This window comes from Streptomyces sp. NPDC044063, from assembly GCF_056434285.1.
Map to the genome: position 1 here is coordinate 169,563 of NZ_JBWKFM010000010.1, position 57,671 is coordinate 227,233.

A 57,671-nucleotide genomic window follows, 5' to 3' on the forward strand; every position below is an offset into this window, starting at 1 on the left:
GGACGTTGCCGGGCTGGACGCTCCTGCGTCGGGCGTCCCGGCGTCGGACGTCTCCGCGTCGGGCGTCCCGGCGTCGGGTGCCGCCGCGTCGGGCGTCGCCGGGCTGGACGTTGCCGGGCTGGGCGTTCCCGCGTCGGGCGTTCCGGGGCCGGGCGTTTCCGCGTCGGACCTCGCTGCGCTGGACGTTGCCGGGCTGGACGCTCCTGCGTCGGGCGTCCCGGCGTCGGACGTCTCCGCGTCGGGCGTCCCGGCGTCGGGTGCCGCCGCGTCGGGCGTCCCCGCGTTGGGCGTCGTCGCGTCGGACCCCGCCGCGCCCGACGCCCCCGTTCCGAGCACCCCCGCCCCCGACCTCGTGTTCTCCGTCCTGCCCGACATCGACGGCACCGACGCCGAGGCCGTACGGGTTCTCGCGCGCGACACCCTCGGTCTCGTCCGGGCCTGGCTCGCCGACCAGCGGTTCGCCGCCTCGCGGCTCGTGCTGCTCACCCGGGGCGCGGTCACGACGGACGGTGACGACGCCGCGTCCGGCACCGCCCACGCGCCGGTCTGGGGACTCGTCCGCTCCGCGCAGTCCGAGCACGCCGACCGGCTGGTCCTCGCCGACATCGACGGGGACCCCGCGTCGTACGCCGCCCTGCCCGCCGCCCTGGCCACCGGCGAACCGCAGTTCGCGCTGCGCGCCGGGCACATGACCGTCCCCCGGCTCGCCCGCGTCCCCGTCACCACCGGCGACGCTCCCGAGCCCGCCGCCCTCGACCCGGACGGCACCGCCCTGATCACCGGCGGCACCGGGGCCCTCGGCCGGCTCGTCGCCGAACACCTCGTCACCGTCCACGGCATCCGCCACCTCGTCCTCACCAGCCGCCGCGGCCCGGACACCGAGGGCGCCGCCGAACTCGTCGAGCACCTGACGACGCTCGGCGCCGAGACCGTCACCGTCGCGGCCTGCGACGCCGCCGACCGCGAGGCCCTCGCGGCGCTCCTCGCCGGCATTCCGGCCGAACGCCCGCTGACCGCCGTCCTCCACGCCGCCGCCGTCGTCGCGGGCGGCCTCGTCGCCACCCTCGAGCCGGACGAACTCGACCGCACCCTGCGGCCCAAGGTCGACGCCGCGCTGAACCTCCACGAACTGACGCGCGACATGGACCACCTCGCCGCGTTCGTGCTCTTCTCCTCCTTCGCCGGCACGCTCGGCGGCGCGGGCCAGGCCGCCTACGCGGCCGGCAACGCCTTCCTCGACGCCCTCGCCCACCACCGGAAGGCTTCCGGCCTGCCCGCCTCCTCCCTCGCCTGGGGCGTCTGGGCCGAGCGCGGCGAACAGACCCGCCTGCGGACGAGCGAACTGCGGCGCATGACCCGCGCCGGACTCGTCCCCCTCACCGCCGAGGAAGGACTCCGCCTCCTCGACCTGGCCCGCACCCTCGACGACGCGGTGCTCGCCCCCGTACGCCTCGACCTGGCGGCCATGCGCCGCCAGGCGGCCGACGGGACCGTGCCCGCCCTGCTGCGCGGCCTCGTCCGCGCACCGCAGCGCCGGACGGCCGGCGCGGCCGCGGCCGACGAGACGCCGGCGGAGGCCCGCCGGCTCGCCCGGCTGACCCCGGCCGAACGCCACGAGGCGCTCCTCACCCTGGTCCGCACCCAGGTCGCGGCCGTCCTCGGGCACGCCGAACCGACCGCCGTCGACCCCGGACGCGCCTTCCGCGAGCTCGGCTTCGACTCCCTCGCCGCGATGGAACTCCGCAACCGGCTCGGCACGGCCGTCGGCCTCCGCCTGCCCGCCACCGTCGTCTTCGACCACCCCACCCCCACGGCCCTCGCCGGCCACCTCGCGGACCAGGTCGCGAGCAGTGCCGGCGCCCGGGGAAGCCTGGTCACCGAGGCGCCCGCAGGCCCCGCCCCGGCCGCCCGCCCGGCCGACGACGAGCCCATCGCCATCGTCGGCATGAGCTGCCGCTTCCCCGGCGACGTCCGCAGCCCGGAGGAGTTGTGGAACCTGGTCGCGGACGGCGGCGACGCCATCACCGGCCTCCCCGCCAACCGCGGCTGGGACCTCGACGGCCTCTACGACCCGGACCCCGACGCCCCTGGCGGCGTCTACACCCGCGAGGGCGGCTTCCTCCACGACGCGGGCGACTTCGACCCGGACTTCTTCGGGATCTCGCCGCGCGAGGCGCTCGCCATGGACCCGCAGCAGCGGCTGCTGCTGGAGGTCACCTGGGAGGCGTTCGAGCGCGCGGGCATCGATCCGGCGACGCTGCGCGGCTCCAGCACGGGCGTGTTCGCCGGCACCAACGGCCAGGACTACGCGGTCGGCCTGACGATCGGGGCCGGGGCCGGGGCCGGAGACGCCGACGGCCTGGGCGAGGGCATGGAGGGCCACCTGCTCACCGCCAACTCGGCCTCGGTCGTCTCGGGCCGCCTCTCCTACACCTTCGGGCTGGAGGGCCCGGCGGTGACGGTCGACACGGCGTGCTCGTCGTCGCTGGTGGCGCTGCACCTGGCGGCGCAGGCCCTGCGGCAGGGCGAGTGCGACCTCGCCCTCGCGGGCGGCGTCACCGTCATGTCCACCCCCGGCGCCCTCATCGGCTTCAGCCGCCAGCGCGGCCTGGCCACCGACGGCCGCTGCAAGGCGTTCTCCGCCGACGCGGACGGCACCGGCCTCGCGGAGGGCGTCGGCATGCTGCTCGTCGAGCGCCTGTCGGACGCGCGCCGCAACGGCCACCGCGTGCTGGCCGTGGTGCGCGGCTCTGCGGTCAACCAGGACGGTGCCTCGAACGGCCTGACGGCGCCGAACGGTCCCGCCCAGCAGCGCGTCATCCGTGCCGCGCTCGCCTCGGCGGGCCTGTCGGCGACGGACGTGGACGTGGTGGAGGCGCACGGTACGGGGACGACGCTGGGCGACCCGATCGAGGCCCAGGCCCTGCTGGAGGCCTATGGTCAGGGCCGGGACGAGAACCGGCCGCTGTGGCTGGGCACGGTCAAGTCCAACATCGGCCACACCCAGGCCGCCGCCGGCGTCGCCGGCGTCATCAAGATGGTGATGGCGATGCGGCACGGCGTGCTGCCGCGAACGCTGCACGTCGGTGAGCCGTCGCCGCACGTGGACTGGTCGGCGGGCGACGTACGGCTGCTGACGGACTCGGTCGAGTGGGCGGAGGGCGCCGACGGTCGTCCGCGCCGGGCGGGCGTCTCCTCCTTCGGCGTGAGCGGTACGAACGCGCACGTCGTACTGGAGCAGGCGCCGGCGGAGGCCGGGACCGGCGAGCGCGATGACGATGACAACGCCGCCGCCCCGGCGATCTCCTGGCTGGTCTCCGGCAAGGACGCCGAGGCGCTCCGCCGCCAGGCCGAGCGCCTGCTGGCCTTCGTCCAGGCCGACGCCACGCTCGACGCGACGGACATCGCGTACTCCCTCGCCACCACCCGTGGCGCGCTCCCGTACCGCGGATTCGCCGTGGGCACCGGACGCGAGGAACTGCTCACCGGCCTGGAGGCGCTGGCCCGAGGCGAGGCCGACGGCGCCGTGGCGACTCACGGCAGGACGGCGTTCCTCTTCTCGGGGCAGGGGAGCCAGCGGCTGGGGATGGGGCGTGAGCTGTACGAGGCGTTCCCCGCCTTCGCCGATGCGTTCGACGCGGTGTGCGCCGAGCTGGACGCCCACCTCGACCGCCCGCTGCGGGACGTCGTCTTCGGCGATGATGCCGAGCTGCTGAACCGGACCGGTTTCACTCAGCCGGCGTTGTTCGCGGTCGAGGTGGCGTTGTTCCGTCTCGTCGAGTCGTGGGGTGTGCGGCCGGACTTCCTGGCCGGTCACTCGATCGGTGAGATCGCTGCGGCTCATGTGGCGGGTGTGCTGTCGCTGGCCGATGCGGCAGCGCTGGTGGTGGCCCGTGGTCGTCTGATGCAGGCGCTGCCCGCCGGCGGTGTGATGGTGGCCGTCCAGGCGTCGGAGGACGAGGTCCTTCCGCTGCTCGCCGGGCACGAGGACGAGGCCGGTATCGCGGCCGTCAACGGCCCGACGTCGGTGGTTCTTTCCGGTGCCGCCGATGTCGTACGCCGGATCGCCGAGGGCCGTAGGGCCAAGGAACTCGCCGTCTCCCACGCCTTCCACTCGCCTCTGATGGAGCCCATGCTCGCGGATTTCCGCGCCGTGGCCGAGACCATGGCGTTCGGGGCGCCGAAGACCCCGATCGTGTCCACCCTCACCGGTCGTCCCGCCTCCGCCGAGGAGCTGTGCGACCCCGACTACTGGGTCCGCCACGTCCGTCAGGCCGTACGCTTCGGCGACGCCGTCGACAACCTCGTCGCCGAAGGTGTGACCACCTTCCTGGAGCTCGGCCCCGGTGGCGTCCTGACCGCCATGGTCGAGGGCCGCACCGCCGTCCCCGCCCTGCGCGCCGGGCGCCGCGAGGACGTGGCCCTGGCCACCGCCGTGGCACAGCTCCACAGCCACGGCACCGCCGTCGACTGGGAGGCCGTCCTCGCCGGGCACGGCCGGGCCCGTGCCGTCGACCTGCCCACGTACGCCTTCGGGCATCGGCCCTACTGGCTCCTTCCGGCCACCGGCCGGGCCGACGGCGTGTCGGACACCGCCGCCCGCGGCTTCTGGGAGTCCGTGGAACGCCAGGACCTGGCCGCCCTCACCGAGGAACTGGCCGTCGACGAGGGAACGCCCCTCAGCTCCGTCCTTCCCGCGCTCTCGGACTGGCGGCGCCGGCAGCGGAAGCAGTCCGTGGTCGACAGCTGGCGCTACCGCGTCACCTGGAATCCGCTGACCGCCCTCCAGGAGACGGCCCGGCCGCGGGGCACCTGGCTCCTCGTCGTCCCCGAGGGCGCGGAGGACGCCCCGGTGACCGCCGCCGTCGAGCGTTCCCTGACCGCGTACGGAACAGGCACAGGCACGAGCACAGGCGCGAGCACAGGCGCGAGCACCGGCACCGGCGTCGTCCGGCTGACCGTCCGTTCCCGCGACGACCGGGACGCGCTGGCCGAACGGCTGCGCGCCACCGCGCCCGACGGCGTCCTCTCCCTCCTCGGCCTGGCCGAGGAGCCCCACCCGTCGCACCCCGCCCTGCCCGTGGGCCTGGCCCTGACCACCGTGCTCGTACAGGCCCTCGGTGACGCGGACGTGAACGCTCCGCTGTGGTGCGCCACGCGCGGGGCCGTCTCCGTCGGCCGCTCGGACTCCCGGCAGAGCCCGTACCAGGGCATGGTCTGGGGTCTGGGCCGGGCGGCGGCGCTGGAGCACGCGCAGCGCTGGGGCGGGCTCCTCGACCTGCCGGAGGAGCTGGACGAGCGCTCGGCGCGCCGCCTCGCCTCCGTGCTCGGCGGCGGCGCGGACGGCGAGGACCAGCTGGCCGTCCGGTCGTCCGGGGTGTTCGTGCGCAGGCTGGCCCGGGCGCCCTTCGGCGCCGTGTCCGCCGGGCGCGCGTGGCGCCCCCGCGGCACCGTCCTGATCACCGGCGGTACGGGCTCCCTCGGCGCCCACGTGGCCCGGCACCTGGCCCGGGCCGGGGCCGCGCACCTCGTGCTCACCGGCCGCCGAGGCCCCGAGGCGCCGGGCGCCGCGGAACTCGCCGCCGAGGTACGCGAGCTGGGCGCCCGGGTGACCGTGACGGCCTGCGACGTGGCCGACCGGGAGGCCGTGGCCGCGCTGCTCCGCACGCTCGACGCGGACGAGCCGCAGCCGCTGACGGCGGTCGTGCACGCCGCCGGCATGCCGCAGTTCACGCCCCTCGCGGACACCGGCCTCGACGACTTCGCCGACGTCGTGTCGGCCAAGGTGGCGGGCGCGGAGCACCTGGACGAACTCCTCGGCGACCGGCCGCTGGACGCCTTCGTGCTCTTCTCGTCCGTCGCCGGCGTCTGGGGCAGCGGCAACCAGGCCGCCTACGCCGCCGCCAACGCCTTCCTCGACGACCTGGCCGCCCGGCGGCGCGCCCGGGGCCTCACGGGAACGTCCGTCGCCTGGGGCCCGTGGGCCGACGGCGGCATGGCCGGCGACGAGGAGGCGCGGGCGCACCTGCGCCGCCGCGGCCTGCCCGCCATGGCCCCCGGGACGGCGACGGCGGCCCTCCAGCGGGCGCTGGACCTCGACGAGACGGCCGTGGTCGTGGCCGACGTGCTGTGGGACCGGTTCGCGCCCGCGTTCACCGTGGCCCGGCCCAGCGCGCTCTTCGGCGACCTCCCCGAGGCGCGGACCGCGCCGGCGGCCGCCGCGCCCGACGCCGCGACCGCCGGCTCCGCCCTCGCCGAGCGGCTGGCCGGCCTGTCGCCGGCCGAGCGGGACCGCGCGCTGCTCGACCTGGTCCGTACCGAGGCCGCGAAGGCGCTCGGCCACTCCGGCCCCGAGGCGGTCGCCCCGGAACGGGCCTTCAAGGAGCTCGGCTTCGACTCCCTCACCGGTGTCGAACTGCGCAACCGCCTCGACGCGGCCACCGGGCTGCGGCTGCCGGCGACCCTGGTCTTCGACCACCCGAGCGCGTCCCACCTCGCCGCCTTCCTCTCCACCGAGGTGCCCGGCCGGCCGGGCGCTCCGGCCGCCGCCCCGGCCCCCGGCTCCGATTCCGCCTCCGCCGCCGACGAGCCCATCGCCATCGTGGCCATGAGCTGCCGCTTCCCCGGTGGTGTCCGGACGCCCGAGGAGCTGTGGCAGCTGCTCGCCGACGGCGTGGACGCCGTCTCCGAGTTCCCGGCCGACCGCGGCTGGGACCTGGAGGGCCTCTACGACCCGGACCCCGAGCGGTCCGGCACCACGTACGCCCGCGAGGGCGGGTTCCTGCACGACGCCGGCCACTTCGATCCCCGGTTCTTCGGGATCTCGCCGCGCGAGGCGCTCGCGATGGACCCGCAGCAGCGGCTGCTGCTGGAGACCGCCTGGGAGGCCCTGGAGCGGGCCCGGCTCACGCCGGCCGCCGTCAAGGGCTCACGGACCGGTGTGTTCATCGGCTCGGGCTACCAGGGGTACGGCGCCGGGCTCGGCGAACTGCCCGAAGGCGTCGAGGGCCACCTGCTCACCGGCAGCTCCGGCAGCGTCATGTCCGGCCGCATCGCCTACACCCTCGGCCTCGAAGGCCCCGCGGTGACCGTCGACACGGCCTGCTCGTCCTCGCTGGTCGCCCTCCACCTGGCCACCCAGGCGCTGCGGCAGGGCGAGTGCGGGATGGCGCTCGTCGGCGGAGCCACGGTGATGGCCAGCCCCAACGCCTTCGTCGAGTTCAGCCGTCAGCGCGGGCTGGCGGCCGACGGCCGCTGCAAGCCGTTCGCGGCCGCGGCCGACGGCACCGGCTGGGGCGAGGGTGTGGGCATGCTGCTCGTCGAGCGGCTCTCGGACGCCCGCCGTAACGGCCACCCCGTCCTGGCGGTGGTACGCGGCTCCGCCGTCAACCAGGACGGCGCGTCGAACGGCCTGACCGCGCCCAACGGCCCCGCCCAGCAGCGCGTCATCCGCCAGGCCCTCGCCAACGCCGGGCTCACCACCGCCGACATCGACGCGGTCGAGGCCCACGGCACCGGCACCGCCCTCGGCGACCCGATCGAGGCCCAGGCGCTGCTGGCCACGTACGGGCGGGAGCGGGCGGAGGAGCGCCCCCTGTGGCTGGGCTCGATGAAGTCCAACATCGGCCACACGCAGGCGGCCTCCGGCGTCGCGAGCGTCATCAAGACCGTGCTCGCGCTGCGCCACGGCGTCCTGCCCAGGACCCTGCACGTGGACGAGCCGACGCCGCACGTCGACTGGTCGGCGGGGGCCGTGCGGCTGCTGACCGAACCGGTCGAGTGGGCCGCGTCCGGCGACCGGCCCCGCCGGGCCGCCGTGTCCTCCTTCGGCGTGAGCGGCACCAACGCCCACACCGTCATCGAGGAGGCCCCGGCCGACGGGGACGCGGGCGACGCGGGCGACGCCGACCTCGCGGACCCGTACGTCGCGTGGCTCGTGTCCGGCAAGGACGAGGCCGCCCTGCGTGAGCAGGCCCGCAACCTCCTCTCCCACGCGGCGGACCGCCGCCCGCGGGACGTCGCCCTCTCCCTCGCCGTCAGCCGCGCCCCCATGGAACACCGGGCCGCCGTCGTCGGCCGGGACGGCGCCGCGCTGCTGGAGGGCCTCGGCGCCCTGGCGCGCGGCGAGTCCGCGCCGGACCTCGTACGCGGTGTCGCGGGGGCCTCGGCGGCCCGCACGGCGTTCCTGTTCTCGGGTCAGGGGAGCCAGAGGCTGGGGATGGGGCGTGAGCTGTACGAGGCGTTCCCGGTCTTCGCGGACGCGTTCGACGCGGTGTGCGCGTACGTGGACGGTGAGCTGGAGCGTCCGCTGCGGGACGTGGTCTTCGGCGATGATGCCGAGCTGCTGAACCAGACGGGCTTTACGCAGCCGGCGTTGTTCGCGGTCGAGGTGGCGTTGTTCCGTCTCGTCGAGTCGTGGGGTGTGCGGCCGGACTTCCTGGCCGGTCACTCGATCGGTGAGATCGCTGCGGCTCATGTGGCGGGTGTGCTGTCGCTGGCCGATGCGGCAGCGCTGGTGGTGGCCCGTGGTCGTCTGATGCAGGCGCTGCCCGCCGGCGGTGTGATGGTGGCCGTCGAGGCGTCGGAGGACGAGGTCCTTCCGCTGCTCGCCGGGCACGAGGACGAGGCCGGTATCGCGGCCGTCAACGGCCCGACGTCGATGGTTCTTTCCGGTGCCGCCGACGCCGTACGCGCCATCGCCCAGCGCCTGGCGGACGACGGCCGGAGGACCAAGGAGCTGGCCGTCTCCCACGCCTTCCACTCGCCGCTGATGGACCCGATGCTGGCGGCGTTCCGCAAGGTCGCCGAGGGCATCTCCTACAGCGCACCCGCCCTCCCTGTCGTCTCCACCCTCACCGGACGTCCGGCTTCCGCCGAGGAACTGTGCGACCCGGACTACTGGGTGCGCCACGTGCGGCACGCCGTGCGGTTCGCCGACGCGATCCGTTCGTTGAGTGCCGAGGGTGTGTCCGTGTTCGTCGAGATCGGTCCCGGTGGGGTGCTGAGCGCGATGGCGCAGCAGACGCTCGACGAGGCCACCTGCGTCGTTGTTCCGGCGCTACGGGCCGACCGGGCCGAGGGCCTGGCCGTGACCGCCGCGATCGCCCGGCTGCACGTGGCCGGTGTTCCCGTCGACTGGGACGCCGTTTTCGAGGGCCGTGGGGCCCGCCTCGTCGATCTGCCGACGTATCCCTTCCAGCGGCAGCGCTTCTGGCTGGAGAACACCCGGCCCGCCGTCTCCGGCCCCGCGGCCGGGGCGGGCGACGCCGTCGAGGCGGAGTTCTGGGACTCCGTCGAGAACGACCGTCACGAGGCACTGGCCGAGCGGCTGGGCGTCGACGAGGGGGCGTCCGCCGGTTCGGTGTTCGCCGCGCTGTCGGCCTGGCGGCGCGAGAGCCGGACCCGGTCGACGCTCGACGGCTGGCGCTACCAGCCCGTCTGGAAGCCGCTGACCGACCTCGCCGCCGGCTCCGCGCTCGCGGGTACGTGGCTGGTGGTGGCCCCCGCCGGGGCGACGGACGAGGCGGGCGACATCGCCCGTGTCCTCCGTGGCCGGGGGGCCGACGTGCCAGAGCCCGTCGTCGTCGGCGAGCCGGGCGGCGACCGCGCGGCGGTGGCCGGACTGCTGCGGGGCGCCGTTCCGGACGGTACGGCCGTGGCCGGAGTGGTCTCCCTGGTGGCGCTGGCCGAGGGTACCCACCCGGAGCACGACGGCCTGCCCATGAGCCTGGCGGCGACCATGGCGCTCGTCCAGGCCCTGGGCGACCTCGGCGTGGCCGCCCCGGTGTGGTGCCTCACGCGGGGTGCCGTGTCGGCCGGCCGCTCGAACCCCGTCGAGCACCCGCTCCAGGGCCTCGTCTGGGGCATGGGCAGGGCCGCCGCGCTGGAGGTCCCCGAGCGTTGGGGCGGGCTCGTCGACCTGCCCGGGACGCTGGACGCGAGGGCCCTCGACCGGCTCGCCGACGTGTTCGCCGGCGCCGGCTCCGAGGACCAGCTCGCCGTGCGCGGCTCGGGCGTGCTCGTACGCCGCCTCGCCCGGGCGCCGCACGGTACGGCCGGGGCGGCCGACGGCGAGTGGCGGCCGCGCGGGACCGTGCTGATCACCGGTGGTACGGGCTCCCTCGGCGGGCACACCGCCCGGTGGCTCGCCCGCAACGGCGCCGAGCACCTCGTGCTCACCAGCCGGCGCGGCGAGGCCGCCGCCGGCGCGCCGGAGCTCCGCGCCGAGCTGGAGCGGCTGGGGGCCCGGGTGACCGTGGCCGCCTGCGACGCGGCCGACAGGACCGCGCTCGCCGCGCTGCTCGGTTCGCTCGACGCGGACGGGCCCGCGCTCACGGCGGTCGTGCACGCGGCGGGACTCCCGCAGTTCGCGACCATCATGGACACGGGCGTGACCGAGCTCGCGGCCGTCGTGTCGGCCAAGGTGGCGGGCGCGGCGCATCTGGACGAACTGCTGGGGGAGCGGTCGCTGGACGCCTTCATCCTCTTCTCGTCGGTGTCCGGCGTCTGGGGCAGCGGCAGCCAGGCCGCGTACTCGGCCGCCAACGCGTACCTCGACGCCCTGGCGCAGCGGCGCCGGGCCCGGGGCCTGGCCGCGACCGCCGTCGCCTGGGGCCCCTGGGCCGAGGGCGGCATGGCGGCCGACGGCGGGGCCGAGGAGCACCTGCGCCGCCGCGGACTCCCCGCCCTCGCCCCGGAGCTGGCGATCGGCGCCCTGCAGGGCGCGATGGACGGCGGTGACACGGCCGTGGTCGTGGCGGACGTCGACTGGGAGCGCTTCGCCCCGTCGTTCACCATCGGCCGGCCCAGCCCGCTGCTGGAAGACCTGCCGGAGGTGCGGTCGGCCCTGGCGGCCTCCTCCTCCGCCGGGGACGACGAGACGGCGTCGGGTGACGGCGTACGGGAGCTGGTGCGGCGTCTGGCCGCCCTGACGCCCGCCGACCGGCGCGACGCCCTGCTGGACGTCGTCCAGACCGAGGCCGCGGCCGTACTCGGCTACACCGGAGCCGGAGCCGGAGCGGGGGCCGGCGCTGGGGCGATCGAGCCCGACAGGGCGTTCCGGGACCTGGGCTTCGACTCGCTCACCGCGGTCGAACTGCGCAACAGGATCGGCGCGGTCACGGGGCTGAAGCTCCCGGCCACCATGGTCTTCGACCACCCGACGCCGCTGGCCCTGGCCGACCTGCTGGGCACCGAGCTGCTGGCGGACGCCGACGCGACCGGCGAAGGCGCCGCGGGCGACGACGAGCAGGTCCGCCGGACCCTCACCGGCATCCCGGTCGCCCGCCTCCGGGAGGCGGGCCTGCTGGACGCCCTGCTGCGGCTGGCGGACGACGGCACCACCCCCGCCGACCCTGCCGACGGGGACGGCGCGGAGCAGTCCATCGAGACGATGGACGTGGAGAACCTCATCGAACTGGCCCTCGGCGACACCGAGTTCTGAACGATTTCCGAAACGGCCTGAGTACGGAGCACATGATGACCACGTCGAACGAGAAAATCGTTCAGGCACTGCGGGCCTCCCTCCAGGAGACCGAGCGACTGCGCCGGCAGAACCAGAAGCTGGTGGCGGACTCCCGGGAGCCCGTCGCGATCGTCGCGATGAGCTGCCGCTTCCCGGGCGGCGTCACCTCGCCCGAGGAGCTGTGGCGGCTCCTGGAGCGGGGCGGGGACGCCGTCTCCGGCTTCCCCGTCGACCGCGGCTGGGACCTGGAGGCCCTCTACGACCCCGACCCCGACAACGCGGGCACCTGCTACGTCCGCGAGGGCGGCTTCCTCGACGGCGTCGGCGACTTCGACGCCGCCTTCTTCGGGATCTCGCCGCGCGAGGCCCTGATGATGGACCCCCAGCAGCGCCTGCTGCTGGAGACCGCCTGGGAGGCCTTCGAGCGGGCCGGTATCGACCCGGCCTCCGTCCGCGGCAGCCGCACCGGCGTCTTCGCCGGCACGAACGGCCAGGACTACGCCCGACTGTCCACCTCCCCGGAGGACTTCGACGGCTACCTCGGCACCGGCAACGCCGCCGCCGTCGTCTCCGGCCGGCTGTCGTACACGTTCGGGCTGGAGGGCCCGGCCGTGACGGTGGACACGGCGTGCTCGTCGTCCCTCGTGGCCCTCCACCTGGCCGCCCAGTCGCTGCGCAAGGGGGAGTGCTCGCTCGCCCTGGTGAGCGGTGTCACGGTGATGTCCACGCCGGGCGCCTTCATGGAGTTCAGCCGCCAGCGCGGGCTGGCCGCCGACGGCCGCTGCAAGCCGTTCGCGGCGGCGGCGGACGGCACGGGCTGGTCCGAGGGCGTCGGCATGCTGCTCGTCGAGCGGCTGTCCGACGCCCGGCGGAACGGCCACCAGGTCCTGGCCGTCCTGCGGGGCTCCGCCGTCAACCAGGACGGCGCGTCCAACGGCCTGACCGCCCCCAGCGGCCCCGCCCAGCAGCGCGTCATCCGCCAGGCCCTCGCCGACGCCGCCCTCGAAGCGACCGACGTGGACGCGGTCGAGGCCCACGGCACCGGCACCGCCCTCGGCGACCCGATCGAGGCGCAGGCACTGCTGGCCACGTACGGCCAGGGGCGCCCGGAGGGGCGACCGCTGCTGCTGGGTGCCCTCAAGTCCAACATCGGCCACACCCAGGCGGCCGCCGGCGTCGCCGGCGTCATCAAGATGGTGATGGCGATGCGCCACGGCACGCTCCCCGGCACCCTGCACCTGGACGAGCCGACGCCGCACGTCGACTGGTCGGCCGGGGCCGTGGAACTGCTCACCGAGTCCGTCGCCTGGCCGGCGGAGGACGGTCGTCCGCGCCGCGCGGGCGTGTCCTCGTTCGGCGTGAGCGGCACCAACGCCCACGTCATCCTCGAACAGGCCCCGGAGCCGGCCGGATCCGTGGGGGAGGCGCCGGCGGAGCGGGGCCGGGAGGAGCGGGGCCGGGACGGGCTCCCGCTGCCGTGGTTCGTCTCCGCCAGGGACGAGGCCGCGCTGGGCGAGCAGGCACGCCGCCTGCTGACCCACGCCCAGGAGCACCCGGAGCTCACCCCCGGCGACATCGGCCACGCCCTCCTCACCACCCGCGCCGCGCTCCCGTACCGCGCCGCCGTCGTGGGAGCCGGCCGCGACGAGCTGCTGACCGGTCTCGCCGCCCTGGCGCGCGGCGAGACGGCCGGCAACGCCGTACGGGGCACGGCCGCGCGCAAGCACAAGACCGCGTTCCTCTTCTCCGGACAGGGGAGCCAGCGGCTGGGGATGGGGCGTGAGCTGTACGCCTCGTTCCCCGTCTTCGCGGACGCGTTCGACGCGGTGTGCGCGCACCTGGACGGTGAGCTGGAACGCCCGCTGCGGGACGTCGTCTTCGGTGACGACGCCGAACTGCTGAACCAGACGGGCTTTACGCAGCCGGCGTTGTTCGCGGTCGAGGTGGCGTTGTTCCGTCTCGTCGAGTCGTGGGGCGTACGGCCGGACCTCCTCGCCGGTCACTCCATCGGTGAGCTGACCGCCGCGCACGTCGCCGGGGTGCTGTCCCTGGCCGACGCGGCGGCGCTCGTAGCGGCTCGTGGCCGTCTGATGCAGGCGCTGCCCGCGGGTGGTGTGATGGTGGCCGTCCAGGCATCGGAGGACGAGGTCCTTCCGCTGCTCGCCGGGCACGAGGACGAGGCCGGTATCGCGGCCGTCAACGGCCCGACGTCGGTGGTTCTTTCCGGTGCCGCGGGCGCCGTACGCGCCATCGCCGAGCGCCTGGCGGCCGATGGCCGGAGGACCAAGGAACTCGCCGTCTCGCACGCCTTCCACTCGCCGCTGATGGAGCCCATGCTGGCCGACTTCCGCGCGGTGGCCGGGCGCGTGGAAGTCGCGGCGCCGGAGATCCCGGTCGTCTCCGCCCTGACCGGCAAGCCGGTCACCGCCGACGAGCTGCGCGACCCCGAGTACTGGGTCCGCCACGTCCGCCAGGCCGTCCGCTTCGCGGACGCCGTCGCGTCGCTGGCCGCCGAAGGCGCCACCGCCTTCTGCGAGATCGGCCCCGGCGGGGCCCTGACCGCCATGGCCGAGGACGTCCTCGACGACGGGACCGCCACCGTCCTCGCCGTCCCGGTCCTGCGCGCCGCCGACGGCCGTACGGAGACCGAGGCCCTCGTCACCGCCCTCGCCCGGCTGCACGTCCACGGCGTGACCGTCGACTGGAGCCGGCTCGTCGCCGGGCCCGGTGCCGCACGGCGCGTCGACCTGCCCACGTACGCGTTCCAGCGCCGCCGCCACTGGCTGGAGTCCACGGCCTTCTCCGCCGACCGCACGGCCTCCGCCGCGTCCGCCGGTTCCCACGCCGACCCGGCCGAGGCCGGGTTCTGGGAAGCCGTCGAGAGCGCGGACCTGGCCGCGTTCGCCGACCGCATCGAGGTCGAGGACGACGCCCCGCTGAGTACGGTGCTGCCCGCCCTCTCCTCCTGGCGGCGCCGGAACCGCGAGCGGTCCGCGGCCGACGGCCGGCGCTACCGCGTCGTCTGGAAGCCCGCCACCGACCTCGCCGCACCCGCCCTGCGGGGCACCTGGATCACGGTGGTCCCCGCCTCCCACGCCTACGACCCGTGGGCGACCGCCGCCGTCCAGGCGCTGCGCGACCACGGGGCCGACGTCCTCCCGGTCGTCGTCGAGGCCGGCGACGACCGCGCGGCCCTCGCCGGCCGGCTGCCCACCGGCGTGGCGGGCGTGCTGTCCCTCCTCGCCCTGGACGAGCGCCCGCACCCCGCCCACCCCGTGCTGACCGAGGGCCTCGCCGCCGGCGTCGCCCTGATCCAGGCCCTCGGCGACGCCGGCGTCGACGCCCCGCTGTGGTCCGTCACCCGCGGCGCCGTCTCCATCGGCTCCTCCGACCCCCTCCGCGGCCCCCTCCAGGCGCAGACGTGGGCCCTGGGCCGTACCGCCGCCCTCGAACACCCCGCCCGCTGGGGCGGTCTCGTCGACCTCCCCGGCGACCTCGACGCCCGCGCCGGCCGTCGCCTCGCGGCCGTCCTCGCTGGCGGCGGCGAGGACCAGCTCGCCGTACGCGGCTCCGGCGTCTTCGTTCGGCGCCTCGCACGCGCCCCGCAGGGGGCCGTCACCGCGAAGGCCGCGTGGCAGCCGCACGGCACCGTCCTGATCACCGGCGGCACGGGCGCGCTGGGCGGGCACGTGGCCCGCTGGCTGGCCGCGTCCGCGACCGGCCCCGAGCGACCGCACCTGCTCCTGACCAGCCGCCGCGGCCCCGCCGCCGAGGGAACGGACGAGCTCCGGGCCGAGCTCGCGGAGCTCGGCGTGCCCGTCACCGTCGAGGCCTGCGACATGGCCGACCGCGACGCCGTGGCACGCCTGCTGGCGGACATCCCCGGCGAACGGCCGCTCACCGCCGTCTTCCACGCCGCCGGCGTCGGCACCCCCGGCATGCTCGCCGACACCACGCCCGAGGCGTTCGCGGAGGTCCTCGCGGCGAAGGCGGCCGGTGCCGCGCACCTGGACGACCTCCTCGGCGACCGGCCGCTCGACGCCTTCGTCATGTTCTCCTCGATCTCCGGCGTCTGGGGCGCCGGCGGCCAGGCCGCCTACGCCGTCGCCAACGCAGCCCTCGACGCCCTCGCCGAGCACCGCCGGGCCCGCGGCCTGGCCGGCACCGCCGTCGCCTGGGGCCCCTGGGCCGACGGCGGCATGGTCGAGGACGGCGACGCCGAGGACCGGCTGCGCCGGCGCGGCCTGCCCGCGCTCGCCCCCGCCGCCGCCGTCGCCGCCCTGCGCGGCGTCCTCGACCGCGACGAGACCACCGTGACCGTGGCCGACGTCGCCTGGGACCGCTTCGCCCCCTCGTTCACCCTGCTGCGCCCCAGCCCCCTGCTGGGCGACCTGCCCGAGGTGCGCGCCGCCCTGGCCGCCGCCCGGGACGCGGACACGACCGGCGGCGGCGCCGGTGACGCGGTGCCCGAACTGGCCCGCCGAGTGGCGGCGATGGGCGAGCACGAGCGGCGCCGCACGCTGCTGGACCTCGTACGCGCCGAGGCCGCGGCCGTGCTCGGCCACACCGGCACCGAGGCCGTCGCCCCCGACCGGGCCTTCCGCGAGCTGGGCTTCGACTCGCTCACCGCCGTCGAGCTGCGCAACCGCCTGACCGGGGCCACCGGCGTCCGGCTGCCCGCCACGCTCGTCTTCGACCACCCGTCGCCCGCCGTGCTCGCCGCGCACCTCACCACCGAGCTGAGCGGCGACGCGGCGCGGGCGGCCGGGACCTCCGCCGCGGTCCCCGCGATCGCGGCCGGCACCGCGGCCCCCGACGACGAGCCCATCGCGATCGTGGCGATGAGCTGCCGCTACCCCGGCGACGTACGCGCCCCCGAGGACCTGTGGCGGCTCGTGGCCGAGGGACGGGACGCCGTCGACGGCTTCCCCACCGACCGCGGCTGGGACATCGACTCCCTCTACCACCCCGACCCCGACCGCCCCGGCACCACCTACGCCAAGGACGGCGGATTCCTCTACGACGTGGGCGACTTCGACCCGGCGTTCTTCGGTATCTCGCCGCGCGAGGCGCTCGCCATGGACCCGCAGCAGCGGCTGCTTCTGGAGATCGCCTGGGAGGCGTTCGAGCGGGCGGGCCTGGACCCGGCGTCGATGCGCGGCAGTCGCACGGGCGTGTTCATCGGCTCCGGCTACCAGGACTACGCGGCACGCCTGCTGAGCGTGCCGCAGGACCTGGAGGGCTACATCGGCACCGGAAGCTCCGGCAGCGTCGTCTCCGGCCGCATCGCCTACTCCTTCGGCCTGGAGGGCCCCACCCTGACCGTGGACACGGCGTGCTCGTCGTCGCTGGTCGCCCTCCACCTCGCGGCGCAGGCCCTGCGCCGGGGCGAGTGCGCTATGGCGCTCGCCGGCGGTGTGACCGTCATGTCCAGCCCCAACGCCTTCATCGAGTTCAGCCGCCAGCGCGGACTCGCCCCGGACGGCCGCTGCAAGCCGTTCGCGGCGGCGGCCGACGGCACGGGCTGGGGCGAGGGCGCGGGCATGCTGCTCGTGGAACGCCTGTCGGACGCGCGGAAGAACGGTCACCGGGTGCTGGCGGTGATGCGGGGCTCGGCGGTCAACCAGGACGGCGCGTCCAACGGCCTGACCGCGCCCAACGGCCCCGCGCAGCAACGGGTGATCCGTGCCGCGCTCGCCTCGGCGGGCCTGTCGGCGGCGGACGTGGACGTCGTCGAGGCGCACGGTACGGGGACGACGCTGGGCGACCCGATCGAGGCCCAGGCGCTGCTGGCCACGTACGGGCAGGAGCGGGCGGGGGGCCGGCCGCTGTGGCTGGGTTCGCTGAAGTCGAACATCGGCCACACGCAGGCGGCGGCCGGCGTCGGCGGCATCATCAAGATGGTCGAGGCGATACAGCACGGCGTGCTGCCGAAGACGCTGCACGTCGACGAGCCGACGTCACACGTCGACTGGTCGGCCGGGGCCGTGGAACTGCTCACCGAGTCCGTCGCGTGGCCGGCGGAGGAAGGCCGTCCGCGCCGCGCGGGCGTGTCCTCGTTCGGCGTGAGCGGCACCAACGCCCATGTGATCATCGAGCAGGCTCCCGTGGCGCCCGAGGTCTCGGAGACGGCGGATGCCCCGGTGGCGTCGGAAGCCCTCCCGTGGCTGCTGTCCGCGCACAGTGCCGAGGCCCTGCGCGCACAGGCCGAGCGGCTGCTCGCGCACGTGACGGAACGACCGGAACTCGGACTCGCGGACGTCGCCCTGTCGCTCGCCGGCACGCGCGCCACGCTGGAACACCGCGCGGCGCTGATCGTCACCGACCGGGACACGGCCCTCGACGGCCTGCGCGCCCTGGCGGCCGACGAGCCCACGGGCGCGACGGCCCGCGGCGTCGCCGCACCGGACGCCAAGCCGGCGTTCCTCTTCTCGGGGCAGGGGAGTCAGCGGCCGGGGATGGGGCGTGAGTTGTACGCGTCGTTCCCGGTCTTCGCGGACGCGTTCGACGCGGTGTGCGCGCATCTGGACGGTGAGCTGGAGCGTCCACTGCGGGATGTGGTCTTCGGTGATGATGCCGGGCTGCTGAACGAGACCGGATTTACGCAGCCCGCGTTGTTCGCGGTCGAGGTGGCGTTGTTCCGGCTGGTGGAGTCGTGGGGTGTGCGGCCGGAGTTCCTGGCCGGGCATTCGATCGGTGAGATCGCCGCGGCTCATGTGGCGGGTGTGCTGTCGCTGGCCGACGCGGCTGCGCTGGTGGCCGCTCGTGGCCGTCTGATGCAGGCGCTGCCTTCCGGCGGTGTGATGGTGGCCGTCCAGGCGTCGGAGGACGAGGTCCTGCCGCTGCTGGCCGGTCACGAGGACTCCGTCGGTATCGCCGCTGTCAACGGCCCGGCCTCCGTGGTCCTTTCCGGTGCCGCCGACGCCGTACACGCCATCGCCGAGCGTCTGGCCGCTGATGGCCGCAAGACCAAGGAACTGACCGTCTCGCACGCGTTCCACTCGCCTCTGATGGAGCCCATGCTGGCCGACTTCCGCGCGGTGGCCGAGCGCGTGGAGTTCAACGCTCCCTCGCTTCCCGTCGTGTCCACCCTCACCGGCCGTCCCGCCTCCGCCGAGGAGCTGTGCGACCCCGAGTACTGGGTCCGCCACGTCCGTCAGGCCGTCCGCTTCGGCGACGCCGTCGAGACCCTCGTCGCCGAGGGCGTGACGACCTTCCTGGAGATCGGCCCCGGCGGTGTCCTCACCGCCATGGTCGAGGGCGGCACGGCGATTCCCGCCCTCCGCTCCGGCCGTCCCGAGGCCACCGCCCTGGCCACCGCCCTCGCCTCACTCCACGTCCACGGCACCGCCGTCGACTGGCCGGCCCTCCTCGCCGGGCTCGGTCGCGGCCGCGTCGTCGATCTGCCCACCTACGCGTTCCAGCGCCGCCGCTACTGGCTCGACTCCCGGCCCGTGGCCGGCGATCTGTCGAGCGCCGGGCTCCGGTCCGCCGCGCATCCGCTGCTGGGTGCGGCGGTCGAGCTGGCCGACGGTGAAGGTGCCGTCCTGACCGGGCGGTTGTCGCTGTCCGCTCAGCCGTGGCTGGCGGAGCACGCGGTGATGGGTACGGTCCTGCTGCCGGGCACCGCTCTCGTCGACCTCGCGCTGCGCGCGGCCGACGAGGCGGGCTGCGGCCTCGTGGAGGAGCTGACCCTGCGGGCTCCGCTCGCTCTGCCCGCCGAGGGCGCGCTGCGGCTCCAGGTCACCGTCGGCGGTGCCGACGACTCCGGGCGCCGCCCGGTCCAGGTGCACTCCCGTCCCGACGGCACCGACCCGGCCGCCCCCTGGACCGCGCACGCCGTGGGCGTGCTCGCCCCGGCCCCGGCCGACGCGCCGGCGGACCTGGCCGAGTGGCCTCCGGCCGGCGCCTCGCCGGTGCCGACCGAGGGCTACTACGAGCGCCTGGCCGAACTCGGCTTCGGCTACGGGCCCGTCTTCCAGGGGCTGGGCGCCCTGTGGCGTGCCGGCGACGAGGGCGGTGACGACGGCGGCGAGGTGTTCGCCGAGGTCGCGCTGCCCGAGGGCACGGACGTGGCCGGTTTCGGTGTCCACCCGGCGCTGCTCGACGCGGCGCTGCACGCCGTGGGCCTGGGCGGACTGCTGCCCGACACCGGCCAGGGGCGCGTTCCGTTCTCGTGGACCGGCGTGCGCCTGTACGCCACCGGAGCGACCTCGCTCCGCGTCCGGCTGCGTCCGGTCGGCGGGGACGCCGTGTCCGTCCTGGTCGCGGACGCGGCGGGCCGCCCCGTCGCCGCCGTGGACTCCCTCGTCCTGCGGCCCGTGACGGCCGATCAGCTCGGTGGCCCCGCGGGGCGGGCCGAGCACGAGGACGCGCTGTACCGCCTCGCCTGGCCGGTCGTCCCCCTGCCCGAGCCGACCGCCGTACGGGACGGGCTGACCGGGTGCGCGCTGCTCGGCGCCGCCGAGCCCGCGCTCACCGACACCCTCGCCGGCGGCGCCGATCTCGCGGCCCTCGCCGCGCGGGCGCCGGAGACCGTGCTCGTCCGGGCGGACATCCCCGGCGGCGACACCGCCGAGGACGTCCGCGCGGCCACCGGGTACGTCCTCGGGCTGATTCGCGAGTGGCTCGCGGAGGAGCGTTTCTCCGGGTCGCGGCTGGTCCTCCTCACCCGCGGTGCCGTCGCACCGGCGCCGGGGGAGCCGGTGGCCGATCCGGCACAGGCGGCCGTCTGGGGCCTCGTACGGTCGGCGCAGACCGAGAACCCGGACCGCTTCGTCCTCCTCGACCTCGACGACGACCCGGCCTCCGTCCTCGCCCTGCCCGCCGCCCTGGCCGCCGGCGAGCCCCAGCTCGCCCTGCGCCACGGCGCCGCCCACGCGCCCCGGCTCGCCCGCCGGACCGTACGGGACGCGCTGCGGCCCGCCGCCGGCGCCACCGGCTGGCGGCTGACCACCAGCGGCACCGGCACCCTCGACGACCTGGCGCTCACGGAGAACCCCGCCGCCACCGCGCCGCTCGGCGAGGGCCAGGTGCGGATCGCCGTGCGTGCCGCCGGCGTCAACTTCCGCGACGCCCTCATCGCCCTCGGCATGTACCCGGGGGCCGCGACGCTCGGCAGCGAGGCCGCCGGCGTCGTCGTCGAGACGGGGCCGGGCGTCACCGGCCTCGCGCCCGGCGACCGGGTCATGGGCATGATCCCCGAGTCCTTCGGCCCGCTGGCCGTCGCCGACCACCGCATGGTGGCGCGGATGCCCGGGGGCTGGACGTTCGCCCAGGCCGCCTCCGTGCCGATCGTCTTCCTCACCGCCTACTACGCGCTGGTCGACCTGGCCCGGCTGCGCCCCGGCCAGTCGCTGCTGGTGCACTCGGCCGCCGGCGGCGTCGGCATGGCCGCCACCCAGCTCGCCCGGCACCTGGGCGCCGAGGTCTACGGCACGGCGAGCCCCGGCAAATGGGCGACGCTGCGCGCCGGCGGACTCGACGACGCCCACCTGGCCAGTTCCCGCACCCTGGAGTTCGAGCGGGCCTTCCGCGCGGCGACCGGCGGCCGCGGCGTGGACGTCGTACTCAACTCGCTGGCCGGCGAGTACGTCGACGCCTCGCTGCGCCTCCTGGCCGACGGCGGCCGCTTCCTGGAGATGGGCAAGACCGACGTCCGGGACCCCGCCGAGCTCGCGCGGACCCGGCCCGGCACCTCGTACCAGGCGTTCGACACGATCGAGGCCGGGCCCGACCGCATCGGCGCGATGCTGCGCGCCCTGGTGGAGCTCTTCGAGAGCGGAGCGCTGCGCCCGCTGCCGCTGACCTGCTGGGACGTCCGCCAGGCCCCCGAGGCCCTGCGCCACCTCAGCCAGGCCCGGCATGTCGGCAAGCTCGTCCTCACCGTCCCGGCCGCCTCCTACGCCCCGGAGGGCACGGTGCTCGTCACCGGCGCCACGGGAGCGCTCGGCGGCACGGTGGCGCGCCACCTGGTGGCCGGGCACGGCGTACGCCACCTGCTGCTCACCAGCCGGCGCGGTCCGGCGGCCGAGGGCGCGACCGCGCTGCGCGACGAACTCCTCGCCCTGGGGGCCGAGACCGTCACCGTCGCCGCCTGTGACGCGGCCGACCGCGCCGCGCTCGCCGCGCTGCTCGCCGACGTCCCCGCCGCACACCCGCTGACGGCCGTGATCCACGCGGCCGGTGTGCTGGACGACGGACTGGTCGCCTCCCTCACCCCCGAGCGGCTGGGGGCCGTGCTGCGCCCCAAGGCGGACGCCGCGCTGCACCTGGACGAGCTCACGCGGGAGGCGGACCTGTCGGCCTTCGTCCTCTTCTCCTCCGTCGCCGCCACCCTCGGCAGCGCCGGCCAGGGCAACTACGCGGCGGCCAACGCCTTCCTGGACGCCCTGGCCCAGCGGCGCCGGACGGCCGGTCTGCCCGCCGTCTCCATGGCCTGGGGCCCGTGGGCGGAGGGCGGCATGGCCGTCGGCCTCGACGAGCGGGGGCAGAGCCGCATGGCCCGCTCCGGACTGGTCTCCTTCCGCGCGGCGGAGGGCCTGGAGCTGTTCGACGCGGCCCGGCTCGGCGAGCAGGCCGTCGCCGTACCGGTCCGCTTCGACACCCCGGCGGCTTCCGGTCCCGGCGGCGCGACCCCGGCCGTACCGGCCGTCCTGCGCGGCCTCGTGCGCACGCCCGCGCGGCGCACGGCCGAGGCCGCGGCGGCGACGCCGGGCGGCGGGGGCGCCGACGCCCTGCGCCGGCGGCTCGACGGCATGCCGGACGCCGAGCGGAGCGCCCTGCTGCTGGACGTCGTCCGGACGCACGTGGCGGCCGTCCTCGGCATCGGCGGCCCGCAGGAGGTCGAGCGGAACAGGGAGTTCAAGGCCCTGGGCTTCGACTCGCTGACCTCCGTGGAACTCCGCAACCGCCTCAACGCGGCCACCGGGCTGCGGCTCCCCGCGACCCTCGTCTTCGACTGCCCCACGCCCGTCGCGCTCGCCGAGCGCATCCGTACGGACCTGGCCCCCGCGCAGGCGGACCCGGCGCTGGCCGCCCTGTCGGTGTTCGGCGAACTCGACCGGCTGGACGCGGCCCTCGCCGCCGTCGGAGCGGACGACGACCTCGTACGGTCCCGCGTCCGCACCCGGCTGCAGAGCGCCCTCGCCCGGCTCAGCGAGCCGGCGGCGGCCGCCACCGCGGCGGACGCGGAGGGCGGCGACGGCCACGGGGACGGCGGCGCGGACGGGCGGACGGACGCCGACGACCGCCTCCGGACGGCCACCATCGACGACATCTTCGACCTCATCGACCAGGAACTCGACGGTGCCTGACCGGCCCGCCGCGGCGCAGCCGCGAACCGACACGCGCGCCCGGACGCGCACGACTCCACGAACTCCTCATGGCGGGTGAACCAGACATGCAGAACGAGCAGAACGAGCAGAAGCTGCTCGACTACCTCAAGCGAGTGACGGCCGATCTCAAGCAGACCCGGCGCCGCCTGCACGAGGTGGAGACCAAGGACCAGGAGCCCATCGCCATCGTGGGCATGAGCTGCCGCTACCCGGGGCAGGTCGACAGCCCCGAGGCCCTGTGGCGGCTGGTCGAGAGCGGCGCGGACGCCGTCACCGGCTTCCCCGCCGACCGCGGCTGGGACCTGGAGGGCCTCTACGACCCCGACCCCGGCAAGCCCGGCAAGTGCTCCACGCGCCACGGCGGCTTCCTCCACGACGCCGGCGACTTCGACCCCGGCTTCTTCGGGATGTCCCCCCGCGAGGCCCTCGCCACCGACCCGCAGCAGCGCCTCCTCCTCGAGGTCGCCTGGGAGGCCTTCGAACGGGCCGGCATGGACCCGTCCTCCGTCAAGGGCTCGCGTACCGGCGTCTTCGTCGGCCTCGCCTACCAGGGCTACGCGGGCGCCGGGGACACCCTGCGCGAACTGGAGGGCTTCCTCCTCACCGGCACCGCGCCCAGCGTCGCCTCGGGCCGGCTCTCCTACACCTTCGGCCTCGAAGGCCCGGCGCTCACCGTGGACACGGCCTGCTCGTCGTCCCTGGTGGCCCTCCACCTCGCGGTGCAGGCCCTGCGCCGCGGCGAATGCTCGCTCGCCCTCGCGGGCGGCGCCGCCGTCATGGCGAGCACCGGCATGTTCACCGAGTTCAGCCGCCAGCGCGGACTGGCGGCCGACGGCCGATGCAAGTCCTTCGGCGCCGAAGCGGACGGCACGGGCTGGGGCGAGGGCGTGGGCATGCTGCTCGTCGAGCGGCTCTCGGACGCCCGCAAGAACGGTCACCCGGTGCTGGCCGTCGTCCGTGGCTCCGCCGTCAACCAGGACGGCGCCTCCAACGGCCTGACCGCGCCCAACGGCCCCGCCCAGCAGCGCGTCATCCAGCAGGCCCTCGCCGGCGCCGGACTCTCCCCGGCGGACGTCGACGTCGTCGAGGCCCACGGTACGGGCACCACGCTGGGCGACCCGATCGAGGCCCAGGCCCTCCTCGCCACCTACGGCCAGGGGCGCCCGCGGGAACAGCCGTTGTGGCTCGGCTCGCTCAAGTCCAACATCGGCCACACACAGGCGGCGGCCGGCGTCGGCGGCATCATCAAGATGGTCGAGGCGATCCGGCACGGGGTCCTGCCCAGGACCCTCCACGCCGACGAGCCCTCGCCGCACATCGACTGGACCTCCGGCACGGTCCGGCTGCTCACCGAATCCGTGCCCTGGCCCGAGACCGGACACCCGCGCCGGGCCGCCGTGTCGTCCTTCGGCGTCAGCGGTACCAACGCCCACACCATCATCGAGCAGGCCCCCGCGCCCACCACCGACCCGGAGACGGACTCCACGGACACCACGGCCGTCCCGGTCCGGGGCCCCGTGCCCTGGGTCGTCTCGGCCCGGAGCGCCACCGCCCTGCGCGAGCAGGCGGAACGGCTCCTCGCCCACGTCATCGGCCTCGACGCCGACCGAGCGGTCGACATCGCCCACTCGCTGGCGACCACCCGCGCCGCACTGGAGCACCGGGCCGTCGTCGTCGGCACCGGCATCGACGAGCTGACCGCCGGCCTGCGGGCCGTGGCCGAGGGCACCTCCGCGGCGAACGTGGTGGACGGCGCCGTCGCGAAGGACGGCAGGACGGCGTTCCTGTTCTCGGGGCAGGGGAGCCAGCGGCCGGGGATGGGGCGTGAGCTGTACGCGTCGTTCCCGGTCTTCGCGGAGGCGTTCGACGGGGTGTGCGTGGAGCTGGACGCGCATCTTGAGCGTCCGCTGCGGGATGTCGTCTTCGGTGACGACGCCGAGCTTCTGAACCAGACGGGTTTCACTCAGCCGGCGTTGTTCGCGGTCGAGGTGGCGTTGTTCCGGCTGGTGGAGTCGTGGGGTGTGCGGCCGGAGTTCCTGGCCGGGCATTCGATCGGTGAACTGGCCGCAGCGCACGTCGCCGGGGTGCTGTCCCTGGCCGATGCGGCGACGCTGGTGGTCGCTCGTGGTCGTCTGATGCAGGCGCTGCCTTCCGGCGGTGTGATGGTGGCCGTCCAGGCGTCGGAGGACGAGGTCCTTCCGCTGCTGGCCGGTCACGAGGATTTCGTCGGTATCGCCGCCGTCAACGGCCCGGCCTCCGTGGTCCTTTCCGGTGCCGCCGACGCCGTACGTACCGTCGCCGAGCGTCTGGCGGCCGACGGTCGCAAGACCAAGGAACTGTCGGTCTCCCACGCCTTCCACTCGCCGCTGATGGAGCCGATGCTGGCCGACTTCCGCGCGGTGGCGCGGCGCGTGACGTTCAACGCTCCTTCGCTTCCCCTCGTCTCCGCCCTCACGGGCCGGTTGGCGTCCGCCGAGGAGCTGTGCGACCCCGAGTACTGGGTACGCCACGTCCGTCGGGCCGTCCGTTTCGGCGACGCGATCGAGGCGCTCACCGCCGAGGACGTGACGACCTTCCTGGAGATCGGCCCCGGCGGTGTCCTGACCGCCATGGTCCGCGAGGGCACCGCCGTTCCCGCCCTCCGCTCCGACCGTCCCGAGACCACCGCCCTGATCGCCGCCCTCGCCGCGCTCCACGTCCACGGCACCGCCGTCGACTGGCGGGCCTTCTTCGCCGGGCGCGGTGCCGAGCCTGTCGAGCTCCCCACGTACGCCTTCCAGCGCGAGCGTTACTGGCTGGCCTCCGCCGCGCCGGAGGCCGATGCCGGCGGTACGGGGTACGCCGTCACCTGGCGGCCGCTCGCCGACCCCGCCCCCCGGGCGGTCTCCGACGCGCTGTGGCTGCTGCTCACCCCGCCCGGCGACGGGGCCACGCGGGCCTGTTCCGCCCTGCAGGAGGAGCTGACCGGCCGGGGCGCCCGTACCCTCACCCTCAGCGTGGACGCCGGCGAGGACCGGGAGTCCCTCGCCGCGCGCCTGCGGACGGTGGCCGGGCCCGTCGCCGGCGTCGTCTCCTTCCTCGCGCTGGACGACGCCCCCTCCTTCCGGCCCGTCCTCACCCTCGTCCAGGCCCTCGGCGACGCCGGGGTCGAGGCGCCCCTGTGGTGCCTGACCCGGGGTGCCGTCGCCACCGGGCAGGCCGATCCGCCGGTCGACCCCGTCCAGGCGGGGGTGTGGGGTCTGGGCCGGGTCGCCGCCCTGGAGCACTCCCGGCGCTGGGGCGGGCTCGTCGACCTGCCCGAGGTCCTCGACGCCCGGGCGCTGGCCCGGGTGGCGGGCGTCCTCACCGGCGGGCTCGGCGACGAGGACCAGCTCGCCGTCCGCCCGACCGGGGTTCTCGCCCGCCGCCTGACCCACCACCGCACCACCGGCGAGGCGCCCGCGTTCACGCCGCGCGGGACGGTTCTCGTCACCGGCGGCACGGGCGCCCTGGGCGGGCACGTGGCCCGGTGGCTGGCCACGGGGGGCGCCGAGCACGTCGTGCTCACCAGCCGGCGCGGGCCCGCCGCCGAGGGCGCCGCGGAGCTGCGCGCCGAACTGGAGGAGCTGGGCGCGCGGGTGACGATCGCCGCGTGCGACGTCGCGGACCGGGACGCGGTCGCCGACCTGCTCGTCGGGCTGCCCGACCTGACCGCCGTCTTCCACACCGCCGGCGTGGACACCCCCGCCCTGCTGGCCGACACCGACCCGGCCGCCTTCGCCGGCGTCGTGGCCGCCAAGGCGGACGGCGCCGCGCACCTGGACGCGCTGCTGGGCGACCGGCCGCTGGACGCCTTCGTGCTGTTCTCGTCCATCGCCGGCGTCTGGGGCGCCGGCGGTCAGGCCGCCTACGCGTGCGGCAACGCCTTCCTCGACGGGCTCGCCGCCGCCCGGCGCGCCCGGGGGCTGGCGGCGACGGCCGTCGCCTGGGGGCCGTGGGCCGGTTCCGGCATGGCGGGCTCGGCCGAGGTCGCCGGGAACCTGCGCCGCCGCGGCCTCGAGCCGCTGGCACCGGCGGCCGCGATCGCCGCGCTCGCCGAGGTCCTGGGCCGTGACGAGACCGCGGTGACGGTCGCCGACGTGGCCTGGGAGCGGTTCGCGCCCACGTTCACCATGGGCCGGCCCGGCCCGCTGCTCGCCGACCTGCCCGAGGTGCGGGCCGCCGCCCGGTCCGCCGGCGCCGGGCCCGGTGGCGAGGAGGAGGCCGGCGAGGCCGGGGCGCTGCGCCGCCGGCTCGCCGCGGCCGACGCCGCCGAGCGCGACCGTACGCTGGTGGAGCTCGTCCGGACCGAGGCCGCCGCCGTGCTGGGCCACAGCGGGCCGCGGGCGGTCGAGCCGGGGCGGGCCTTCCGCGAGCTGGGCTTCGACTCGCTGACCGCCGTCGAACTGCGCGACCGGCTGGCCCGGATGACGGGGCTCGCGCTGCCCACCACCGTCGTCTTCGACTACCCGTGCGCGATCGACCTGGCCGGCTGGCTGCTGGTCGAACTGCTCGGCGCGGAGACGGGCCCGGGCGCCGGTGCCGGCGCCGCACGCGCCGCCGACGACGAGCCCGTCGCGATCGTGGCCATGGGCTGCCGCTACCCCGGCGGGGTGCGCTCGCCGGAGGAGCTGTGGCGGCTCGTCGCCGAGGGCACCGACGCGATGTCCCCGTTCCCCGTCAACCGGGGCTGGGACCTGGACGCGCTCTACCACCCCGATCCGGACCACCCCGGCACCACCTACGCGCGGGCGGGCGGATTCCTCCACGACCTGCCGGACTTCGACGCGGCGTTCTTCGGGATCTCGCCGCGCGAGGCGCTCGCCATGGACCCGCAGCAGCGGCTGCTGCTGGAGACCTCGTGGGAGGTGTTCGAGCGGGCCGGGATCGACCCGACGAGTGTGCGGTCCACGCCGGTCGGTGTGTTCGTCGGCTCCGGCTACCAGGACTACGTGCGGCGCAACCTCCAGGTCCCCGAAGGCGTCGAGGGCTACCTGGGCACCGGCAACGCCGCCAGCGTCGTCTCCGGCCGCATCGCCTACACCCTGGGCCTGGAGGGCCCGGCCGTCACCGTCGACACCGCCTGCTCGTCGTCGCTGGTGGCCCTGCACATGGCCGTCCAGTCGCTGCGGCGGGGCGAGTGCGACATGGCGCTGGCCGGCGGTGTGACGGTCATGTCGAGCTCCGGCGCCTTCGTGGAGTTCAGCCGCCAGCGGGCCCTGGCCGCCGACGGCCGCTGCAAGGCGTTCTCCGCCGACGCGGACGGCACCGGCTGGGGCGAGGGCGTCGGCATGCTGCTCGTCGAGCGGCTGTCCGACGCCCACCGCAACGGGCATCCCGTCCTGGCGGTCGTGCGCGGCAGCGCCGTCAACCAGGACGGCGCCTCCAACGGTCTGACGGCCCCCAACGGCCGTGCCCAGCGCCGCGTCATCCGGCAGGCCCTGGCCGACGCGGGCCTGACGACCGCGGACGTCGACGCGGTGGAGGCGCACGGTACGGGCACGACGCTGGGCGACCCGATCGAGGCGTCCGCCGTGCTGGCCACGTACGGGCAGGAGCGGCCGGAGGACAGCCCGCTGTGGCTCGGCTCGCTGAAGTCCAACATCGGGCACACCCAGGCGGCCGCCGGCGCCGGCGGCATCATCAAGATGGTCGAGGCGCTGCGGCACGGCCTGCTGCCCAGGACGCTGCACGCCGACACGCCCACCCCGCACGTCGACTGGGCCTCGGGCGACGTCCGGCTGCTGACCGAGCCCGTCGCCTGGGAGCGCGCGGACCGGCCGCGCCGCGCCGGCGTGTCGTCCTTCGGCATGAGCGGCACCAACGCGCACGTCATCATCGAGGAGGCCCCGGAGCCGCCCGTGCGCGAGGCCGACGCCGCGCCCGCGCCACGGGTGTTCGACCCGGTGGCCGTCCCGCTGCTCCTCTCGGCCCGGACCCCCGCCGCGCTGGAGGAGCAGGCCGGCCGGCTGGCCGGGTCGTTGGGCGCCGGCGCCCGCACGCTGGACGTGGGGCACGCGCTGGCCACCGGCCGGACCGTCTTCGACGAGCGCGCGGTCGTGGTGGCCACCGACCCCGGGGAGACCGCCGCCGCGCTCGGTGCCCTCGCGGCGGGCGGGTCGCACGAGCGGCTGGCGCGTGCCACCGCCGGCGGCGCGCGGAACCCCGTGTTCGTCTTCCCCGGCCAGGGCTCCCAGTGGGCCGGCATGGCGGTGGAACTGCTGGACACCTCACCGGTGTTCCGCGACTGGATGGCCGCGTGCGGCCGGGCGCTGGCCCCCTACCTGGACTGGTCGCCGGAGGACGTGCTGCGGGGCGCCGACGGCGCCCCCGGCATGGACCGGGTCGACGTGGTCCAGCCGGTGCTGTGGGCCGTGATGGTGTCGCTGGCCGAGCTGTGGCGTGCCTGCGGTGTCCGGCCCGCGGCCGTGGTCGGCCACTCGCAGGGCGAGATCGCGGCGGCGTACGTGGCCGGCGCGCTGTCGCTGGAGGAGTCGGCGCGCGTCGTGGCCCTGCGCAGCGGTCTGCTGCCCCGGCTCGCGGGTCTGGGCGGCATGGCCTCGCTGCCGGAGCCGGAGGCGGACGCCGTCCGGCGGCTGGCGCGGTGGGAGGGCCGGCTGGACCTGGCGGCCGTCAACGGGGCGCGCGGCGTGGTGGTGTCCGGCGACCTCGACGCGCTGGACGAGCTGCTCGCCGCCTGCGAGGCGGAGGGGGTGAAGGCCAAGCGGATCCAGGTGACCTTCGCCTCGCACTGCGCCCAGGTGGAGCTGGTGCGCGACGCGTTCGCCGAGGTGCTGGGCGACGTCGCCGCCGGGGAGCCCGGGGTCCCGTTCTACTCCACGGTCACCGGCGGCCCGGCGGACACCGAGCTGGACGCCGCCTACTGGTACCGCAACCTGCGGCAGACCGTGCTGTTCGAGCGGACCGCGCGGCGGCTGATCGACGACGGGCACCACCTGTTCGTGGAGATGAGCCCGCACCCGGTACTGCTCTACGGCCTGCAGGACATCCTCGACGCGGCCGGGGACGCCGGCGCCGACGGGGCCGTCGTGCCGACGCTGCGGCGCGGCGACGGCGGTGTGTCCCGGTTCCTGACGTCGCTGGGCGAGGCCCACACGCACGGCGTGCCCGTCGACTGGCGGGCGGTGTTCGCCGGCTGGGACGTCCGCCCGGCGGACGTGCCGACCTACGCCTTCCAGCGCCGCCGCTACTGGCTGGAGGCGCCGGAGGGGGAGGCGGCGGCCGCGCCCTCCGTGGTGGACGCCGCGTTCTGGGAGGCCGTCGAGCGCGAGGACCTGTCCGCGCTGGCCGAGGGCCTGGACCTGGACGAGGACGCCACCCTGCGGTCGGCGCTGCCCGCCCTGTCCGCCTGGCACCGGCGGCGCCGCGACGAGGCGGCGGTGGAGTCCTGGCGCTACCGCGTCACCTGGAAGCCCGTACCGGACGCGACGGCCGCACCCGCCCTGACCGGCACCTGGCTGGTGGTGCTGCCGGGCGACGCCGGGGACGACCCGGCGGCCGCGCTCGCCCTGGACGCCCTGGCCGCGCACGGCGCCGAGGTCGTGCGCCTGGTCGTCGACGGCTCCGAGGACCGTACGGCGCTCGCCGCGCGGCTGCGGGAGGCCTGCGACGGCCCGGCGGGTGTGCTGTCCCTGCTCGCGCTCGACGACCGGCCCCGCGCCGGTCACCCGGCCCTCTCGCACGGCCTGGCCGGCACGCTGCTGCTCGTCCAGGCGCTCGGGGACGCGGACCTGACGGCCCCGCTGTGGTGCGCCACCCGGGGCGCGATGGCGACGGGCACCGCCGGCGAGGCGCCCGGCGCCCCGCGCGGCGCGGCCGTATGGGCGCTGGGCCGGGTGGCGGCCCTGGAGCACCCGGCCCGCTGGGGCGGTCTCGTCGACCTGCCGGACGCGGTGCCGTCCGGTGACGACGGGCGGATCGCACGCCGCCTGGCCGCCGTGCTGTCCGGCGCCACCGCCGAGGACCAGGTCGCGCTGCGGCCGGCCGGGGCGTACGCCCGCCGGCTCGTACGGGCCTCCGGCGGACCGGCCGACGTCCCGCGGCCGTGGCGGCCGCGCGGGACCGTGCTGGTCACCGGCGGCACCGGGCACATCGGCGGCCACGTCGCCCGCCGGCTGGCGGCCGAGGGCGCCGAGCACCTGGTGCTGACCGGCCGCCGGGGCCCCGATGCCGAGGGCGTGGCCGAGCTGCGCGCCGAGCTGGAGGCGCTCGGGGCCCGGGTCACGGTCGCCGCCTGCGACATGGCCGACCGGGCAGCGGTGGCCGGGCTGCTGTCCTCCCTGGAGGAACTGCCGCCGCTGACCGCCGTGGTGCACGCCGCCGGGATCGGCACGCCGGCCATGCTCGGCGAGACCACCGTCGAGGAGTTCGCGGATGTGATGGGCGCGAAGGCCGCCGGCGCTGCGCACCTCGACGAGCTGCTCGGCGACCGCCCCCTGGACGCCTTCGTCCTCTTCTCCTCGGGGGCCGCCGCCTGGGGCAGCGGCGCCCAGTCCGCCTACGCGGCCGCGAACGCCTACGTCGACGCGCTGGCCGAGGACCGCCGCGCCCGCGGCCTGACCGCCACCTCCGTCGCCTGGGGCGCCTGGGGTGGGGGCGGCATGGTCGACTCCGCGGCCACGGAACGGCTGCGGCTGCGCGGCCTGGACCCCATGGGGCCCGGCGCGGCGGTGCTCGCGCTGTGGGGCGCGGTGGAGCGGGACGAGACGACGGCGGTCGTCGCCGCCGTCGACTGGGCCCGTTTCGTGCCCGGCTTCACCATGGCCCGGCCCAGCCCGCTGCTGGGCGACCTCCCCGAGGTCGCCCAGTTGGCCGCCGCCGAGGAGGAGGCGGCGCCGGAGGGCGCCGAACCGCCCCTGGTCCGCCGGCTGGCGGGGCTCCCGCCGGAGGAACACCTCGCGGCGATCGTGGAGTTCGTACGGGGCGAGGCGGCCTCCGTCCTCGGCCACCCGGACCGGGACGCGGTGGGGGAGCGGCAGGTCTTCCTGGAGCTCGGCTTCGACTCGCTGACGGCCGTCCAGCTGGGCAAGCGCCTGGGCCGGGCCACCGGCCTGAGGCTGCCGAGCACGCTGGTCTTCGACCGGCCGACGCCGGCCGAGGTCGGCGCCCATCTGCGGACGCTGCTCGGCGAGGGGACCTCGGCCGGGACGGCGCCGGCCGGCCCGGCGGAGGAGGACATGCTCGTCGCCCTCTACCGCCGCGCCACCGAGACCGGCCGGCTCACCGAGGCGATCGACATGGTCATGAGCGCCTCGCGGCTGCGCCCGGACTTCACCGCCGCCGACGCGGCGGCCCACCTGCCGACGCCCGTCCGGCTGGCCCAGGGCGACGAGGGCCCGCACCTGGTCTGCTTCGGCCCCTACATGGCGCCGTCGGGTGTGCACCAGTACGCCCGGTTCGCCGCCGCGTTCGGCGGGCGCCGCAGCATCTGGGCGCTGCCCGAGCCCGGCTTCGGCCCCGACGAGGCCCTGCCGCGGGACGTGGCGGCGCTGCTGGAGGTGCACGCCGCCGCCGTCGCGGCGAGCGTGGGCGACGAACCGGTGGTGCTGGTCGGCTACTCCTCCGGCGGCTGGGTCGCCCACGCCGTCGCCTGCCGGCTGGAGCGGCTGGGCCGGCCCGTCGAGGGTGTGGTGATGCTGGACAGCTTCACCCGCCGGGAGGGCATGGGCGACCGCTTCCAGTCGGCGGTGGCCCAGGAGCAGTCGGACCGCTTCGACTTCGTCTCCTCGCCGGGCACCCAGCTGACCGCCATGGGTGGTTATCTCCGCTTCTTCGCGGACTGGGACGCGCCCGAGCTCGCCGCGCCCGCGCTCGTGGTCAGGGCGGGGGAGTGGATGGCCGGCGGGACGGCGGCCGCCGACGACCGCCCGGCCGCGCCGGAGCATGCGGGTACGGTGACCGAAGTGCCCGGCGATCACTACACGCTGATGGAACGTCACGCGGAAACGACCGCGGCCGCCGTCGACGAGTGGGTGGCGAAGCTGGACACCGCGTCCTGATGACGATCGACCACCATGTGTTGGGAAGGAACGACCCCACTGTGAACGACAACCTCTCCGGCGACGACAACGGCCTGTGGATCCGCAGGTTCCATCCGCGTCCGGACGCCGAGGTGCGGCTGGTGTGCCTGCCGCACGCCGGCGGCGCCGCGAGCTACTTCTTCCCGGTGTCCCGGACCATGCCGGCCTTCGCCGACGTGCTGTCCGTCCAGTACCCCGGACGCCAGGACCGCCGCGCGGAACCGCTCGTCGACACCATCCCCGACCTCGCCGACCAGGTCTTCGCCGCGCTGCTGCCCTGGGCCGACCGCCCGCTGGCGTTCCTGGGCCACAGCATGGGCGCCACCCTCGCCTTCGAGGTGGCCCGGCGCTTCGAGCGGGAGAAGGGCATCGTCGCGGCCGCGCTGTTCGCCTCCGGCCGCCGGGCGCCCTCCACCCACCGGGACGAGAGGGTGCACCTGCTCGACGACCGCGGCCTCGTCGCCGAGGTCGACCGCCTCAGCGGCACCGACTCGGGGCTGCTGAAGGACGAGGAGGTGCTGCGCATGGTCCTGCCGGCGATACGCTCCGACTACCGGGCCGCCGAGACCTACGTCTACGAGCCGGGCGAGCCGCTGCGCTGCCCGGTCGTGGCCCTGACCGGCGACGCCGACCCGAAGGTCACGCTCGACGAGGCCGCCGCCTGGGAGTCTCACACCGAGGGCCCGTTCGAGCTCAAGGTCTACCCCGGCGGTCACTTCTTCCTCGCCGACCACCAGAAGGCGGTGATCGACGAGATCGCCGGCCGGCTGCGGCGGGGCTGAGCCCGTAGAACGCGAGGAGCCGTCCTTCCCGCCCGGCACGCGCCGGGGGGAAGGACGGCTCCCGTCCGCTCAGGGGGCTACGACTCCTGCACGTCGCTCTGGACCGTGCCGTCGTGCGCGGCCCAGTCGCCGAAGGCCGAGCGGCCCGAGCCCTTGCCCCGGACGCTGCTGAGCCGGCCGTCCATGCCGAGCACGACGGCCACATTGCGGCCGCGCGAGTCCTGGACGAGGGCGGGGGTGCCGCGGAACGGCACTCCGCCGTCCAGCCAGGGGCCCGGCCGCCCGGAACCGGCCGACAGCCGCACCAGGCCCTTGCCGTCGCGCGCGGCGAGGAGGGTGTCGTTGCCGGCCTGGGCCAGCGCCACCCGCCCGTAGCCGCTGATCCGCTCGCACTCGGTGGTGACCCGCCAGCCGCCGTCGTCCCGCCGGTCCGCGATCAGGACGCGGGAGGTGGCGGGCTGGCGTGCGGCCAGGCGCAGGCCGCCGCCGGACAGCGGGACCAGCGACAGCGGGCCGGTGGCCGCCGGGAGGCGCGTCGGCTCGGCCATGGCCAGGGATCCGCCGGAGCCGTCGGACATCCAGTGGTGGACCGTCTTGACGTCGGCGGCCACGACGTGGAGGCGGTTCTTGGCGTCGAGCACGGCGTCCAGGCCGTCCTCGATCTTCACCGGCGGCTCGGAGGTGGGCAGCTGGTCCCAGTCCGACCAGTCCTTGCCGCCGGCGCCGGTGCGGAAGCTGACGCCGCCCGCCCAGTTCTTGACGAAGACGTGGACCGTACCGTCCTTGTCGGTGACCGCGACGGGGTAGCCGACCTCGATCGACCGCTGCGGGTCCTCCTCGGGCGAGCGCAGCGACTCCCACGGGCCGAAGGCCGGGGCGCCGCCGGCCGCCTTGCCGGTCTGCCGGGAGGTGACGATCTCGCGCCGGTGGTCCTGGCCCGGGGCGGGCAGCACGGTCCGTACGGAGAACAGCTGGAGGGTGCCGTCGGTGTGGCGCAGCACCTGCACCTGGCCCTCCAGCATGCCGCCGGCCACGGCGGTGGGCTTGGACCAGACGCCGGAGCCGGCCCGGGTCTCGGTCCAGTACTGCACCTGGCCGTCGAGGAGGGCGAAGGCCGCGAGGCGGCCGTCGGGCAGCGGCTGCACCCAGCGCTGGGTGCCGGTCGCGCGGTGGCGGAGGTTGTTGGACCAGCGGGTGTCCTTCGACCGGTTGCCGACCTTCCGGTCGCCGCAGCCGGCGGGGTCGCCGCAGTCCTTGCCGTCGGCCCAGCCGTAGATGTCGAGGATCTTGACCTTGTGGCGGGTGGTGGCCGAGTCCAGGCTGTTGGGGAGGGTGGCGACCTCGTAGCCGACGTAGCTGTCGACGGCGGTGGGCCGGGCGTGCTTGCGTCCCCAGTACTGGGCCAGCGCGGCCTGCGCGAAGTAGGCGGAGGTGGTGTGGTCCTGGTGGTCGTACTTGGCTATGCCCTGGAGGACGGGCGGGGTGTTGGGGTAGTGGGGCTCCTTGGGCAGGTGCGTCGGGTTCGGGTCCAGGGTGCGCACGACCGTCGGCCGGTAGCGCTCCAGGACCGCGGTGAGCGAGTCGATCACCTGCTGGCGGGTGTACTGGTAGGGGCGCTTGACCGGGCCCGAGGCCGGCACGAGCGTGGAGAGCTTCGGGGTGGCGCCGAGCCACAGGCCGCGCAGGCTGTCCTGGCGGGGCGCCTTGATGAAGCGGGCCTCCAGCAGCTCCATGAAGATCAGCTGGACCTGCGGGGCGGCCTTGAGGGTCTGGAGCTCGACCTCGAAGCCGGGCAGGAGCGTCATCGTCTCCACGGTCCACGGGCTGAGCCAGTCGCCGGTCGCCATCTGAGCGGTCGCCTCGCGCAGGCCGTTCATCCGGGCGCGGACGAACTCCGGGCGCTTCTCGGGCAGTTTGGCGTAGCCGGGGCTGCGGGCGAGGGCGTTGCGCCCGTCGGACTCGCCGCCGGTCATGCAGACCGTGACGGTCGGGGCGCCGCTGCGTATGGACTGCTCCAGCTCGGGGTTCATGAAGTACAGCGAGTCGTCCGCGTGGGCCATGATGTGGACGAACGACTCGGTGGTCGCGGCCTTCGCCGGGCGTGCGGGGAATTCGCCCTTCTTGTGCCCCTTGTCGGAGCCGGGTGCCAGCCACTGCCAGGCGCCCACCGCGCCCGTTCCGACGACCAGGCCTCCGCCCGCGACCTGGAGGACGCGACGACGCGGTATTCGCCCTGGCACAGGGGTCTCCTTCTTGTCCTGCGCCAAGTGAGCGCGGCCGTAAGCGGAAAGGGGCGATTGGGAACCAATCGCCCGCTGATCATGAGTTCGATCCTATGATCTGCAAGCCCCTGTTTCCCTGCTGTTGTGTAACAGCCATGCCACGGCGAGGCATAGATTCTTTGGCGATTGGGCAACGTGGGATGGAGGCCGCCCCTCCGTAACGGAACGTCCCCGGACGGCTCCATGATGTGATGCCCGCCACGCCCCGCGACTACGCCCCGGCGGGGTCGTGGTCGTGGAGGATCCGGTGGAAGAGCACATGGTCCCGCCAGGCCCCGTCGATGTGGAGATAGTCCCGCGCGACGCCGATCCGCTCGAAGCCGCACTTCTCCAGGACCCGCTGGGACGCGGTGTTCGCGAGGACCGTCCCGGCCTCGATCCGGTGGAGGCCCAGCCGCTCGCCGGCGTCCCGGCACGCCGCCGTCACCGCCGCGGTCGCCAGGCCCCGGCCCGTGTGCCGCGACGCGACCCAGTAGCCGAGGTTGGTGCTGTGCCAGGCGCCCCGCACGATGTTCGCCAGGTTCACCACCCCCGCGATCTCGCCCCGGCCCCCGTCCTCCGCCAGCACCCAGGGCATCAGCCGCCCCGCCGCGCGCAGCCCCAGGACGTCCTCCAGCCGGGCCGCCTGGCCCTCCGCCGTGTAGAAGGACGCGGGCCGCCGGGGCTCCCAGGGCCGCAGGTGCTCCCGGTCGCGGTCGTAGGCCCGGGCGAGGGCCGCCGCGTCGTCGAGGGCCACCGGGCGCAGCACGATGTCCGGCGTGAGGGAGTGGAAGTCAGTGATCATCCGTCTACCGTAGGCGGGACCGTCGAGTGCCCCGGGTCATACCCCGGTATCACCCTCCGGTTGGCTCCCGGGGGTGACGCCGCGCGACCCACCCCGTTCCTACGTTTCCCCTCGTCACCACGGACGAGGGAGATCATTCATGCGCCGCTTCACGCGCGCCCTGGCCGCCGCGGCCGCCGTCACCGCCGTCATGGCCGGCACCGCCGGCTGGGCGGCCGGCGACGAGCAGACCGCGGTGACCGGCCCCCCGGTGGGCACCGCCGCCTGGCGCGCGGACCACTCGGCGCACCGCACGCTCCCCGACCCCACCGCCGACCCGGACGAGATCGCCCGCTTCTTCGCCGGCCTCCCGGAGGCGACGCGGCACGACCTGGCGGCCCGTCACCCGCTCGTCGTCGGCAACCTCGACGGCGCCCCCGTCGAGCTGCGCTACGAGGCCAACCGCCGCGCCCTCGCCGCCGAACGCGACCGGGAGCGGGCCCGGGCCGCCGACCGCTCCCGACCCGGCCACGAGCGGAAGGAGGCCGAGGAGCGCGCCGGCCGCTACGCACGGCTGCTCGCCCCCGGCCGGCAGATCCTCGCCTTCGACCCGCGCGGGCGCGGCCAGGTCGCCGAGGTCCACGGTGACTGGACGGCCGCCCGGCACACCGCGGTCGTCGTGCCCGGCTCCGACATCGACCTGGCCTCCTTCGACCGCGCCCGCGACCCGTACGGCACCCCGACCGGGATGGCCCGCTCGCTGCGCGCCGAACTGGCCCGGCAGGCGCCGGGCACGCCCACCGCCGTGATCGCCTGGGCCGGCTACACCACCCCGGTCGGCGTCGGCCTGGACGCCGCGAGCGGCCGCCTCGCGGAGGCGGCCGCCCCGCGCCTGGAGCGGCTGCTGGCCGGGCTCGCCGCGCGGGGCACGGCCGCCGCGCCGCCCGCCGTGTTCTGCCACAGCTACGGCTCGGTCGTCTGCGGCCTGGCCGCGTCCGGCATCGACGCGACCGAGGCCGGCGACCTCGTCGTCCTCGGCAGCCCCGGCATGCGCGCCGGCTCCGCCGCCGACCTGCGCACCGGCGCCCGGGTCTGGGCGACCCGCCGCAACGGCGACGACTGGATATCCCGCGTCCCCCACGTCAGCGTCCTCGGCCTCGGCCACGGCGCGGACCCGGCCGCGCCGGACTTCGGCGCCCGCCCGGTGCCGTCCACCGGCTCCCACGGGCACACCGCCTACTTCGCCCCGGGCACCGCGTCGCTGCGGCACTACGCCGAGATCACGCTGGGCCGGTACGCCGCCGTGCGCTGACCTTCCGTCAGAGCTCCCTCGCCAGCAGGAAATCCGTGAGGCCCGCCAGCTCGCGGACCGCGTCCGGCGCGAGCGGGGCGGCCGCCAGGCAGGCATGGGCGTCCGCCGCGTGGCGGCGGGCCGCGGCCTCGGCGGCCTCCCGACCGCCCGCCGCCTCGACGAGCGCGGCCGCGCGCGACGCCGCCGAGGCGTCCAGCGGGGCACCGGAGGAGAGCAGCGCCTCCAGCGCGCGGGCCGCCGGGGTCCCCGTCCGCAGGGCCGCGAGGACCGGCAGCGTCTTCTTGCGGCGGCGCAGGTCGGCGTGGACGGGCTTGCCCGTGACCGCAGGGTCGCCCCAGATCCCCAGCAGGTCGTCCACCGCCTGGAAGGCGGCGCCCAGGTGCCGGCCCGCCTCCGTCAGCGCCCCGACCGCCGCCGGGGAGGCGCCCGCGAGCACCGGGCCCAGCGCCAGTGCGCAGGAGAGCAGCGACCCGGTCTTGCCGGCCGCCATGGCCTCGTACTCCGGCAGCCGCACCGCGCCGGCGCCCGTCCACGGCCGGGACTCGAAGAGCAGGTCGTCGGCCTGGCCGCGGAGCAGTTCCCGCAGCACGCCGGACAGACAGCGCACGCCCGCCGCACAGTGCTCGCCCTCGGCGCCGGCCACCGTCTCCACGGCGAGCGCGAACAGCGCGTCCCCCGCCAGGACCGCGGGCCCGGTGCCGAACGCCTTCCAGACGGTGTCCCGGTGCCGGCGCCGCTCGTCGCCGTCCATGACGTCGTCGTGCACCAGCGAGAAGGTGTGCACCAGCTCCACGGCGACGGCCCCGGCGACGACCACCTCCGCGGGCGCCCCCACGGCCTCGCCGCCCAGCACGGCGAGGGCCTGGCGTATCCCCTTGCCCCCGCCCCCGGCCGCCGGGGTGCCGTCGGCGTGGCACCGGCCGAGCGCGTAGGAGGCCATGCGGCGCGGCCACGGGTGGAGGCTGTCCACCGCCGTCCGCAGGGCGGGCTCGACCAGCTCCCGGCTGCGACCGAGGACGGGCGGCGGCCCGGCCTGCGGCACCGTGAGGCCGGTTGCCGCCGTCACGCGGAGACCCCGAGCTCCGCGCGGGCCTTGGCCACCATCTCCCGGGCGTGCATCAGGCCCAGGCCGCGCAGCGTGTCGTCCAGCGCGTCGAGGTCGGCGGCGGTCTCCGCGACCTCCCGGCCCAGCCGCGCCCGGGACTTGACCAGGCCCAGGGTGGCCAGGGCGGTGCCGCGCGGCTCCGCCATGTCCCGGAACTCCTCCAGCGCCCCGGCGTAGGTGTCCCGCGCCTCCTCGTAGCGGCCCGCGCGGAAGAGGACGTTGCCGCGCATCTTGTGGTTGTACGCCAGCGCGCTCACCAGCCGCATCCGCCGGCAGGTCGCCTCGGCGCGGGTCAGCAGCTCCAGGGCGTGCCCGGTCTCGCCGCGCAGGGACAGCACGTCGGCCATCCCCCGCAGGGCCCACGCGTGGCCGCGCGCGTCGTCGGCCTTCTCCGCTATCCCGGCGGCCTCCTCGAACATCTCCAGAGCGGTGTCGTACGCGCCGGTGTTGCGGTGCATCTGGGCGATGCCCTCCAGCGCCCACACCGTGTGCCGGGCCTCGCCCCGCCGCCGGGCCTCGGCCAGCAGCTTCTCGTGGAGCTCGCCCACCGCCTGGTAGTCGCCCCGGATGCGTCCGGTCTCGGCCAATCCCGCGAGCGAGTAGCCGCGGGCGACGATGTCGCCGCCGCGCTCGGCGAGGTCGGCGGCGATGGTCAGCCAGCGCATCGCGAGGGCCAGGTGGCCGCGCTGCCGGGCCAGGGTGCCGCCGCTCCACACGGCCCAGGCCATGGCCCCCAGGTCGCCGGCGCCACGGGCCGCGCGGTAGCTCGCCCGCCAGGCCCGCTCGGCCTCCTCGACGAGGCCCAGCCGCCGGCTGGCCTCGGCCACGGCGAGACCGGCGTGCGCCGAATCCAGCGTGGAACCGGCCAGTTCGGCCTTCCGGCGCTGCTCCTCGGCGGTCTCGAGGACCTCCTCCAGCGAGGCGTTCACCGAGAGCGCGCCGAGCGCGCCGCGGTACTCGGGAGCGAATGCCTTGCCGTACATGTGTACCTCTCTTCGTGACGACACGGCGGACTCCGGGCGCTGTCCGGGCGCCCGTTCCGCCGGAGATCACGAAGCTATGGCCAACGCCCCCCGGTGGGAATCCGCCCGCGAGGCGGTCCCGTGTACCTCTGAGGGCTGGTGGCCGAAGGCCGTGTCATACGTGAGATGTACACGCCTCGTCAGCTGGTAACTTCTCAGAGTTGATCTTGTGTTCCCCCGAACACTGTCAGTTGTTCGCGGAATCGTTACTTCACTGAAGGAAGCCCATTGCTCCGGCACCGCCGTCCCCGCCGCCTGGCACGCTGCGCGACGATCTCGGCCGTCGTCCTCGCCGCCCTCCCCGCGACCCCCGCCCTCGCGAGCCCTTCGGACACCCCGCACCTCGACGCGGTGGAGAAGACGCTGCGTCAGGTCTCGCCCGGCCTCGAGGGCGACGTGTGGCAGCGCACCAGTGGCAACAAGCTCGACGCCTCCCAGGCCGACCCGTCCGACTGGCTGCTCCAGACCCCCGGCTGCTGGGGCGACGCCTCCTGCGCGGACCGCCCGGGCACCAAGCGGCTGCTGGCGAAGATGACGGAGAACATCTCCAAGGCCCGGCGCACGGTCGACATCTCCACCCTGGCGCCCTTCCCGAACGGCGCCTTCCAGGACGCGATAGCCGACGGCCTCAAGAAGGCGGCCGCCTCCGGCACCAAGCTCCGCGTCCGCGTGCTCGTCGGCGCCGCGCCCGTCTACCACATGAACGTGCTGCCCTCGAAGTACCGCGACGACCTCACGGCACGCCTGGGCAAGGCGGCGGAGAACGTCACGCTGAACGTGGCGTCGATGACGACCTCCAAGACCAGCTTCTCCTGGAACCACTCCAAGCTGCTGGTCGTCGACGGCGAGTCGGCCATCACCGGCGGCATCAACAACTGGAAGGACGACTACGTCGACACCACCCACCCGGTGACCGACGTCGACCTCGCCCTGACCGGCCCCGCCGCCCACTCCGCCGGTCGCTACCTGGACCAGCTGTGGAGCTGGACCTGCCAGAACAAGAGCAACGTCGCCAGCGTCTGGTTCGCCTCGTCCGGCGGCGACTGCATGCCGACGATGCACAAGGACGCCAACCCCGTGCCGTCCGGCCCCACCGGGAACGTCCCCGTGATCGCCGTCGGCGGCCTGGGCGTCGGCATCAAGGACAAGGACGCCGCCTCGGCGTTCGACCCGAAGCCGCCGTCCGCCAACGACACCAAGTGCGTCGTCGGGCTGCCGGACAAGACCAACGCCGACCGCGACTACGACACGGTCAACCCCGAGGAGAGCGCCCTGCGCGCGCTGGTCGCCAGCGCCGAGCGCAGCGTCGTGATCTCGCAGCAGGACCTCAACGCCACCTGCCCGCCCATCGCCCGCTACGACGTCCGCCTCTACGACCAGCTCGCCGCGAAGCTGGCGGCCGGTGTGAAGGTCCGCATCGTCGTCAGCGACCCGGCCAACCGCGGCGCGGTCGGCAGCGGCGGCTACTCGCAGATCAAGTCGCTGTCCGAGATCAGTGACACCCTGCGCAACCGCCTCGCCCTGGTCACCGGTGACCAGCAGAAGGCCAAGGCCGCGATGTGCTCCAACCTCCAGCTGGCCACGTTCCGCAGCTCGCCGGGCAAGACCTGGGCCGACGGCAAGCCGTACGCGCTGCACCACAAGCTGGTGTCCGTCGACAGCTCCGCCTTCTACATCGGCTCGAAGAACCTCTACCCGTCGTGGCTCCAGGACTTCGGCTACATCGTCGAGAGCCCGGAGGCCGCCAAGCAGCTGGAGGCCAAGCTGCTCGACCCCGAGTGGACGTACTCCCAGGAGAGCGCCACGGTCGACTACGCGCGCGGCGTCTGCGCGAGCTGACGCCCGGTCGGTACACCGACTCGAAGGGGAGCACCCGTGCCACACAGGTACGGGTGCTCCCCCTTTCGCTCGGACAATTCTCTTCGCCTTCCGAAGAATTATCCGATCGTATTCACTCCATCGTGGACGGATTTCTTTCCCCGTGGCGCCGGGTGCAAGCATGCGCTCGCCTCAACCGACGAGCGAGGAATTCTGGAGACTCCATGGAGCCATGTGAGGGACGTGTGGTCCGCCGCTGGGGAGCGGCGCTGACCGCGTCGGCCGCGGTGTTCGCGGCCGCCCTCCCGACCGCCCCCGCCCAGGCCGCGGGGGGCCCGACGGGAATCACCGCCAAGGGGGCCTACATCGACGGCGGACCCGGCGGGAGGACGTGGGGCAAGGCGCCCGACACCCCGCGCCAGATGGCCAGCACCACCAAGATCATGACCGCGGTCGTCGTGGTCGACGACCACGCGGGCGAGCTGAACCGGCAGGTCGAGATCAAGCAGTCCTACCGCGACTGGGTCCAGCGCAACCAGGCCAGCACCGCCGACCTGCGCACCGGCGACCGGCTCACCGTACGCCAGCTGCTCTACGGCATGATGCTGCCGTCCGGCTGCGACGCCGCCTACGCCCTCGCCGACACCTTCGGCGACGGGGAGACGGAACGGGAGCGCACCGCGTCGTTCATCGGGAAGATGAACGCCAAGGCCCGCGAACTGGGCCTGAGCAACACCCACTACGACTCCTTCGACGGCATCTCCGCCGCCGGGGACAACCACTCCACCCCGCGCGACCTGGCGAAACTCGCCCGGCACGCGCTGGGCGGCAGCACCCTGCAGACGGTGATGAAGTCGCTCAGCACCCAGCAGAAGGCCGCCAACGTCAACCGGCTCTACACCTGGTACAACACCAACAAGCTGCTGGGGTCGTACAACGGCGTCGTCGGCATCAAGACCGGCTCCACCCGGGCGGCCGGCCCCTGCCTCGTCTTCGCCGCCCGGCGCGCCGGGCGCACCGCGGTCGGCGTCGTCCTCGACGACCGCGCCGGACGCTACCCGGACGCCGCCAGGATGCTCGACTACGCCTACGGCGAGCGCACCGCGATGACGCTGCGCCGGCTTCCCATGGGCGCCCACGAGGACTGACCCGGGGCGCGGCGGCCCGGTCCGGCCTCGTACGGGGCGCGGGGCCGGGCCGTCCGTTCGTGGCCCGTCCGCTCAGGACTCGTTGGAGGGGCGGGGCGAGGGGAGCGTGCCCATCGGCGCACGGTGCCGGACGCGCTCGACCGGGTGGCAGTAGTCCAGCCCCGCCAGCGGCCCGCCCGAGAAGAAGCGCGTCATCAGGTCCACCAGCTCCGCCGGGCGCTCCAGGTGGACGAGGTGGTCGGCGTCCTTGAAGGTGGTGAACCGGGCGTCGGCGAGCCGGGAGGCGGCCTCCCGGCTCAGCGCGGGGGTGCTCAGCGGGTCGTGCTCACCGGTCGTGACCAGGGCCGGGACGCGTACGGCCGGGCCGCCGGGCAGCCGCGAACACACCAGGAGCCGCTGCGAGTTCTCCCGGTACTTCGCCATGTCCTCGGCCGTCATGTCGTACAGGGCGCGCCGCAGGCAGCGGGTGATCGCCGACCGCCGGGAGACGGTGACCAGTGGGGAGCCGCACACCATGGTCTCGATGACGCACTCGACGAACTCCGCGCGCCGCCCCTTCTCCGCCATCACCAGCGTGCGCTCCACCCGGGACCGGACGTGGTCGGCCAGATGGGACATGGTCCCGACGAGCCCGAGCCGCTCGGCGCGCCCGGGATGGTCGCGCACCCACTGGTAGGCCACGGCGCTGCCGTACGAGCCGCCGAGGATGTTGACCGGGTCCGGCGCCACCTTGGCCAGCAGCTGGTCCAGCGCCTCCGCGAGGAAGTCGAGGCCGTAGTGCGCGGGCAGCCGGTCCGCGGCGCCCCAGCCCGGCAGGTCGACGGTGATGACGGTGGCCGACTCCAGGAAGCCCCGCTCCAGCCGGCCCCAGGCGTTCTGGTGCTGGAACGCCCCGCCGACCAGGACGACGGGCGCCATTCTCGCGTCCGGCCGGTGGACGATCCGCCCGCTGTAGGAGTACCCGCCGAGGGTGAGCGGAATGACCTCTTCCAAGAGTGCGGTACGCGTCGGCACGGCCGGTCTCCGTTTCGTGGGGGAGCTTCACCAGAGGAAACGAGAGCCGGTGGCGGGACGTTACTGCCGCCTCACGGCCGCAGCGCGAGCACCTCCGCCCGGATCAGGGAGGCCAGCCGGTCCGCCAGCGCCCGGTGACCGTGGTCCGTCACCACCGTCACCACCGCGGACGCGTCATGGAGGAACATCGTCGCCGCCACCGGGTGACCGGGGCTCAGCGGAGGCAGCCCCGCCAGCCCGGCGAGCCGCGCCCGGCCCAGGGCCAGCGGGCCCGCGTACGTCGCCGCGCTGCTGCACAGCAGCGAGGAGTAGAAGGGCGAGTCCGCGTACCGGCCCAGCGCGTCGCCCAGCGGGCCGTGCCGCCGCGGCCGCGCGTCCACCAGCCGCGCCTGGGCCCGCGCCCGTTCCTTGAGCGCCGCGCGCCGGGTGAAGCCGTCCACCGCCGCCAGCCGCTGCCGGGGACCCCCGCGGACGGGGAGCGGCACCCGCACCGTGGCGTAGCGGTTGCCGAGCAGCGCCGCCTCGTCCTCCGCGCGGACGTCCACGGGCACCATCGCGCACACCCCCGGCAGCGGCAGCCGGCCCAGCGCCCCCGAGTCGCGCAGGGCCCCGGCGGTCGCGGCCAGGAACACGGCGTTGACCGAGGCCCGCCCCGAGGGCAGGGCGTCGCGGGCCGCGTCGACGTCCGCCATCGGCAGCCGGCGGAAGGCCACCGCCCGCCGCGGGTCGACCCGGCCGTGGAACGGCAGCGGCCGGCCCCGGGGCACCGCGTCCGCCAGTGCCCGGGCCAGCGCCGCGGCCCGGGGCGGGGCGGCGGGCGGCGCGGTGGGCCGGGGCCGGCCGCGCGGCCCCGGCAGGCTCACGGCAGGGGAGTCGAGGAGGGCCCGCAGCAGCGTGATGAGCGAGACGCCGTCGAGCAGCGCGTGATGCGCGCGCAGCAGCAGCGCGAAGCCGCCGGCGGCCGGCAGCAGATGCAGCTGCCAGGGCGGCCGGCCCACCCCCAGGGGCTGGGCGAGCAGCTGGGCGACCACCGCCTCGGCCGAGACCGCGTCCGGACCCGCGACGACGTGCCGCTCGGCGGCGAACGCGGGCCCCGCGACCCACCCGGGCCAGGCCCGCCGGCCGGTGGCGGGCACGTCCGGCGTCAACCGCAGCCGCTCGTACGCGCCCCAGCGCTCGGCGACCCGCTCGCGCAGCGCCTCCAAGGAGGGCACGGCCCCCTCGAACCAGGCCATGACCCCGTCGGTCATACAGATCGTGCCGCTGCTCTGATGCCGGTACAGCCAGGCGTCCAGCGGCGGCATGGCCGTACCGGTGGCAGGCCCGGCGTCGGGGACGCCGGGCAGGAGAGCACCGGACCCGGCGGGCCGGGGCGTCATGCGGGCCTCCCCGCCCCGACGCCGGCACCGGGCGCGACCGTGCGCCGCGCCAGCGTCCCGGCTCCGGCGCCTGGCCGCGCCGTGCGCCGCCCACTCGTCCCGGTTCCGGCCGTAGGCCCCGTCATACGCCCCCTCACCGCCCCGCCTCCTCGACCGCGCGGGCCACGGCCCCCGCGCCGTCCTCGCGGCCCAGCCGGCCCGCCAGCTGGACGGCCCGGCCGGCGAAGCGCTGGTCGCCGGTGGCGCGGCGGAGGGCTCCGGCCAGGCGGCCCGCCGTCAGGTCGGTGAAGGGCAGCACCCCGGGCGCCACCCCCAGCCGGACCAGCCGGCCGGCCCACCACGGCTGGTCGGTCATGACGGGCACCGGCACCGCCGGCACGCCCGCGCGCAGGCCCGCCGCCGTGGTCCCGGCCCCGGCGTGGTGGACGACGGCGGCCGTGCGCGGCATCAGCCAGCCGTGCGGGAGCGGACCCACGGTCAGCACGTCGTCGCCGGCCACCGACAGCCCGGCCCAGCCGGACTGGACGATGCCGCGCAGCCCCGCCTGGCGCAGCGCGCGGGCGGTGAGGTCGGCGAGCCGTTCGGAATCGCCGGGCATCATGCTGCCGAAGCCCACGAAGACCGGGGGCGGGCCGGCCGTGAGGAAGTCCGTGACCGCCGTGGGCGGCTGCCAGTCGGCGCACTCGTGCGGCCACCAGTAGCCCGCGACCCGCAGGCCCGGGCGCCAGTCCGCGGGGCGGGGCACCACCGAGGGGCTGTAGCCGTGCCAGATCGGCCACCGCTCGCGCTCCCGCTCCCGGCGCAGCAGATGGGTGCCGCGGTGCGAGAGCCCCAGCCGGAGGTGGAGGCTGCGGTTCGCGGCGGCGTACAGGGCGTCCAGCACGCCGTTCGCGCCGAGCCCGCGCAGCCGGTTGCCGTACCCCGGCGGGCGCAGGGCCGTCGTGCAGGGCGGGAACGCCGTCGTGGGCGTGTCGGGCTGGAGGAAGACGCCCATGCTCGGCACGCCGTGGTAGCGCGCCACCACCCGCCCGATCGGCGCGGCGATCGACGACAGCAGGACCATGTCGGCCTTGGGGTCCAGCCCCGCCAGGACCCCGTCGACCAGCGCCAGCGCGGCCCGCTCGACGGCGCGGGCGAAGCCGGCCAGCACGCGCGGCGACCGGGCCGCGCCGTTCGCCCCGCGGTGCACGGCCAGCAGCTCCTCGAACGGGTCCGCCGGCAGCGGCCGCATGCCCAGCCCGCAGCACGCCACCAGGGGCGCGAACTTCGCGTGGGTGACGACCTCGACGTCGTGGCCCTCCGACCGCAGCCGGTGCCCGAGGCCCGTGTACGGGGCCACGGACCCCGTCGTCCCCGCTGTGATGATCTGGATGCGCATGTCCTGGGCCCTCCCGCCGCCCTGTCGGGACAACGAGAGGGCACCCGGACCGGATACGGCACCCGGCTACTTCGCCGCCCCCGCCGGCACCGGCAGCGGCCCGGCCGCGCACTCCGTGTCGCGTCGGGGGGCCTCGTCCCGCAGCAGGTAGGCCTCCACGGTGCCGTCCACGCAGGAGTTCCCGGAGAGCCACGTGCCGTGGTCACCGCCACCGGTCACGGTGACCAGCCGCGACCCGCGCAGCGCGCGGTGCGCCCGCAGCGCCCCCTCGTAGTGGGTGGCCGGGTCGTGCACCGAGTTGAGCATCAGCGTGGTGGGCAGGCCCTTGCCGGTCACCTTCACCTCGGGCGCCGTGGGCTTGGGCCAGTACGCGCACACCGAGGCGAACGCCAGCTCGCGGGCGCCCAGCAGCGGCCGCTCGCGGGTGTCCTTCGCGCTCCGCCGCTCCCACTGGCCGATGTCCCGCGTCCACGGGGTGTCGTTGCAGGTCACCGTGAAGTACTCGGCGAGGAACTCCGGGCTCAGGTAGTGGCCGAACAGCTTGCCCACGAGCTCCTTCTCCGCCGCCCCCGCGGTGTCCCAGCGGCCGAGCGCCACCAGGCCCGCGGCCAGCGCGGGGAAGCCCTGACCGGCGTTGTACATCGCCTGTATCGCGCCGTTGTCCAGCTGGTTGGGGCCGATGACGACCGAGCCCGCCGTGACCGGGTGCTCGCCCAGGGCGGCCCGCCGCCGCTCCCAGCCCGCCCTGACCTCCGCGACGGTCCGCCCGAGGTGGTAGACGTCGTCGTACTTCGCCAGCCACGGCAGGAAGTCCTCGTCGAAACGGCGCTGGAAGCTCCTGGGCTGGCCCTTCATGAACTCCTCCCACGTGCCGTCGAACGCGATGTTGCTGTCCAGCACGGCCCGTTCGACGCGCTGCGGGAAGAGCGTCGCGTAGTAGGCGCCGATCATCGTGGCGTACGAGGCCCCGTAGTACGAGATCTTCCGCGCTCCCAGCAGCGAGCGGAACAGGTCCATGTCCCGCACCGTCTGCTCGGTGTTCAGGTACGGCAGCAGGTCCCCGGTGCGCTTCTCGCAGCCCTCGACGAACTTCCGCGAGTTCTCCAGCACCCGCTGCCGCGCGGCGGGGGAGCCGTCGCGGTAGTCGCCGGCGAGGAACTCGGTGAACTCCGCGCCGGTCTGGCACTCGGCCCGGGTGCTGCGTCCCACTCCGCGCTGGTCGAAGCTGACCACGTCGTAGGCGGCGCCGACCGCGGGCGACTGGGCCACGACGCCGGCGGGCCGCATCAGCCCCGAGCCGCCCGGCCCGCCCGCGGCCATCATCAACACCCCGCGCCGCCCGCCGGAGCCGGTCGCCCGGTGCCGGGACACCTCCACCGAGATGTCGGCCCCGGCACCGGGGTGGTGCCAGTCGCGGGGCACGGTCATCGTCGCGCACTCCAGCGGGGAACCGGTCTCGCAGGCGTGCCACTCCAGCGTCTGCCCGGTGTAGCGCGCGGGCACGTCCGCGCCGGCCGTCCGGGCCTGGGCGGGGGCCGCCGGCAGGGCCGTGACGGCGACGGCCGCCACCACGGCACCGGCCACGGTGGCCGCCGGACGCGACGACTTCGCGAACTTGAACATCGATCCTCCTGGGCAGTGTGACTACGGCGTCGATACTTCCGCGCCGCCCGCCCGCGATCGATCCCACCCGTGCCCGTTCCGGGGGTGGTACTGGTACCACCCCCGGGCCGTGCCACCGTGAGAAAGGCCCTCCATGGTCCTGGACATCGCCGCCCTCCGCGAGGACACCCCCGGCTGCGCCCACCGCGCCCACCTCAACAACGCGGGCGCAGGCCTCCTCTCCCGCCGCACCCTCACCACGGTGACCTCCCACCTCGAACGGGAGGCCCTCGTCGGCGGCTACGAGGCCGCCACCGAGCGGCTCGCGGACATCGAGGCGACGTACGCCGCCGTCGCGGAGATCGTCGGCGGCCGGCCCGAGGAGGTGGAGCTGTTCGACAACGCCACCCACGCCTGGGGGGCGGCCTTCTACGCGGTTCCCCTCCGGCCCGGCGACCGCGTCCTGACCGGGCACTCGGAGTACGCCAGCAATGTGCTGGCCTACTTCCAGGCCGCCCAGCGCACCGGCGCCGAGATCGTGGTGGTCCCCGACGACGCCTCCGGGCAGCTGGACACCGCCGCGCTCGCCGGCCTGCTGGACGAGCGCGTCAAGCTGGTCGGCGTCAGCCACGTCCCCACCGGCGGCGGCCTGGTCAACCCGGTCGCCGAGATCGGCCGGCTCACCCGCCGGGCCGGGGTGCCGTTCCTGCTGGACGCCACCCAGTCCGTGGGCCAGTTCCCCGTGGACGTCGAGGAGATCGGCTGCGACATGCTCTGCGCCACCGGCCGCAAGTTCCTGCGCGGCCCGCGCGGCACCGGCTTCCTCTGGGTCCGCTCCGGGATGCTCGACCTGCTCGAACCGGCCGTCAACGAGACCGCCGCCTCCGTCTGGGACGGCAAGCGGGGCTTCTCCTGGCGCCCGGGCGCCCGCCGCTTCGGGACGTGGGAGATGAGCTACGCCAACATCCTCGGCCTGGGCAGCGCCGTACGGCAGGCCCTGGACCTCGGCCTGGACGCCATCGGCGAGCGGTCCGCCGAGCTGGGCGCCGCCCTGCGGGAGCGGCTCGACGCGGTGCCGGGCGTCACCACCCACGACCGGGGTCGGCGCCGGTGCGCCATCGTGACCGCCACCGTCGCCGGAGTCGCCCCGGACCACGTCAAGGCGGAGCTCGCCCGGCACGGCGTCAACGTCACCACCACCCACCCGGAGACCGTGATGACCGGCAAGGAGGCCGGCGCCATCCACCCCGTGGTCCGGCTCTCGCCGCACTACTACAACACCGAGGACGAGCTCGACCGGGCGGTCGCCGTCGTCGCGGACCTCGCCCGGACGGCTCAGCCCAGGTAGTCGATCTGGTAGACGTGCAACGTCCGCGTCCGGTGCCCCAGATAGATGACGACGAACACGTCGTCGAGCACGAGCATCCGCATGACGCCGTCGTCCTCGCCGTAGGGCACGGTCGCCGCCAGCGGATCCGTGCAGGCGGCGATCAGGCGGTCGCCGAGGTGCGCGCTCACCGGGGGCGGGAGCTGCTCCCAGACGGCGGCCGTCGTCATGTCGAACTTGAGCGCGTACACCGGTCGGCTGTCAGTTCCAGGCGGTGCCGAGGCCGCGCGGCGGGCCCGGGTCCTCCTGCGCCGTCCGGGGGAAGTCGATCCAGTCGCCCGGCACCTCGCGGCCCGCCGCCTGGGCGGCCGCCGCCTGCCGGCCGCGTTCGACCGCGGTGAGGGTGCGCTCGGCGATGGCCTGCCACTTGGCGAAGACGACCGGCACCTCGTGCGCCGGGGCCCGGCCGATCTCCCGGGCGAAGCGGCGGGAGAGGTCCGCGCTGCCCAGCGCGTCCCGGATCCGCTCGATGCTCCACACCTGACCGGTGGTCATGCGTCCTCCCCGCGTCGGCGGCCGGACCGCCCACCCTAGCGAAGGGGGCCCCGCCGGCCGGGTGCGCCGACGGGGTGGACGCGCCCGTTCCGTGGCCGGATTCACCCGGACGCCGGGGCCGGTGTCCCGTACACGCGCCGGGCGTTGTCCGCCGCGACCATGGCCGCCACCCGCTCCGCGTCCGCCGCCGACCAGGCGCCCTCGGCCACCCAGCCCGCCAGCAGCCGCGTCAGGGCCCGCCGGAACAGCTCGGCGCCCACCACGTACAGCTCCGGCAGCCCGTACGCGTCCGTGGAGAACAGCAGCTTGCCGAACGGGGTGAGCTCCGCCGTCTCGGCCAGCACCGCCTCCGCCCGCGCCCCGGTATGGGTGAGCGACAGGCCCACGTCGGCGTAGACGTGCGGGAGGACGGCGGCCAGATAACCGGCGTTGCGGTGGTACGGGTAACCGTGGAGGAGCACCACGGAGCAGCCGGTGGGGCGCACCGCCTTGAGGAAGTCGGTGAGCAGCAGCGGGTCGCAGCGGTGCAGCCGCAGGTCCGGGTCGCCGAAGCCCGTGTGCAGCTGGAGCGGGAGCCCGGTCGCGGCGGCCGACCACAGCAGGTGGCGCAGCAGCACGGGGTCGGCCAGCCGCTCGCCCGGGGCCCGCCGGGCCAGCCACGCGCCGGCGGCGGCGCGTACCTCGGCGTCGGCCGGTGGGCCGGGCGCGAAGTCCAGGCCGTGGCGGTAGCCGACGACCGACTTGAAGCCGGCGGCCGTGCGGGCGCTCTCCTGAACGGCCGAGCCGAGGGCGTCGAGGAAGTCGCGGACGCCGCCGGCCGTGTCGGCCGCCCCCTCCGCCAACCGCTCCAGGCGGACGATCTCGTGGCAGGAGGCGTCCCCGGCCGCCGCCAGCTCGGCGGGGGAGGTGAGGTCGCCGGGGATGCCGGTGTCCACCAGGTACGCGGCGATGCCGGCGGCACCCAGCAGCCGGCGGGTGGCCTCGGCCGGGCCGAGCGCGCGCCGCCGCCGGAGGTACGCGTCGGGCGGGCAGTGCGCGTCGAGGCCGAGCAGGGGCGGACACCAGCGGCGCACGGCGAAGCCGAGCTGGGTGTCGAAGAAGCTCGTACCGGGCGCGGCGGGCGCGTCCGACTCGGTGAGGAAGGCCGCGAAGGCCTCGTCGCTGAGCTCGCCCCGGGCCACGCCGTGGCAGTGGTGGTCGACCAGCGGCGGGATGTGCGGCCCCGCCCCGCGCCCTTGGGTCACGTCAGTACCGCAGCCGGGTCGCGGCCGCTACGTCCTTCGGCGCCATCCCCTCGAACAGCTCGGCCTCACCGGCGCGGACGGCGGCGATCGCCTCGAACAGCGGATCGCCGAGCGCCTCCCGCAGCAGGGAGGAGGCCCGGAAGTGCTCCAGGGCCTCGGGCAGCGACGCCGGCAGCCGGGTCTGGCCGCCGGTGAGCGCCGGGTCGCCGGCCATCGGGGGCGGCAGCCGCAGGCCCTCGTCGAGCCCCGCGAGGCCGGCGGCGACGACCGCGCCCGTCACCAGATAGGGGTTGGCCGCCCCGTCGAAGCACTTCACCTCGGCGTTGGCGGCCCCGGTGTCGTCGGGCGCGCCGGTGATGAAGCGCAGCGCGGCCTCCCGGGTCTCCAGCCCCCAGCACTGGTAGACGCCGGCCCAGCGCGAGGGCTCGAGGCGCAGATAGCTGGCGGGCGTGGGGGCGCCGAGCACCAGCAGGGCCGGCAGCTCCCGCAGGACGCCGGCGAGGAAGGACTCGCAGGTCCCGGTCATGCCGAACGGGCCCCCGCCGCCCCGGCACAGGTTGGTGTCGTCCTGCCACAGGCTCAGGTGCAGGTGCGCGCCGCTGCCGACGCCGCCCGGCTCGGCGACGGGAGCGAAGGAGACGTCGAGCTCGTGCCGGCGCGACACGGCGCGGATCGTCTCGCGGACCAGGACGGACAGGTCGGCCGCGCCGACGGGGTCCGACGGGGCGACGGACACCTCGAACTGGCCGGGGGAGTACTCCGGGTGGATCTGGAGCACCTCGACGTCCTGCGCGGCGAGCGCCTCCAGGACGTCGCGCAGATAGTCGGAGAGCTCGACGACGCGGGTCATGCCGTAGGCGGGGCCGGAGCAGCCGTAGCGCGGCGGCTCGTGGCCGTTGGCCCGCATGACGACCCACTCGGTCTCGAAGCCCATGCTGAGCCGCAGGCCCCGCTCCGCCGCCGCGCCGGCCATCCGCCGGGCGAACTGCCGCTGGCAGGCGACGTGGGGCGTGCCGTCCTGCGCGTAGCGGTCCACCGGCGCCCAGGCCCAGCCGGGCTGGGCGGCGAGCACGGTGAGCCGGTCCAGGTCGGGGACGAGCCGCAGGTCGCCGTCCGGGCCGCCGAGGTGGCGGCTGGTGACCGCCGAGTCGTCGACGAGGTAGGTGTCGAAGCACGGCGAGGCCCCGACGCCCCGGTGTGCCGCGTGCCCGAGCCGGCCGGTGGGCACGGCCTTGACGCGGGCCAGGCCGGCGTTGTCCACCCAGGTGAGCGCGACGCCGTGGACGCCCTGCGCGGTGAGCTGCGCCGCGGCCTGCCGGCCCGCCGACTCCGCCCGTTCCCGTTCCTCCACGCCCGCTCCTCACCGTCGACGATCAGCCGGTCCAGGGATTCTGGTCACGATCCGGCCGTATTACACCTCATGCGCGGCGCCGGGGGTCGGTACACGGCCATATACGGCCATGGGCGTGCCCGGCGCCGCCGGGGCGCCGGGCACGGACCGGGCGTGACGCCGGGTCAGCGCAGGGCGGTGAGCCGGTCGAGTGAGGAGCCGGCCGGGCCGGTGGTGGCCTTGGGACCGGCCTTGGGGGCCGGCTTGGTGCCGCAGTACTCGGCTTCGAGGAGGCCGGCGAGGTCGCCGCCCCAGTCGCCGTTGAGGTTGAACGCGGCGGTGTGACGGCCGTCGGCGGTGGCGGACGCGAGGGAGGTGGAGCCGTGGATGCCGCCGCTGTGGAACCAGATCTTCTTGTCGCACGACAGGGTGGCGGTGGAGACACCGAGGCCGTATCCGGCCCCGGCCTCGCCGGCCGCCGGGACGGTGGTCAGCAGTTCCCGTTGCTGGCGCTCGGGGAGCAGCTCCCCTCGGAGCAGGGCGCTGTAGAAGCGGTTGAGGTCGCCGGTGGTGGAGATGATCTCGCCGGCGGCCCAGCCCCAGGACGGGTTGAGCTCGGTGACGTCGTAGACCTTGGCGTCGGGCGCGTCGCTCAGCAGCTTGCTGTAGCCCCGGCCGTGCGGGCCGGGGACGCGGGGCGACGTGCCCGGGAGGGTGGTGGCGCGCAGGCCGAGCCGGCGGACGACGCGCCGGTCCACCTCGGAGGCGTAGGAGTGACCGGTCACCTTCTCGACGATCAGTCCGGCGAGGACGTAGTTGGTGTTGGAGTAGTGCCAGCCCTTGCCCGGGGCGAAGTACGGCGCGTGCCGGGTCGCGGTGGCGACGAGCTCGGAGGGCGTGCGGGTCTCGAAGCGGTGGTCGAGGAAACCGGTGGTGATCCGCTCGACGAACGCGGGGTCCTCGGTGTAGTTGAAGACGCCGCTGGTGTGGTTGAGCAGCTGCCGGACGGTGATGGCGCGGCCGTCGTGGCCGTTGCCCCGTACGACGCCGGGCAGCCAGTGGTCGACCGGGTCGTCGAGGTCGAGTCTGCCCTCGGCCTCCAGCTGGAGCAGCACGGTGGACACGAACGCCTTGGTGATGCTGCCGACGCGGAAGCGGTCCTGGGGGAGGCGGTCGCGGCCGGTTCTGAGGTCGGCCGTGCCGGCGGAGGCGTTCCAGGTGCCGTGGTCGTCCCGGGCCTGGCCCAGGACCCCGGGAAGGCCGGCCGTCACCTGGGCCTCCATCACGGAGCGGGTGGCGGCGTGCCGGTCGCGGTCCCGCCCGGTGTCGGCCGCGGTGGCGGTGGTGGTGGCCGTGAGGGCTGTCGTCGCGAGGGCCGTCGCCAGCGCCGCCCCCGTGAGTACTCGGCGCGGTGTCCGTTGTGACAGCGGTATCCGTCCTGACATCTGTCCTGCCTTTCCGTGCGAGGGACCTCCCCGCACATCCGAAGGACCTGTACATCCCCCTGGACTCCGTCGAGGCGCCCGGACGTTGAGCCGGTGGCGGACCGGGACCGGCGGATGAGCGGAAACCGGCCAATGTTCTTATCGGACCATTAAGGGCGGGGATGTCTCGCTCAAGCCCGTTTCTCACCCGATCGACGGAATGCCCCAGGGTGACTGACCGACTACGCTGCATTTGTGGCGTTCTGGGGTCGTGCTGCGGTGGTGCAGCCCGTATTGCGGGCTGTCGTCGTGCTGCTGGCCTCCGCGCTGATGGTGCTGTCCGGTGTGACCTCGGAGTTCGCCGACTACGCCGCCGCCCGGGAACGGGCACCCGCCTCGGCGCCCGCCGAGGACGGGGCGAACGACGAATGCGCCGCGTGCGTGCCGGAAAGGCGCGTTCCGCGCCCGGGGAGGGCTGGACGGCCGCTGGGCGGAAGCCTGTTGGCCGTTGCGGCCGCCGCCGGGACCGCCGGGGTGCTCTCCGGCCCGCGGTCGCCGGCCCGCCCGGGCGACCCCGTCGTCGATCCGGGCCACGCCCGGCATTCCGTCCTGCGCTGCTGAGCGCGACCACACCCCCGCCCCGTCCAGGGGCCGGGGGTGTCGTTCGCGTACCCGGATTCCGGCCAGTCGGCAGTCTTCACAGCAGGAGTGACACGTCATGCGCATCGACACCGCGCGTGCGCTCGGCGCCTACGTGCGCGCCGAGGCATACCGCGCCCACAGCCCCAAGCCCGACCCGGAGCCCGTGCCGGTCGTCGTGGAGGAACTCCCGGAGCTCCCGCCGCTCGACGAGGGGGCCGCGCGCTCCCGGTCGCGAGGGGCGTGGAGGCTCGTCCGGCTCCTCTTCCCGCGGCGCGGGTGACGGCGGGGCCAGGGGCGGGTCGTCCGGTCGTCGTGCGGGGAAACCCCTCACGCGGGATGACTTTTAGGTAAGGCTAACCTAATATCACCGGTGTCCGGAGGGTTCCTTTCCTCCCGGACGACGGCCTTCCCCTGCCTTTTCCCGACTCTTCTCAGACGCCCGGAGCCTTCGATGACCTCGTCCCGCCGCCTCCTCATGTCCACCCCGCGCCGCGCGGCCCAGGCCCTCGCCGCCGTGGGCGCGGCCGCCCTGCTGCTGACCGGCTGCGGCGGGGACGGGGACTCCGACAAGGGGAAGAGCGACGGGGCGGCGTCCGACGCGGGCGGCGGCACCCGTACGGTCAAGGACGCGACCGGCACCGCCGTGAAGGTCCCGGCCCACCCCAAGCGGATCGTGACCCTCACCCAGGAGGACCTGGACGCGGTGCTCGCGCTCGGCATCAAGCCGGTCGGCATCACCAACGGCCAGGGCCTCAACAAGCCCCCGGCCTACCTCGAGGACAAGGTCAAGGGCGTCAGCGTCGTCGGCAACCTGCTCCAGCCGGTGATGGACAAGGTCATCGCCGCCAAGCCCGACCTGATCCTGGCCGGCGACATGCAGGACCAGCAGGTCCTCAAGCAGCTCCGCGAGATCACTCCGGCCACCCTGGTCACCATGGCCCCGACGGACGACTGGAAGCTGTCCTTCCGAGGCATCGCCAACGCCGTCAACGGCATGGAGAAGGCCAACAAGGTCATCGCCGACTACGAGACGAAGGCCAAGAAGGCCGGCGAGGAGCTCGGCGACAACAAGGGCGCCGAGGTCAGCATTGTGCGCTGGAACCCGGACGGCCCGAGCTGGATGGAGAAGAAGCAGTTCGCCTCCGGCGTCGCCCTGGACATGGGCCTCAAGCGCCCCAAGTCCCAGGACAAGGACGGCAACGCGCACACCCCGGCGCTCAGCCTGGAGAAGATCAACGAGATCGACGGCGACTGGCTGTTCCTGTCCACCCTCACCGCCGACGGCGAGAAGGCCCTCAAGGACGTCCAGGAGAAGCCGGCGTACAAGGACCTGAACGCGGTGAAGAAGAACCACGCGGTCACCGTGAACGGCTCGGTGTGGTCGACGCGGGGTGGGCCGCTGGCCAGCGGTGTGGTCATCGACGACATCAGCAAGGCGCTGAAGAAGTAGGCAGGGGCGCCGGACGGGCCGAATGGCCCGTCCGGCGCTTGAGGACCGGGGGTCCGGGGGCGGAGCCCCCGATTACGCGCGCGCCGCCGCGAAGTCCGCGGCCGTCCACGCCATACCGATCGCCCCGTCGACCACGGCCCGCTCCGCCTCCGGCGAAACGGCCGCGGCGACGAACTCCGGCTCGTGCGGCCCGCACGCCCCGCCCGTGATGTCCAGCACCGGGTGGATCGACGGCACCGCGTGCGACACGTTGCCCATGTCCGTACAGGCGAACGCCTCGCGCCGCTCCGGCTCGGGGCGGCCCAGCGTCCGGGCGTTGGCCGTCCAGAGGGCGATCAGCTCCGGGTCGGTGCGGAAGTCGAGGTAGTCGGGCTCGGGGCGGGTGAGCGTCACCTCGCAGCCGGTGGCCAGCGCGCCGGCCCGGAAGCAGGCCTCGACGCGCTCGCGGAGCTCGCGCAGGTCCTCGGCGGCCGAAGTGCGGATCTCGTACTCGGCGGTGGCCCGGTCCGGGATCAGATTGGGGGCCGTGCCCGCGCTCGTGGTCACGCCGTGCACCTTCCAGTGCGGCGGCAACTGCTGGCGCAGCAGCCCCAGAGCCACCTGGGCCACCGTCAGGGCATCGGCGGCGTTGCGTCCTTCGTGGGCGTTGAGGCTGGGGTGCGCCGAGCGGCCCCGGTACTCCACCGAGAGCGTGCCGAGTGCGAACGACCGGAACTCGGCCACCTCGAACGGGCAGGGGTGCACCATCATCGCGGCGTCGACGCCCTCGAAGGCGCCCGCCCGCAGCAGCAGCTCCTTGCCCGCCCCGCTCTCCTCGGCCGGGGTGCCCAGAACCCGTACGGTCAGGCCGAGTTCGTCGGCGTACGGTGCCAGGGCCAGCGCCGCGCCGACGCCCGCGGCCGCGATCAGGTTGTGGCCGCAGGCGTGCCCCAGTCCGGGCAGCGCGTCGTACTCGCAGGCGACGGCCACCGTCACCGGCCCGCTGCCCGCCGTCGCGGCGAACGCCGTGTCGAGCCCGTACGCGGGGGCGGTGACCGAGAAGCCGTTCCGGCCCAGGAGTTCAGCGCACCAGGCCGCCGCCCGGTGCTCGGCGAACGCCGTCTCGGGGTGGTCGTGGATGCGCCGGCTGAGCGACAGGAGCTCCTCGCGATGCGCCGAAACCCTTTCGCGTATGGCTGATTTGAGGCCTTCGGTCACGGTCATGTCCGGCTCCACTGTCGTAGGTGTCCCATCCGG

General features: G+C 75.4%; 24 protein-coding genes and 1 pseudogene. 11 read left to right on the plus strand and 14 right to left on the minus strand.

What is annotated here, in order from left to right:
• Nucleotides 1-475: 475 nt before the first annotated feature.
• From AC07BS_RS15330 to AC07BS_RS15345, 4 genes and pseudogenes are all read left to right on the plus strand, one after another.
• Nucleotides 476-11,209 (plus strand): annotated as a pseudogene (locus AC07BS_RS15330) (type I polyketide synthase); the annotation flags it as partial.
• Between the two features lie 269 nt (nt 11,210-11,478).
• On the plus strand, nt 11,479-22,779 hold the full coding sequence (locus tag AC07BS_RS15335; RefSeq protein WP_478932503.1) for a type I polyketide synthase: 11,301 nt from the start codon (nt 11,479-11,481) through the stop codon (nt 22,777-22,779).
• Between the two features lie 68 nt (nt 22,780-22,847).
• Entirely contained in the window at nt 22,848-32,837 is a 9,990-nt protein-coding gene (locus AC07BS_RS15340; protein WP_478932504.1) for a type I polyketide synthase, read from the plus strand.
• Nucleotides 32,838-32,878: 41 nt separating this feature from the next.
• Nucleotides 32,879-33,640: a thioesterase II family protein gene (locus tag AC07BS_RS15345; protein WP_478647708.1), complete on the plus strand. Its 762-nt coding sequence runs from the start codon at nt 32,879-32,881 to the stop codon at nt 33,638-33,640.
• A 77-nt stretch (nt 33,641-33,717) separates the two neighbouring features.
• Here AC07BS_RS15345 and AC07BS_RS15350 read toward each other — a convergent pair whose 3' ends face one another.
• Nucleotides 33,718-35,880 carry a PIG-L family deacetylase gene (locus tag AC07BS_RS15350; protein ID WP_478647709.1) on the minus strand — a complete coding sequence of 721 codons (2,163 nt, stop codon included), beginning with the start codon at nt 35,878-35,880 and terminating at the stop codon, nt 33,718-33,720.
• A gap of 253 nt (nt 35,881-36,133) precedes the next feature.
• Entirely contained in the window at nt 36,134-36,706 is a 573-nt protein-coding gene (locus tag AC07BS_RS15355; RefSeq protein WP_478647710.1) for a GNAT family N-acetyltransferase, read from the minus strand.
• A gap of 139 nt (nt 36,707-36,845) precedes the next feature.
• On the opposite strand from AC07BS_RS15355, the gene AC07BS_RS15360 reads away from it, so the two are divergent.
• The gene (locus AC07BS_RS15360) at nt 36,846-37,997 is read left to right on the plus strand and encodes an alpha/beta hydrolase (RefSeq protein ID WP_478647711.1); all 1,152 of its coding nucleotides are present in this window, start codon (nt 36,846-36,848) and stop codon (nt 37,995-37,997) included.
• A 7-nt stretch (nt 37,998-38,004) separates the two neighbouring features.
• On the opposite strand, the gene AC07BS_RS15365 is transcribed toward AC07BS_RS15360, so the two are convergent.
• Both AC07BS_RS15365 and AC07BS_RS15370 read right to left on the minus strand, forming a co-directional pair.
• On the minus strand, nt 38,005-39,063 hold the full coding sequence (locus AC07BS_RS15365; RefSeq protein ID WP_478932508.1) for a polyprenyl synthetase family protein: 1,059 nt from the start codon (nt 39,061-39,063) through the stop codon (nt 38,005-38,007).
• Nucleotides 39,060-40,085 (minus strand): tetratricopeptide repeat protein, encoded by a 1,026-nt coding sequence (locus AC07BS_RS15370; RefSeq protein WP_478932509.1) that lies wholly within the window; start codon nt 40,083-40,085, stop codon nt 39,060-39,062. The genes AC07BS_RS15365 and AC07BS_RS15370 overlap by 4 nt, the downstream gene beginning before the upstream one ends.
• A 267-nt stretch (nt 40,086-40,352) precedes the next feature.
• Between AC07BS_RS15370 and AC07BS_RS15375 the strand changes: the two genes are divergently transcribed.
• Both AC07BS_RS15375 and AC07BS_RS15380 read left to right on the plus strand, forming a co-directional pair.
• Nucleotides 40,353-41,963 carry a phospholipase D-like domain-containing protein gene (locus tag AC07BS_RS15375; RefSeq protein WP_478647716.1) on the plus strand — a complete coding sequence of 537 codons (1,611 nt, stop codon included), beginning with the start codon at nt 40,353-40,355 and terminating at the stop codon, nt 41,961-41,963.
• A gap of 203 nt (nt 41,964-42,166) precedes the next feature.
• Entirely contained in the window at nt 42,167-43,090 is a 924-nt protein-coding gene (locus AC07BS_RS15380; RefSeq protein WP_478932511.1) for a D-alanyl-D-alanine carboxypeptidase family protein, read from the plus strand.
• Nucleotides 43,091-43,162: 72 nt separating this feature from the next.
• Here the strand turns inward: AC07BS_RS15380 and AC07BS_RS15385 are convergent, their stop codons facing one another.
• The 4 genes from AC07BS_RS15385 to AC07BS_RS15400 form a co-directional block, all read right to left on the minus strand.
• A complete protein-coding gene (locus AC07BS_RS15385) occupies nt 43,163-44,104 on the minus strand; it encodes an alpha/beta fold hydrolase (protein ID WP_478647718.1) in 942 nt (313 codons plus the stop codon).
• Nucleotides 44,105-44,175: 71 nt separating this feature from the next.
• Entirely contained in the window at nt 44,176-45,483 is a 1,308-nt protein-coding gene (locus tag AC07BS_RS15390; protein WP_478647719.1) for a wax ester/triacylglycerol synthase domain-containing protein, read from the minus strand.
• Nucleotides 45,484-45,616: 133 nt separating this feature from the next.
• Nucleotides 45,617-46,861, minus strand: a complete 1,245-nt coding sequence (locus tag AC07BS_RS15395; RefSeq protein ID WP_478647721.1) for a glycosyltransferase — start codon at nt 46,859-46,861, stop codon at nt 45,617-45,619.
• Nucleotides 46,862-46,927: 66 nt separating this feature from the next.
• Nucleotides 46,928-48,484 carry an alpha/beta hydrolase gene (locus AC07BS_RS15400; RefSeq protein WP_478932514.1) on the minus strand — a complete coding sequence of 519 codons (1,557 nt, stop codon included), beginning with the start codon at nt 48,482-48,484 and terminating at the stop codon, nt 46,928-46,930.
• Nucleotides 48,485-48,617: 133 nt separating this feature from the next.
• On the opposite strand from AC07BS_RS15400, the gene AC07BS_RS15405 reads away from it, so the two are divergent.
• A complete protein-coding gene (locus tag AC07BS_RS15405; protein ID WP_478932516.1) occupies nt 48,618-49,811 on the plus strand; it encodes an aminotransferase class V-fold PLP-dependent enzyme in 1,194 nt (397 codons plus the stop codon).
• On the opposite strand, the gene AC07BS_RS15410 is transcribed toward AC07BS_RS15405, so the two are convergent.
• The 5 genes from AC07BS_RS15410 to AC07BS_RS15430 form a co-directional block, all read right to left on the minus strand.
• Complete coding sequence (locus AC07BS_RS15410; protein WP_478647725.1) at nt 49,799-50,041, minus strand: hypothetical protein; 243 nt, start codon at nt 50,039-50,041, stop codon at nt 49,799-49,801. The two genes, AC07BS_RS15405 and AC07BS_RS15410, sit on opposite strands and share 13 nt — an antisense overlap.
• Nucleotides 50,042-50,051: 10 nt before the next feature.
• Complete coding sequence (locus tag AC07BS_RS15415) at nt 50,052-50,345, minus strand: hypothetical protein (RefSeq protein WP_478647726.1); 294 nt, start codon at nt 50,343-50,345, stop codon at nt 50,052-50,054.
• Nucleotides 50,346-50,446: 101 nt separating this feature from the next.
• On the minus strand, nt 50,447-51,589 hold the full coding sequence (locus AC07BS_RS15420; RefSeq protein WP_478932518.1) for an amidohydrolase family protein: 1,143 nt from the start codon (nt 51,587-51,589) through the stop codon (nt 50,447-50,449).
• Between the two features lies 1 nt (nt 51,590).
• Nucleotides 51,591-52,940, minus strand: a complete 1,350-nt coding sequence (locus AC07BS_RS15425; RefSeq protein WP_478647729.1) for a type I glutamate--ammonia ligase — start codon at nt 52,938-52,940, stop codon at nt 51,591-51,593.
• Nucleotides 52,941-53,104: 164 nt separating this feature from the next.
• Nucleotides 53,105-54,364 (minus strand): serine hydrolase domain-containing protein, encoded by a 1,260-nt coding sequence (locus AC07BS_RS15430; RefSeq protein WP_478932521.1) that lies wholly within the window; start codon nt 54,362-54,364, stop codon nt 53,105-53,107.
• 234 nt (nt 54,365-54,598) lie between these two features.
• Here AC07BS_RS15430 and AC07BS_RS15435 point away from each other — a divergent pair, with 234 nt between their 5' ends.
• The 3 genes from AC07BS_RS15435 to AC07BS_RS15445 all read left to right on the plus strand — a co-directional run bounded on the left by AC07BS_RS15435 (nt 54,599) and on the right by AC07BS_RS15445 (nt 56,435).
• Nucleotides 54,599-54,964 (plus strand): hypothetical protein, encoded by a 366-nt coding sequence (locus tag AC07BS_RS15435; protein WP_478647731.1) that lies wholly within the window; start codon nt 54,599-54,601, stop codon nt 54,962-54,964.
• Nucleotides 54,965-55,061: 97 nt separating this feature from the next.
• Nucleotides 55,062-55,265, plus strand: a complete 204-nt coding sequence (locus AC07BS_RS15440; protein ID WP_478647732.1) for a hypothetical protein — start codon at nt 55,062-55,064, stop codon at nt 55,263-55,265.
• A 171-nt stretch (nt 55,266-55,436) separates the two neighbouring features.
• A complete protein-coding gene (locus AC07BS_RS15445) occupies nt 55,437-56,435 on the plus strand; it encodes an ABC transporter substrate-binding protein (protein ID WP_478932523.1) in 999 nt (332 codons plus the stop codon).
• A 72-nt stretch (nt 56,436-56,507) separates the two neighbouring features.
• On the opposite strand, the gene AC07BS_RS15450 is transcribed toward AC07BS_RS15445, so the two are convergent.
• Nucleotides 56,508-57,638, minus strand: a complete 1,131-nt coding sequence (locus AC07BS_RS15450) for a M20 family metallopeptidase (protein ID WP_478647735.1) — start codon at nt 57,636-57,638, stop codon at nt 56,508-56,510.
• Nucleotides 57,639-57,671: the final 33 nt, after the last annotated feature.

Bases quoted from the DNA above. Each gene is read 5' to 3' on its own strand.
- AC07BS_RS15335 (WP_478932503.1), top strand. From the start codon at position 11,479: ATGACCACGTCGAACGAGAAAATCGTTCAGGCACTGCGGGCCTCCCTC.
- AC07BS_RS15340 (WP_478932504.1), top strand. From the start codon at position 22,848: ATGGCGGGTGAACCAGACATGCAGAACGAGCAGAACGAGCAGAAGCTG.
- AC07BS_RS15355 (WP_478647710.1), bottom strand. From the start codon at position 36,706: ATGATCACTGACTTCCACTCCCTCACGCCGGACATCGTGCTGCGCCCG.
- AC07BS_RS15360 (WP_478647711.1), top strand. From the start codon at position 36,846: ATGCGCCGCTTCACGCGCGCCCTGGCCGCCGCGGCCGCCGTCACCGCC.
- AC07BS_RS15370 (WP_478932509.1), bottom strand. From the start codon at position 40,085: ATGTACGGCAAGGCATTCGCTCCCGAGTACCGCGGCGCGCTCGGCGCG.
- AC07BS_RS15380 (WP_478932511.1), top strand. From the start codon at position 42,167: ATGGAGCCATGTGAGGGACGTGTGGTCCGCCGCTGGGGAGCGGCGCTG.
- AC07BS_RS15390 (WP_478647719.1), bottom strand. From the start codon at position 45,483: ATGACGCCCCGGCCCGCCGGGTCCGGTGCTCTCCTGCCCGGCGTCCCC.
- AC07BS_RS15395 (WP_478647721.1), bottom strand. From the start codon at position 46,861: ATGCGCATCCAGATCATCACAGCGGGGACGACGGGGTCCGTGGCCCCG.
- AC07BS_RS15400 (WP_478932514.1), bottom strand. From the start codon at position 48,484: ATGTTCAAGTTCGCGAAGTCGTCGCGTCCGGCGGCCACCGTGGCCGGT.
- AC07BS_RS15405 (WP_478932516.1), top strand. From the start codon at position 48,618: ATGGTCCTGGACATCGCCGCCCTCCGCGAGGACACCCCCGGCTGCGCC.
- AC07BS_RS15415 (WP_478647726.1), bottom strand. From the start codon at position 50,345: ATGACCACCGGTCAGGTGTGGAGCATCGAGCGGATCCGGGACGCGCTG.
- AC07BS_RS15430 (WP_478932521.1), bottom strand. From the start codon at position 54,364: ATGTCAGGACGGATACCGCTGTCACAACGGACACCGCGCCGAGTACTC.
- AC07BS_RS15440 (WP_478647732.1), top strand. From the start codon at position 55,062: ATGCGCATCGACACCGCGCGTGCGCTCGGCGCCTACGTGCGCGCCGAG.
- AC07BS_RS15445 (WP_478932523.1), top strand. From the start codon at position 55,437: ATGACCTCGTCCCGCCGCCTCCTCATGTCCACCCCGCGCCGCGCGGCC.
- AC07BS_RS15450 (WP_478647735.1), bottom strand. From the start codon at position 57,638: ATGACCGTGACCGAAGGCCTCAAATCAGCCATACGCGAAAGGGTTTCG.